Origin of the sequence: uncultured Campylobacter sp., assembly GCF_937959485.1 — a bacterium.
In the GTDB taxonomy this organism is placed as follows: domain Bacteria; phylum Campylobacterota; class Campylobacteria; order Campylobacterales; family Campylobacteraceae; genus Campylobacter_B.
Genome location: NZ_CALGPY010000004.1, coordinates 173,014 through 230,684 on the forward strand (window position 1 = coordinate 173,014; position 57,671 = coordinate 230,684).

Genomic DNA, 57,671 nt, shown 5'->3' on the forward strand with positions numbered 1-57,671 from the left:
AGGCGTGAGCGCGACCGTATAGAGATCGCGCGCATCGGCGCTCGTACCCGTTTTAAACATCAACGGCGGCGCGTTTAGGGTGTTTTGCCACACCGAGCCGAGATAGGAGCGCGGAGCGTTTCTTAACATCTGCGTTACGATGTAGGCGCTCTGCGGGGTTAAAATTTTAGCATCGTCGCCGATCTTTGCGCCCGCTATTTCGAGCTTCCGCAGCTTACCGCCGTTTGCAAACGCGCTGTAAAGGCGGCTAAGATCCATTAGACTCATCGAAATACTGCCAAGCGCGATACCTGCGCCGTAATAATCCTTGCTAAACTCCGCCAGATGCACGTTTGATAGCATCTCATACAGCCCGTCGTCACCAAGCATCAAATTTAGCTTCACCGCGGGGATATTTAGGCTAAGACTTAGCGCGTCCGTAGCACTAACCGCGCCCAAAAACCCCTGATTGTAGTTGCGAGGAACGTAGCCTGCGAAGGTTATCGGCGCGTCGATCAGCTTCTTTGAAGGGGTGATAAGCCCGCGCTCAAGGGCTTTGGCGTAGATGAAGGGCTTGAGCGTCGAGCCTACGTTTTTTTGCGAGCGCACGCCGTCGTTTTGCCCCTCATTAGCGCTAAAATCGTGGCTGCCGACGTAAGCGATCACCCTCATGCTTTCGTTGTCGATCAGCACCGCAGCGCCGTTTCTAACGCCCTTATCGCGTAGAGAGAGGATCCCGCTTTTCAAAAAACCCTCAAGCGCGATCTGGGTTTTAAGATCCAAACTCGAATAAATTTTACCCTCGTTTAGACGCGCAAGCTCCTGCGCTAGCGCAGTTTGCTTCATTGACTGCGCGCTCGCTTCGAAGCCTGCGGAATTTCCCCACGCCTTGGCGTTTAGATCGGAATTTATTTGCGCCTTAGTGTCCGAAGCGAAATTTGCCCGCGATTTGGCGCCTGAAACGGAATTTGTCTGTATTTTGGCGCCCGGAGTAGAATCTGTCTGAGCATTAGCGTTCGACGAAGCGAAATCCGTCTGCGCACTAGCGTCTGAAATGGAATTTGCCTGCGCACTAAAATTTGCGCTCGACCGCTCGCTAGAGCTTGTATCTGCGCTAAAATTTTGCGGCAAATGCGCGGTATCTTGCCGATTATTTAAATTTAGATTTTGCGAATTTCGCGGGTCTTGGTACGGATGTGCAGCATCGGTGACATTCTGCCGCTTGTTTAAATTCATATCCGCATTCGGATTTTGCGGCAAATACTCGGTTTGCCCTTCCGTATCTGCGCTAAAATTCTGCGGCGAATACGCAGTGGCTCGTTGCTCGTTTAAATTTAGACTTTGAGTATTTTGCGACGGATGGGCGGCATCAATGAAATCTCGCCGTTTATACAAATTTGCGCCCTCTCGTTCATTTGGTTTTACGCTTTTTGATTCATTCGATTTTGCGCCCGCCTGTGATTCTACGCCTTCGCGCTCGTTTAAATTTAAGCTCGTTCCGCCTAAATTTAAACTTTTCGGCGCATTAGTTTTAAAATCCGCCTCTTTGGGATTCATTTCTTTCAAATCCACCCCCGCCTGCGTGTTTGCGACGCTTGATAAATTCGTCCCAACCTTCGCCGCAGTCGTAAAATTTGTTTCGACACTAGCCGCATCCGAAAAATTTGACTCTGCCCCCGCCGCGGTTCGGCGTGTAGACGAGTTTACTTGCCCTGTCGTCGCGCCGGGCGTGCCGCCCTGCTCTAAATTTTGAGTGAAATTTACGTCATCTTTGGCGGTAAAATTCTGCATTTTATAATTGTTAAACGCTAACAGCGCGTAATGCGGCGCGTAATTGGGCGCTGCGTAGCGTCTGGGCGAAAACGGCTCTGCGAGGGCTCGCTCATACTCGCTTTGCGAGATCACGCCGCCCTCTCGCAACTGCGAAATTAGGCGGTTTTTAAGCGCGTTGATGTTTGATCTGCGGTCTAGGCGGTTTTTGTTCGGGTTTTTTGGGATCACGCTAAGAAGCGCGATTTGAGCGTTGCTAAGCTCGCGCAGGTCCTTTTTGAAGTAAAAATACGCCGCGGTTTTGACCCCCTCGATATTGCCGCCGTATGGGGCGAGGTTGAAATACATTCCTAAAATTTCATCCTTGCTGAAGTGCCACTCAAGCTGAAAGGCATTGAAAATTTCGATGATTTTGTTCTTGTAGCTGCGCTGTTTGGGGCGCATCATACGCGCGACCTGCATCGTGATCGTGGAGGCTCCGACGCGCTCGACGTTGCCCTCGCTTTTTTTAGTAAAATTTTGTGTAAAATTATACGTAGCCGCGCGCAAAATCGAGGCTGGATTGACGCCGAAATGGTAGTAAAAATAGCGATCTTCAAAGTAGATCGCGCTTTGTTTCAGCCGCGACGGTATTTCGTCTGCGGCTGCGTAGAAGCGCCAAATTTGATCGTCGCTGATCTGCATATTTAAAATTTCGCCGTTTCGGTCATATAAAATTCTACTCTTCTGCTTATTTAGCATATCCAAATTTAGCGGATAAAGCGCGTCTAGGATCAAAAACAGAGCGAATGCAAATGCGCAAAATAGCGCGATTTTTAACATAAATTTTAAAAATTTCATCGCGCAATTATATCAAAGAATTTTAATGATTTTAGGCTATAATGGCGCCTTTTTACAAAGGAATAATCTTGGACGCTCTAGCTAAGCTAAATACCGAACAATACGCCGCCGCAACCGCTCCTGCGGGGCACAATTTAGTAATCGCAAGCGCGGGCACGGGCAAAACCAGCACCATCGTCGCGCGCATCGCTCATCTGCTAAATCTCGGCACGAGCCCTAGAAAAATTTTGCTTCTTACTTTTACGAACAAGGCTGCGAGCGAGATGATAGCGAGGCTGCAGCGGCATTTTGATAAAAAAATCACCTCCGCAATCGTCGCGGGCACCTTCCACGCCGTATCCTACGCCCTACTTCGCGAGCTGGACAAAGGCGTGATCCTAAAGCAGCCCGCCGAGCTCAAGACGCTGCTAAAAAGCCTCGTAGAAAAGCGCAAATTTTATCACGTAAGCGACGCGCGCCCCTACGGCGGGGCGTATCTATACGACGTGTACTCTCTGTATCAAAACAAGGAGATGAGCGCGGATTTTGCGACGTGGTTTAGCAAAAACTACGAGGATCAGGCGGAATTTGCCGAAATTTACGCAGATATTTTGCGCGAGTTCGAGGAGGAAAAAACGAAATTTAATTACGCCGATTTCAACGACGTCTTGCTAAAGATGCGCCGTGAGCTGCAAAAGGGCGCGCCGCTGCGATTTGATGAAATTTTAGTGGACGAGTATCAAGACACGAACTCGCTGCAAGGAAGCCTCATCGATGCCTTTGCGACGAAAAGCCTTTTTTGCGTCGGCGATTTCGATCAGAGCATCTACGCCTTCAACGGCGCGAACATCGACATCATCGGAAGCTTCGGCAAGCGCTTTGCGGACGCTAAAATTTACGCGCTGAACATCAACTACCGCTCAAGCTCGGCGATTTTGGCGCTTGCAAACCGCGTCATCGCGAACAATCCGCGCCTTTACGAAAAGAAGCTGATCGTGGGCCGCGAGGGAAAATTTAGCGCGCCTAGGCTGCATGTTTACGACGATACGGCGGCGCAATACGCTCACGTAGCCGCACAGATCGCGCAAAACGGAGTGCCGCGCGAAAAGATCGCCGTCATCTTTCGCAACAACTCCAGCGCCGACGGCGTCGAGGTTGCGCTTAAGGAGCTCGGCATCGGTGCGAAGCGAAAAGGCGGCGTGAGCTTTTTTGAAAGCCGCGAAATCAAGGCCTTTACGGACATCTTTGCGATGATAATAAACCCAAAAGATATGATGGCCTTTATGAGTACGTGCGAATACGCAAGAGGCGTCGGCAGCGCGCTAAGCAAGGAGCTTTTCGATGCGCTGATCGCGCTTGGGCACGGAAGCATTCACGCAGGGCTTTTACGCCCCGACGAGAGCGTTAAAATTTTTGAAAAAAAGAGAAAAAACTATCAGCTCGGGCTTTTTGACGATGTCGATATAATCGGCTCGGTATCGCGCTTTGAGGCTTTGGAATTTGACGAGTTTTTTCGCTCGCATCCGGTGCTAAAACATAATAAAATCACCGAAGGCGGTGCAGTGTTTTTACACGAAATTTATAAAATTTTCAAAAAAAGCGGCTCCGTTGCAAGGTCTGCCACGCTGATCTCGCAGATCAAAAACTCGCGCCTTTTCGCGCTCGTGGCGGATTTCATCGCGACGAAACGCGCGACGCTGAAAAACGGCAAGATAGACGAGGATCGCAAGAAGGACGAGACCGCTCGCATTTACGATAAATGCGGAATTTTAGAGCAGATCGCGGGCAAATACGCGGATCCGCAGAGCTTTTATAACTTCATAACTCTGGGCGCAAAGGAGATGAGCGAGGGCAAGGGGGTAAATCTGCTCAGCGTGCACGCAAGCAAGGGGCTTGAGTTTTGCAGCGTCTATCTCATCGATCTGGCGCAAAACCGCTTCCCAAACCTCAAGCTAATGGCGATGGGCGGCAGCCTGGAGGAGGAGCGGCGGCTCTTTTACGTAGCGGTCACCAGAGCGCGCGACGAGCTGGTGCTAAGCTACGCGAAATTTGATAAGATCAGAAAAATTAATTATGAGCCGAGCTGCTTTTTAAGGGAAGCGGGGCTGGTAAAATAAGGCAGAATTTTGCTCGCTAAATTTTAAATTTCATTTTAGCGCGGGCGGATCGTTTGGGTAAGAATTTTACTTCTTGCATACGCCTGACACGCCGCCCTGCTTCTTTATCGGATTGCTTGGTAAGAATTTTGCGGCGCGATTTTTGTAAATTTTACGATTTATAAATTTTCGCGGCACGGACGTTGTGCGATATTTTGCGGCTCGCTAAATTTCGCAGGCGGTAGCGGGGTTTGAAGCTGCGATTGAGAGGCGTGGTTGCCTGGGGCTTTTTTGCGAGCTGTGCGCGGGCTATGTGGCAGTGCGATCAGGGGCGGTCTAAAAATAGCGATATTTGCGGTGCGGGCGGTTGCAAAATTTTACGCCGCAAATGCGAGCCAAATTTTAAAATTTAGCTCCCGCTCTGCCGTAGAGTTTTGATGCGGTAAATTCTCCGTGAAATCTCGCACGGCTAGAATTTTGCAGAAGAATTCGACGGCAATAAAATTCCGCCCCCTATTTTGCTTTTTTCTTACTTTTAAATTTACGTGTTTTATACATCGCAGAACTCAAATTTTATTTAATAAATTTAAAAACGCCGCAAATTCTACGACGAGTTAAAATTTTAAAGCGCTTCAAATTTACAGCGCTGCGAAATTTAAAATTTCACTACGTATTGCGCGCGCTGTAAAAAATACGCGCCCCACTAAATTTATTGTAGCACGAAATCCCGAGCGGCGGCAACCCGCATATTTGATAAATAGATTTCGCATCGCGTAAAATTCCATTGCCGGTAAAGTTTGCTGCCGATCAATTTATCGCCGCATAAAATACTGTCGCGCAAATTTAGCGCAGCACAAAGTCCTTCGCCGCGCAAATCTCACAGCGTATTAAATACCCTATCTCCCGCGTCTCCGAGGCCCGGCACGATATATTTTTGCTCGTTTAGTCTCTCGTCGATCGCCGCGGTAAAAACCTCGACCTGCGGGTAGATCTCGCTAAATTTATGAAGCCCCTCGGGCGCTGCGATGATGGAGATAAATTTGATCTTTTTGACGCCGTTTTTCAGCAGAAATTTCACTGCGTCGATCGCCGTGCCGCCGGTCGCAAACATCGGATCGATGATGATTGCGGTGCGTTCTGCGGCGTCTGCGGGCAGTTTGGCGTAAAAAAACTCTGCCTGCGCGGTCTTTTCATCGCGTTGAAAGCCTAAAAATCCCACGCTAGCATCCGGTATGAGCTTGAAAACGCTATCCAGCATCCCCAGCGCGGCGCGCAAAATCGGGCAGATCATGATCTTTGTGGCGAGCTTATACGCGCTAGTTTGCGCCACGGGCGTATGCACGCTCACCTCGCGCAGCGCCAGATCGCGCGTCGCCTCAAACATCATCAGGTAGCTGATCTCATCGACGAGCATACGGAACTGAAACGGATCGGTCTCTCGATCGCGCAGGATCGTGAGCTTATGCTCGATCAGTGGGTGCTTGATCAGCCTCACGTTAGGCAGCTCGCACGCGGTTTGGTACGTACATTTTTGGCTTTGGCTCATTTTCTCTCCTTAAATTTATTGAATTTTGCGCCCTTTGGGCATTTTAATCGTATGTTTTAGCGCGAGCGCTCGCGTCATTTCGCTGGAATTTCGCCGATAACGGCAACGCGATTTTAAATTTAGCTCATTTTAGCTCACAATGCGCGCGTTATATTTAAATTTAGCTCGGCGGCTCGCTTTAAATTTAGCGCTTTTAAAAACGCAGCCCTTTAAATTTTGCCCGCCCGCGCCGTCTCTAATTTAGCCGTTCTTTAAATACGGCACGCCTTTTAAGGCACCTAGCGTTTTAATACGGCGGGCGTTTGCGGCGTAAATTTTATCTGCGAAATTATCGTCTGAGGCGGCTTTAAATTTACTTAATGCTCTCGCTCGTGAGCTAAATTTTAAAATTCCCCGCTGTCTTGCGCGCCGACAAAATTTTAATTTCATACACGCTGATCGCCCCGCAAACGAGCTAAAATAAATCGAGCATATCCTTAAATTTAGCCCGCCGCAAGCGGTTAAATTTGCCGTACCGAAGCGATCAAATTTAACAGCCCTACTCCTTTACTACGCGCAGGAACGAATACACATCCTGAACTCCCGGCGCGTGCGTCGCATACCAGATCGCGTGCTTTTCGTGCTCGATATCGCTCACCACGCCGCTAAATACCACGTCGCAGCCTACGATCGCCACGCGCACCGTAGTGCCCGAAACGTCGGTGTCGGAAAAGAGATTTTTCTTTAAATTTGTAAAAATTTCAAACGAATTGCACGGATATTCGGGCTTTTTGACGCGCAGATAGGTATGCACGCGCCGCACGCCTTCGGTTTGCCGAGCCAAAGCAAGCAGCGGCTCGCGCATCGCCTCACTCTCAAGCAGCCCAATGAGATAGACCTCGCCGTAGAAGCACTCGACCTCCAAATCCCAGCTGCTAAGGCCTTTGGTAAATAGAATTTTGCTTTGAATTTTAGTCTGGATGAGCTTGTCGCTAGCGACCTCGCTTACGCTGCGGCGGTCGCGCGCTACGGAGTAGATGTCGTATACGCTAAGCGCGTTGCCAGCGGGCGTCAGCGGAGCCGCGCACGAGCTAAATAGCGCCGCGCAAGAGAGCAAAAACACCGCTAAAATCGCTAGAAACAAAACCCTCAAACCATCTCCAATCTCGTTTAATTTCTAATTATCTCAAGCCAGCTACCGGCGCTGTTTTTAAATTTAGCCCTGCAGGCGCCATTTTGCCGCAACTTGAAATTCTGCTCCGTGAGATTTCACCAAAGCCGCACGCCGTAAAATTTTACAATATAAATTTTAAAATTTACGTTGTAATTCGCACAGCTTGCGGAATTCTGCGTTTTCGCCATAGCGAAATTTCACGCGCAGTATTCGTCGTCATAAAATTCTACGTGCTAAATTTTTCATCGTAAAATTTGCCGCGCGAAATTCTACGGAGTAAATTTCTCGCGGCGGAATTCGCTTCTGTAAAATTTTATATTTCAAAACCCGCGCCCAAAATTCCGCCCAGTCGTGGCTAATTCGTCGTAAGTCCGCCGTCTATCGCAAATATTGCGCCGCTGACCCATTTCGCCGCATCCGACGCCAAAAACACCGCCGCATCGCCGATGTCCTGCGCGCTGCCGATTTTGCCGAGCGGATAGATATTTTGCACCATCTGCTCGAACGCCTCGCGCCCCTGCGGGCTAAGCGCACTTAAATTTCGCTCAAACTGCGGCGTCAGCACGCTTCCGGGCGCTATGGCGTTGACGCGAATGCCGAGTTTGCCGACCTCGAAGGCAAGCGATTTGGTGAAAGAATTTAGCGCGCCTTTGGTGATCGAATACGCCGTCGTGGTGCGCCCTACGAGCATTCGGTTCGCAAAATACGACGAAATATTGATCACGCAGCCCTTGCTAGCCGCAAGCGCGCCCAAAAGCCCCTGAGTAAGCAGATATGGCGCTTTGACGTTTAGGTTTAGATGAGCGTCCAGCAGCGCTTCGTCGGTCGCCTCAAACGGTACGAATTTTCCCAACCCGGCGTTATTTACTAGGATATCTATCTTAGGAGATTGCGCTAAAATGCGCTCGCAAAGGCCTTTTATCGTTTTGCTTTGCGCCAAATCCGCCTCTATCGCGTAAGCTTTCACGCCGTAACCGCCCAAGGCCTCCTGTGCGATTTTTAATTTCTCCACGCTTCTGCCGAGTAGGATCAAATTAGCACCCTCTTCGGCGAAACACTTTGCGATGCCAAGCCCTATGCCGTCACTTCCGCCCGTAATTACGGCGGTTTTTCCCTCTAATCGTTTCATACTTTTCCTTTCAATGTGTAAATTTATGCTCTAAAAATTTGAGCGAGACTTACGGATCTTGCAAACTTCGAAATTTTGCAGGCTTTAAAATTTCGCTCACTTTAAAATTTTGCGGCGAAGCGAAGTTCCGTCGATAAAATTTTACTAACTTTAAAATTCCATCGATAAAATTTCACGACAAAATTTCATCGTAAAGCTCGCGACGGAATTTCATCGGGAATTCCATCCGTAAATTCCACCCAAACTGCGCTGCTTGGCTTACAGCACCTGTTTTACACTACTAGCCGTGATTTCAAGTAGCCTCGTAGCAAACGGAAATTTCGCCTTCGTTTCTTCAAACTCCGCACCGCTATCAATAAAGCGCGCCGTACCCTTCACCACAAAGCCGCGCCCCGCGCCGAACCTGCCTGCTAGCTCCTTCGTTGCGATGCTAAGCTCGACGTTTGGATTTGCATCCACGTTACTTTGCGTCTTTTTCATACCCGCGGCTGGGATGAGGATGCGATCACCTTTAATGACTAGATATCTGTTCCACGTATTGCTGATGTGAGCCTCGCCGTGCGCGCAGGTAGCGATACCCACGGCGCATTCATAATTTAAAATTTCTAAAAATTCCTTGCTAAACATTTTTTCTCCTTAAATTTACGTTTTAAAGCTCGCGATTTTGGCTGACAAGCCCCGCGCGCAACTGAAATTCTAACTGCCTCCGTTACTTTCTGCCGCGGCTAAATTTTATACTTCAAAAGCGCATCTTTTTCGGCTTTGCTTACGCGGAAGCTATCGCGGATCTTCGATATCGCCTTGTTTTGGATAAATTTAGCCGCCCGTTTGCTCGCCAAAAACGCAAGCGTGATCTCACGCTGCTTGATAAACATCTCAGCTATCGCCCACGCCGTGCCCATCTGCACGTAGTACCGCTCGTCGCTTTCGGCGGCGCAAATTTCAAAAAATTCCTCGGGCGTGAGCGCGCCCATATTTCGCATAAAATAAACGTAGAAAAATCGCCTCTCAAACTCGTCCGCACCGTTTTTAGCCTGCTTTAGTAGCGCGTCCGCAAGAGAGGCGTTCCTGAATTTCGGAGCGAACATATCGCAAACCGCCCAATTAGGCATCGTTTTGATAAAACTGCTCGCAAGCGCAAATTTCGCCTCATCTTGCTTTAAAAGCATTATAAAAAAGCCTTTTAGCACGAACTCTTCGTGAAAGACGGGCTCGTAATTTTGCAGCTCGCGCCACGCCTCGTCCGTGCCGCCCAAAGCGGCGAAGCTTTTGCGAGCAAGTGCGCGCAGTGCGGGAGTGCGCACGCCCAAAATCTGCGGCGCGGGTATTAGGCGCTGCGAAAATTTCGCTAGCTTCTCCTCGCTTAGCGCCCGCAGCTGCCCTAGCATATTTTCTCGTAAATCCATAGCTTTCCTTTAAATTTAATCGTAAATTTAATCGCGCACAAGATTGCGATTTTATAATGGTGCGCCGAAATTTAGCCGCACCAGATTGTTTATTTAAACAGATCGCGCCGCGCCCACAAACTAATCGCTCGATAGATCGCGTTTAAATCGCTCGCCGCACCCGCTCAAAGTCTTTTTTCTAAAAAACGCACCCTGCTAAATCGCGCTGTATACCTCAGGGTAGAGCAAGCCGTATCGCCAAAGCCGCTTAAATGAAGCTCGGCGCGTCGTTTGAAAACAAAATTAGATCGCCGCTGTGCGTATTTTCGCTCAAAACCCGCTGCAAATCGCGCTTGTCTTTCAAGACGATAGTCTTTGTGGGATCGATCTTTCTTTGCAGAACCTCGGAATTTAACTCGCCCGTAATGATCGCGAGATCGAAAATTTCATCGATCTTGGCGGCGAGCGTCTCGTTGTCCTCGCGCGTGCTCTCGACGATGCCCGGCGTGATGATGATCTTGCGCCCGCCGTAGCTTCGCATCAGCTCGTAGCTTTGCAGCATGCCGCTTAGATTGCCGTTGAAACTATCGTCGATGATGATCTTGCCGCCCGCATCGAGACGCGCGAGGCGGTGCTCGACGGCGTCGACGTGCGCGACGCGGCTTTTGATCCTATCTGCGCTAAGACCCAAAAATCGCGCGATCTTTATGCACACGGCGAGATTTGCAGCGTTAAATTTACCCAAAATCGGCGCGAAAAACTCGTGTCTCTTTCCATGTTCGCTCCGCCCGTTTGGAGTCTCTTGCACGCCCCGCTCTTTGCTGCCGCAAATTTTATCGTCGCTAGCGGCACGGGCGGCTTGTTCGTAAAATTCTTGCTCGCTCCGCTCGGCGCAGGACATGGAATTTGCATCGTCAAAATCGGCGCCGTAATTTTTAGAATTTTTATCTTTTTCCGCGTATGCCGCACTGCCTGCATCTAGGTTTAAACCGCCCTGCCCTTCGCCTTTTGCGGCGGGTATTTCTACGTGCGGCACGTAATTCTCGCCGCTCGCGAGGGGCTCATCCTCGCTCAAGCTAAGGCTAAATTTTATTCCGTCCAGATCCGCGCCGCAAATTTCTAGCCCCTCGTCGTAGATCGTGACGCGCTCGCTCGGGCTTTTTTGCGTGCAGCTGTGCAAAAACGCATGCTTTAGCCGCGCGCTTGTTAGCGCTTCGAGCTTGGTTTCGCGGATGTTTTCGATGCTTTTGAAATACTCGATGTGTTGCGCGCCGATCTCGCCCACGACGACGATTTGCGGCGCCAAAAACTCGGTGATCTCGGCGATGTCGCCGCTTAGCCTGGCGCCTGCTTCGGCGATGTAGATCTGCGTATCTGCGGGCAGCGCCTCGTTTACGTCGCGCACGAGCCCTGCTAGCGTGTTTACCGAGCGCGGCGTCTTGTAGCAGCGAAAGTCGCTTTTTAAAATTTGATACAAGAAGTTTTTAATGCTCGTCTTGCCGTAGCTCGCAGTGATCTGAATGATCGTAAGGGAGGGCATCTGGGCTAGTTTTTTGCGCGCGGTGGCCTTAAATTTCGCAGCCTGCGCTCGCTCGTAAGCAAAACTCGCCGCAAAGCCCGCGCCAAGCGGTAAAAAGATCGGCAAAATCGGGCCCCCCGCGGCATAAAACGCGGCGCTAAAGCTAAACACACAAACCGCTAAAATCGCAAAAAAACGCTTCACGCGCGGCGTAAAGACGAGCTTTTTATCAAGCCCTCTTTGCCAAAAATAAAGCGCTAGCGCATAGACCGCGACGATTAGAATTTTAGCGGCGTGCAAGGCATAGAGGGGCGCGGCGCCGAATTTAGCCGCGCAGAGGCTCGCCGCGATCTCGCAGCCAAAATACGCCGCTAGCGGCAAAATCAAAAAATAAAGGTGCCACGCGGGCTTGGTGAAATGAAAGATGATGCGCGCGGGCTTGTACGAAAACCACTGCAAGCAGGTAATCAGATAAAAGCCCAGCAGCAGGACGAATGCCGCATGCGCGATCAAAAATATTATATTCATCTTTTAAAATTCCTTTTTTATAAATTTGCGCGCCCGCTTTGCGAGCCTGTGCGGGCAAAATGCGGCGAGCTCGAGCCAACCGACATTAGACTTCATTTGCAAATTTTACAAATTCTTGCTTTGCAAATTCTATTTTTACAAACTTGCGCACTCATAAATTCATGCGCTCGTATTGGCTGCACGAGCCGCGCGCTCGATAAATTTGCCGCCGTCGTGCCCCGTCTTTTGTTCTCGATACCGCGCAGTATCTATCTCTCGCGACCTGAAATTTTTGCATGCTGCGTATCTTGCGATATAGCGCCCTATTTCACGCGATGATTTGCATTATTTATGGCACATAGACCTTCTGTCACGGTAAATACATGACGCGGTGCGACTAAATTTAATTGCCCGCTTTTCGGTGCACGCACGCGGTGTCGTCTATTGTACGGCTGCCGCAATTGCGGGCGCAGAGCGGAAACGATCCTCTGCCGTGTAAAATTTTAAAATTTAACGCGGCACGCCGCAATTTGAGCTTTGCGTTTTATACTACGCGCCCAAAGAACGTATTTTACACCGCTAAATTTTAAATATGTGCCGCGTGCTCGCGGCTTTATAATCTAAATTTGCGCTTCGGTTCGCGATCTTTGCGCAAACACTCCGCAAAATTTTAAAACGCGGGCGAACTGCACTAAAGCGCCGCATTGAAATGCTTTTTAAAATGCGCCCGCTCTTGCTTTTCGCGCGATCTGTTTTTGCATCTAAAACGCGATTTTTAGCGGCGCTAAAATTTCGCGGCTAAATTTTAAAATTTACACCAAATCACGTTTTGTTTTAAATTTAGCGCGGCACCGAATCGTTAAATTTGGCTGCCGCTAAGCTCCTTTTCGATCTGCTCGCCGATAAAATCCGCGCTCTGCAAAAAGAAAAAGTGATCCCCCGCCAGCGGATAAAATTTACTATTTTTGACGAGCGAGTGGATCAACTCGCCGCTTTTTAGGCTAGTGGCGCGATCGTCCTTGCCCCAAAAGATGAGCGCATTTTGCAGGCTTAGCGCGGAAAAAATGTCGCGGAAGTCCTCATTTACGACGTTTTTTAGCGTCTCATACATCGTCTTGCTCATACCTGCGGCATCCTTGCTTGCAAACGCGCGCCAAAGCCCCGCCAGTCCAAGCTTTTTTAAAATTTTAAAAATCGCGATTTTGGCGCGCACTACAAAGGGCTTCGGCTCGATGATACCCGCGCTGCTTAGCAGTATGAGATTGCGCGGAGCCAGCAACGCGGCGATCTTGCCGCCGAAGCTGTGTCCCATGATCGCTGCGGGCTGCTTGCCGAAAGCTGCGATAAAGGCGCGCATAATCTCCGCGTAATCCTTGCTGCCAAGGGCGCGTGCGGGCTGCGAGCTGGCGCCGAATCCCGGCAGATCGACGCACACTAACGCGTAACGGCGGAATTTATCCGCAAAAACCCGAGACATAAGCGCCTTGTTTGCACCCCAGCCGTGCAACACCAAAATATATTCGGTGCGCTGCAGGTTTGAAATTTCGTAGCTGATTTTGTAGCTCTCGCCGCCGCAGATGAGCTCCTTACTCGCCACCGCCGCTCCTTTTGGCGTAAACGGCCTTGAGTAGCTCGACTGCTTTTTCGAGCCGCTCAAACTCGCTCATACTGATCATCACGGCTTCAAATTTATTGTTTTTGACGATCAGGGCTTTTTTGATCTCTTGATTTTTGATCTTGTTTAAAACGGTGCTGAAATTGCGCACGATCTCGGTAGCGGTGTAAATTTCGTCTTGATTTATCATAACTCGACCTTTTGGAGTAAAATTTTACGCAAAATTTAGCGTAAAATTTTAAATAATTGGCTACTTATTAGCGGTGATTTTGGTGATTAGCTCGTAGCTTACAGGTATCTGCCTCATTGGCGGCAGCGACGAAGCAAGAGCTGCTAAGACCTCGGAGAAATCATCAAATAGGTAGTTTGCGAGGCTGCCAGGATTTGGATTTATCTCGTTTAGATAAATTTCGCCCTCTTTTTCAAAAAAATCGCAGCGAATGAGCGCGCCATCGAATGATCCTGCGTTATAAAGCCGCGTAAAGGCGTCTTTCATCTTACCCTCTAGCAAAGCGCCAGGACGAGCGGGCTCGATCGCGCCACTACGCGAAAAATCCAAATATTTACGATCGAAATTTAAATAGCCCTCTTTTTTTGGCTCTTCGATGTTTGAAAATACGATTTTGCCGTCTATTTTAGCGCCTGCGAGATTGAATTCCTTTACGTTTTCCCAGTACGGCTCTACGATCGCGCTGTCGTCCAGCTCAAAAGCCTGATCCAGCGCATAGCTAAACTCGCTTTCGTTCTTGGCTATAGAAATTCCGATGCTAGAGCCCAAATGAGCGGGCTTAACGATGATCGGAAAATTAAAATTAGGCAGACTAGTACGATTTACGATCTCATACGGCAAGGTTTTTACATTTGCGATTGCAGCTAGGTGCTTGGTTAAAATTTTATTATAGCTTAGAACGCTAGCTTCGATGCGAGGTCCGATATAAGGGATGCCAAAAAACTCAAATAGCGCTGCCATTTTGCCATCCTCGCCGTCGCAGCCATGGATTAGATTGATATATGTGCCGACTTCTAGCATGCTTTTGCTAAACATTCCACTCTCAAAAAATCCGCCCGCACCGATGCTAAGCTCTTTTGCTTTAGCATAGCCACCCTGCTTAAAATATGCCGCGCGCATATTTTTATCCTCGATGCGGTAAAATTTACGATTTTTATCGCAAAATACAAACTCTAAGTCCCAGCCTTTTAGGGCATTTTTAACGGCAATTGCCGAGATTATGCTTACTTCGTGCTCGTAGCTTTGAGCTCCAAAAACTATGCCAAATTTCATTGTTTTCCTTCAAATTTTATTTTCTACGCTAATTTTTTTAACGCCTCTTTGACAAGATCTGACGTATTCGTGCTGCTGCATCCCGCTAAAATTTGATTGATCTTATCGCGCTTAAATCCAAGGCTTTGCAGCGCGGACGCCGCTTCGTTCTTATAAGTCTCGCTAGAATCAAATTCCATTAGCTTCGCATCGCCTAGTTCAGCAATGATCCGTCTAGCGGTCTTTGGGCCGATACCAGGAACTGAAGTTAGCGTCGCAGCATCCCCCGTAGCTACGCAACGCGCGAAATCCTGCGGAGCGAGCGTCGAACAAACCGCCATCGCCGTGCTTGCACCTACACCGCTAAGCTTGATTAGGGTTTCAAACATCTTTTTTTCACTCTCGTCTAAAAACCCATACAGCAAATCGGCATCCTCGCGCAGAATTTGTACGCACGCAAGCTCGGTTAGCTCGCCCTGCGTGAGCTTCGCGGAGGTATTTAATGACAATGAAAGAGCGTAGCTCACGCCGCTAGCGCATTTAATGACGCAAGCAGTGGGCTCCTTGCGCGTGATAATTCCTTCGATCGCTGCTATCATCTAAGAGCCTTTAAAATTTCGTTTATGCTCTCATTAAGCGCTAAATTTAGAGCATTATAAATGCTTTGCGAGCTGGGATCTGGCACGAAAACGCGCTTAGTAACGATGCCTGATTTTATGCTTTCTAAAGAATTTAAAATTTCATATCCCATCGTGACGGTTGCTTGATCGTTATTGATCTGAAGCGCTACGATACTAGTTTTTAGGCGCAAATCCCGCTCTTTTGGCACAAAGATCGGATTTAGCGAGTAGGTGGAAAATGCCGCATCAAGCAGCGCCTTATATACCATCTCGCTAGGCATCGTGATAAATTTGGCGTCGCTTGCGAACCGCGTTCGGTTTCTAAAATCCACTATTAAAATATCCCGCCTATCGACGAGATCGGTCGCCGTGATAGTGTCGATAAAGATATTTTTGCGCGCGCCGCTAGGATTTACGCAGCGCTTTTGATCATAACGCAGCTCGTAATAGGTGTATGGCTTAGCCTGCTTGGCTAAGCAGCCGCCTAAAAATATCGCTGCTAACGTCGCAGCAAGCGTAAACTTTATAAAATTTTTCATCTTTATTCCTTTTTATCGTCGCGATCCGCGCCTTTAGAAGTGTCTTTAAAAAAGAAATCGTAAGGATTGTCCTCTAGCCTAAACATCGCGCCTTGGAATTCTCTAAGCGATTTTTTTAGCTCACCAAGAGTGTTTTTTGCCTCCTCAAGCGTAGGATCCAAGATCGCTTTTAGATTGTACTCGCCGCGATCGATACGCTTAGTGATGATACCTGCGGTTTTATCCAGTGAATTCGATAGATTGGCAGCACTCACGGCAAAGGCGTTTAGATTATCTAGCAGCGCGTCTAGCTCCTTCTCGCGCTCGTTTAAATTTGCTATGAGAGTATTTACGTTAGCAAGCAGTGCGTCTAGGCTTTGGAATTTTTTCTCATCGCTTAACTCGGCGCTAAATTTATCCATCGAAGATAGAATTCTATCCACTTTATCGGTATTTTGCTTAGACAGTAGCCCATTAATCTTAAAGATCATCTCACTCACGCTATCGGTGATGACTTCGGCTTTAGAGCCGATTTTATCAAGAAGCGTCTTATCCAGCGCAATTATTGGCTTTTTATCATTCGGCGGGAAAAGCTTGCCGCTTCCTTTCGTGATATTTATAAACGCGATTCCGCTGATGCCTTGAGATTCTACCTTAGCGACGCTATCTTGTGAGATCGGTAGCTTGCTTTTTACTGAAATTTCAATCTCGATGATCGCATTTTCGATATCGGCAAAGTCGATACTTTTGATGATGCCCGCATTTACGCCGATAAATTTAACCTCGGAATTCTCCTTAATGCCTACGGGAAGCTCTTTTGTGTGGATATAGTAGGAGCGGTAGCTCTCGCCGCGGTCGGTCTTAGTAAGCATCCACCACATAAACGCCGTAAGAGCCGCGACGCAGATCATAACAAATGCGCCTACTATCGTGTATGAAGTTCTATTTTCCAATCTTTTCTCCTAATTTCAGAGCGTAAAATTTAAGCCCTGCGATATGCCTTAAAATAGCCGTTTAGGCTTAAATTTTAAAACTTAGCACTTTCTCAAATAGCCGCAAAATTTGCAGAATTATCTGAGTTCAAATTTTAAAGCTTAGCGTGCATTTTGAAATTTCAAAATATCGCCGCGCCGTATTTTAGCGTAAAATTTTGACGTCCCGGTTTAATTTAGCGCCGCTTGCTTGTTAAAATTTTAAAATTTAAATGCGCTATCCCGCAAATGCGCCCCGTTTAAATTTTAAAATTTGATCGCGCCGTCGCGGTCTAAATTTTAAAATTTTATGCTCGTTTATGCTCGCGGGGGTCTAAAATTCCTGGCGAAGTTTAAAATTTAAAATTCCGCCGCTACTTTAAAATTTTAGCTCGCATCGACATAAATTTTATATTTCCCGCAATGCAGACATCTGAACAAATAGCCCGCCGTGTCGCCTCCTGCGACGAGGCAGTCACGCACGTCCTCTACCGCAAATTCCCCGCGCATGGCGTATTCGGCAAAGACCTCCTCCAGGGCGCCCAAATCCTGCAGCTCCTTCGTGCCAACGTCGCCTAAAAACTCGCAGTAATCGTCGCAACACGTGAGCCAATGCGCCCCCTGCCAGCTAAAATACCCCGGCGTCCTTTTAAACAGCTCTTCGGTTTTGCCCTGCGCGTCCGCAGCGCCTGACGGCAGAGGATCGGCGTCCTGGATGAAGCCGGCGTCAAATTTCGCTGCAGCCGCGCCGCTAGCGATACAGTGCGGGCAGAGGTATTTCACGTCCGCCGTGCAGTAAATGCTACCGCGATAATAAACGCCCGTCGCCTGCTCGCAGCACTCGCAAAGCACGCTTGTATCCTCTTTAAACACGCCCGTTTTGAAGGGGTCGGGATGATAGCGAAAATGAGGCAGGGCTTTTGATTTTTCGCTCACGCGCGCCGCCTCGCTCGCGGTTTTGGGGCGCTTTATCGCGTCCGCGTCGCCGTCTGCGCCGTATTGCCGCAGATAGTCGAGCTTTTTAAGCTGCTTTCTATCCTTTGGATCGCGAATTTCGCCGAGCAATTCGCAGGCGCTCTTTTTTAGCCCGAGTAGCTCATAAACGTCCACCAGCACGGCTTTTACCTCTTTTTCGCCGCATTTTTCGAGCTCGTCTTTGAACTCATACAGCGCTAAAATGCTTCTCGCATCGCCGTCAGAATCCCAAAACGCCTTTTGAATCGCGATATATCTTTGTCTAAACTTATCCATTTTGGCTCCTAAATTTTAAAATTTGCCCGCTAAATTTTAACCGCTAAAATTTGATCCATTCAAAATTTTACCCGCCGCGATGCGTATTTCGGCTCGGTAAATTTCAAAGCTCAATCCCTTTGTCGCATCTTAAATAGCTCTTCGAGCGGATTATTCTCTAGGTTTGAAATTTCCTCGATGTTTCCTTCAAAGGCGATTTTTTGATTATCCACGATCAAAAACCTATCCAAAATGTCAAAGATACTATCCACGTCGTGCGTCACTATCACGACCGTGACGCCAAGGCTGTCTCTAAGCTCGCAAACAAGCCTATCAAGGGCTCTGGCGCTAAGCGGATCAAGCCCCGAGTTTGGCTCGTCCAAAAATAAAATTTCAGGACTAAGTGCTAGCGCGCGAGCCAGCGCCACGCGCTTTTTCATACCGCCGCTAAGCTCGTTTGGTCTAAGCGCTGCGGCTTCCTTCCTAAGCCCCACCTTTTGGATCCAAAACATCGATAGCTCATCTATCTCGCGCTCGCTAAATTTAGAGTATTCGCGCAGCAGCACGCCTACGTTTTCGAGCACGCTCATCGAGCTGTAAAGCGCGCCGAACTGAAACATCACGCCGCATTTTAGGCGGATCTCGTTTTGCCCTGCTTCGCTCGCGCGCCAAATATCACGCCCAAAAATTTTAATCTCGCCGCTTTGCGGGCGCTTTAAAAATATGAGCGTTTTCATCAGCGTCGTTTTGCCGCTGCCGCTGCCACCTAAAAAGCCGTAAATTTCGCCCTTTTTGACGCTAAAGCTTACGCTATCGTGCATAATGCGCGATCCGTACGCAGTAGTAACATCGCGCGCGACTATAATTTTAGCGCTTTCGCCGGATTGTACTTGCTCGCTCATAGCCCGATCTCCGAAAACAGAACCGCAAATACCGCGTCGATCGCAATGACCCAAAATATCGCATTTACGACGCTAATGGTAGTGTATTCGCCGATGCTTTGTGTATTTCCTTTGACCTCAAAACCCCGCATGCAGCCGATGATAGCAATGAATGCCCCGAAAAACGGCGCTTTAATTATACCTACTAAAAAATGCCTAAGCTCTACAGAAGCCTTAAATCTATCCAAATAATCGCTAAAGGCTATATCTAAATACGCATCACACACGATCATCTGAGCAAAAATACTTACCGAATCTGCGATAAAAATGACTAGCGGCATGATTAGTACCATCGCGATAATGCGCGGCATCGCAAGAAAATAAAACGGATCAAAGCCCATCGTCCTCATCGCATCGATCTCTTCGGTGATCTTCATCACGCCGATCTGTGCCGTAAAGCTCGAAGCCGAGCGACCCGCGATAACGATAGCGGCGATAAGAGGCGCTACCTCACGAAGCGTCAAAGCGCCCATTATATCGATGATATAGATGCTGGCACCAAATTTAGAAAGCATATCAGAGCCTATGTAAGCAAGCACGATACCGATCAAAAATGCCGTCAGTGAGACTATGAAAAGTGCGTCTATGCCGCTATCTTTGATGAAATTTACGGTTTCTTTGAAGCGGAATTTCATCGGATGAATTATAAAAGCCGTAAGTTTGGAGAAAAACTCGCCCAAAAAGCTTGCAAGGCTTAGCAAGCCTAGAATTCCAAGATGGCAATAAAGTCCGATCTGCGCTAAAAAATTTAGCCTACGAGATTCGGGTACATAGCTAAAATCGATCGTTTTATCATCCATAAAGCTTAGAATTTTGGCGGCTTTGCAGTTATTCTCAACAAGGCTAACCCGCTTGCCGGCAAGGGCATTTTTGATCATCAGCGCCATGAAATAGTCTAAATTTGAAATTTCGCTTAAGCTTAGCTCCAGCTCGTCTAGATTTTTTACCGCCTTTTTTAGTGCAAGTAGCTGTGAGCGCGAGCTTTTGTAGTTCCACTGCCCGCGTAGCGATAAGGTGTTTTTCCCGCCCGAGCTTTCGAGCGAAAAGGCTAAATTCCGCAAAAATTTCTCTCCAAAATCAAAAAATAGGGGAAATTATAATATAATCAACCTTGGCATTTTATAAAATTTAATGGAGATTTATGCTCAGAGGCTTTTTTACAAATAGCGCAGGCACGCTGGTTTCGCGAGTTTTGGGTTTCGTGCGCGACCTGCTTACCGCATCGGTTTTGGGCGCGGGGATTTATAGCGATCTGTTTTTCGTAGCGTTTAAACTACCCAATCTTTTCCGCAGACTATTCGGCGAGGGAGCCTTTACGCAGGCATTTTTGCCTAGCTTTACCGCCGCGCGCAAAAAAGGAATTTTTGCCGCAGCGGTGCTTATTAAATTTAGCGTTTTCATCGCGCTTCTAACGGCGCTCGTGCTGCTCGCCGCGCCCGTTTTTACCAAAGTTTTAGCATACGGATTTAGCGCCGAGCAGATCGGTCTTGCGGTGCCGTACGTGCGGATAAATTTTTTCTACCTCACGTTTATCTTCGTCGTTACGCTCTTTGCCTCGCTGCTTCAGTATCGCGACCACTTCGCTACGACGGCGTTTTCGACTGCGCTTTTAAATTTGGCGATGATTGCGGCGCTTTTGCTAGCTCGCGGTAAGGACGGCACCACGGCGGTGCTCTATCTTAGCTTCGGCGTCGTAGCGGGCGGGCTTTTACAGCTTGCGGTGCACGTTTATGCGCTGAAGTTCACCGGCATGCTACGCGTCTTAGCGGGCGGCTTTGCGCGGCTTGCGCGGGGTGATAAACCGCAGACGCAGGGCTTTTATAAAAATTTTTTCGCGGGCGTGCTCGGTGCGTCGGCGCTTCAGCTAAGCTCGTTTATAGATACCTTTTTTGCGAGCTTCCTTGCTAGCGGCAGTATCAGTTATCTCTACTACGCAAACCGCATATTTCAGCTGCCGCTCGCGCTTTTTGCGATCGCGCTTAGCACGGCGATCTTTCCGCGCATGAGCAAATTTGTAAAAGCTCGCGACGACGCGCAAGCTCTGGCGCTCGTGGAGCGCGGATTTTACTTCCTTTTGGCGCTGCTCGGGCTCTCTGCGATAGGCGGCGTGATGCTGCGAAACGAGATCACGCAGCTGCTGTTTGAGCGCGGAGAATTTACCCGCCAAAATTCCATCGAATGCGCCGCAGTTCTCGGCGCGTATATGGCGGGGCTCGTGCCGTTTGGGCTATCCAGGATTTTTTCGCACTGGCTGTATGCGAATATGAAGCAGAAGCTAAGCGCGAAAATTTCGATCTGGTGCGTCTTTATAAACGTCGCTTTGTGCGCGCTGTTTTTTAAACCGTTCGGAGCGGTGGGGCTTGCGTTTGCAAGCACGATAACGGGGGCGTTTCTGCTCGGCTTTAACCTCTATTTTTTTGGATTTAATAACTTTTTAGCTATAATCCGCGCAAAAAAAATTATTGCGATCGCGGCGCTTTGTGCGGGCGAAGCGGCGATTTTATACATTTTAAAAGGCTTGTATTATGGTAATTTATGATAGTTTGAGTAAAAAGAAGCTCCCATTTAAGCCCATTAGCGAGGGGGTAGCGCGCATTTACGCCTGCGGCCCGACCGTTTATGACGACGCGCATTTAGGGCACGCAAAAAGCGCCGTGAGCTTCGATCTGCTGCGCCGCGTACTACAAGCGGAGGGCTATGAGGTAAAATTTGCGCGAAATTTCACCGACATCGACGATAAAATTTTAAAAAAGATGGCGGAAACAGGCAAGAGTCTCGAGGAGATCACGGAGCTTTACACCCGCAGATATTTGCAGGATATGAGCGCGCTAAACGTCGCGGACGCGAGCATTTCGCCCAAGGCGACCGAAAATATCGCCGCGATCTGCGAGCTTATATCTTCACTTCTTCAAAAAGGCTTTGCCTACGAGATCGCGGGTGACGGCATCTACTTCGACACGCGCAAGGACGGGGATTATCTAAGTCTTAGCGGCAAAAAAGAGGGTGCCGGCAAAAACATCGCCCGCGTCGCCTCAAACGATGCTAAGCACGACGAGAAGGACTTCGTGCTGTGGAAATTTGACGAGAATTGGTTCGATAGCCCGTTTGGCAGAGGGCGCCCCGGCTGGCACAGCGAGTGCGTCGCGATGATTTTAGCGCACCTTGATAGCGGCGATCCGCAATTTTGCATCGACATTCACGCAGGCGGCGCCGATCTGCTCTTCCCTCATCACGAAAACGAAGCCGCGCAGTGCCGCTGCGCCCGCCATAGAGCGCTAAGCAAATACTGGCTTCACAACGGCTTCGTGCAGGTAAATAACGAAAAGATGAGCAAGAGCCTAGGCAACTCCTTTTTTGTAGGAGACGCCCTAAAAATCGCACCAGGCGAGGCGCTGAGGTTTTATCTTTTAAGCTCGCATTACAGGGCAAATTTTAATTATTCGATAGCCGATCTGCTTGCAAGCAAAAAGAGACTTGATAAAATTTACCGCCTTAAAAAGCGCGTCCGTGACGTTTTAGCTCCCGCTACGGGGCAAAATTCTGCGGTATGTGTATCTGAACATACTGCGCAAATTTCATCCGCAAGCTCTGTGCAGACCTGCGGGGATACAGGGCGAAATTTAACTTCGAGCGGATCTCAAAGTTTAAGCCCAAACGCGGCACCGAATTCCAAGCCTAAAAATTCCGCGCCAGAACTGCCTGCTGCGGAGGCTAAATTTAGATCGGAGATGATGGAGTTTTTAAGCGACGATCTCAATACCTCAGGCGCGCTTGCAGTGCTTGATAGCTTCGTAGCAAGCGCGAATGAAGCGCTAGATCGTGCGCCAAAAGACAAGGCGCTAAAAGCCCTTATCGCTGCAAATTTGGAGTTTGCGAAGCAGACCCTTGGAATTTTATACGAAGATGAGACCGAATACTTTCGCTTCGGCGTGAGCGAGCAGCAAAGAGCGCAGATCGAGGAGCTGATAAAACAGCGCGCACAGGCGAAGGCGGAAAAGGACTTTGCGAGCGCGGATGCCATCAGGGCGCGCCTTACGGATATGAAGATTGAAGTGATGGACGCGCCTGGCGGCACCGTTTGGGAGGTCGCGGCGGAATAAAACGTAAAATTTATCGCAAAATTTTACGTTAAATTTTACGATTTTTGCTGCGCAAAGCGTAAATCCGAACAATAATTCGTGCGTAAATTTTAGCGCGATTTTTATCTGCGGCATCGCAATACGGCGGCGTGATTTTATTTAGTGGTGCGGCGCAGGAGTGATGCAATGTGCAGCATGACGCGACGACAGAGGCGCAAGGCGGACGCAATTTTAATTCGTCGGCGCGGCTGATGCGGCGGCGCGATATGGCGCGTTACAGCGGTGCACTACGGCTTGTCTGTGCGTAAATTTTAGTGCGATTTTATGGCAATTGGCGATGCAAGGTTGCGATGCAGCGCAGTGAAAGTAGCACTGCGGCAGCCTGTGCGTAAATTTTAACGCGACTAGGTGCAGTGGAATATGTTGCCGCAACGCGCAAATTTCCGCGTGATTTTTATGGCAATATTGTACGCGGGTGCGCGCAGCGACGAAAGTCGCGATTTCATTTGTCGATACGGCTGATGTAGCGGCAAAGCCACAAGACAGGCTGCGATTTTCATTCGGCGGTGCGGCGGCGCAAAAGCGCAATGCGGCGCGGCGCTGCAAAATAGCGATATAACGCGATGCAATTACGATACGGCACTTTGTAGCGCTTTATGGCGCCTCAAAGCATTTAACGCTTATGACGTGCGAAAGTGTTTAGAAATCGCGATGAATAAAAACTCGCTCGCTTTTAAGGCGCCTTGCGCTTTAAAAATGGTAATGTAAAAACCGCTCTGCGATGCGCAAAAGCCATTTTAAAGCGCTTTACGCTTCGAAAGTAGCAAATAAAAAAGCTAAATCTCGGCGTCGCCCGCACGGTCGCCGCATGCGAGCGAGTTGATTTAGTGAGCTTGCGAAGCGCAAATTTGTGCTGCCTCGCGGCCGAAATTCTAAAATTTTAGAAATTTGGGGGTTGGAAATTCTAAAATTTAAGGAATTTTAGAATCATAAATTTTGGAATTTCAAGAATTTTGGAATTGTAAATTTTAAAATTTCATAAATTTTTGGATTTTAAATTTTAAAAATTTCATAAATTTTAGGATTTTAAATTTTAAAAATTTTATAAAAAAGGATAGCATTTGAACGGCTTTAAAACTTTACTATCGCGCTTTAAGCCCTATTTTAGGGATTACAAGCCGCAGTTTGCATTGGCGATTTTGGGTATGGTGATGACGAGCGTGGCGACCGCTGCGAGCGCTAAGCTGGTCGAGCCCGTTTTAAATAAAATTTTCGTCGAAAAAAACGAGCCGTATCTCTATACGCTTCCGATCGCGATCATCGTGGTTTTTGCGATGAAAAGCGGCGGCGCGTTTATGCAAAACTACTTCACCGCCTTCATCGGTCAAGACACGGTGCGCCGCTTCCGCGATAGGCTCGTCGCAAGCCTCGTGCGACTGGACGTGGATTTTTTCAACCGATTCCGCACGGGCGAGCTCATCAGCCGCACGATCAACGACATCGAGCGTATCCGCGTCGTGGTTTCGAATATGATCCCCGATTTTTTCACGCAGATCATTACGATTTTGGGGCTTTTGGGCGTCGTGATCTATCAGAGCCCAAAGCTTTCGTTTTTCGCGCTCGTGGTCTTTCCGTGCGCGATATATCCGCTCTCGCGCCTTGCAAAGCGGATGAAAAAAATTTCGCGCGAGTCTCAAGAGAAAACCTCCGATATCTCCTCGGCGCTCAGTCAAATTTACTCCAACATCGAAATCGTCAAGGCAAGCAATGCCGAAAGCTTTGAGGTGGAGAAATTTAACGCCGAAAACAAGAAATTTTTCGGTCTAAATTTAAAGGCGGTCGTAACGACATGTCTGGTAAGCCCGATCATGGAGATGCTAGGCGCAGTGGGCATCGCCGTGGTGATCATCGTCGGAGGGCAGGAGGTTATCGCGGGCCAGATGAGCATCGGCAGCTTTTTTAGCTTCCTTACGGCGCTTTTTATGGTTTACACGCCGATAAAAAAGGTCTCATCGCTCTACAACAACATGCAAGACGCTATCGCAGCGAGCGAGCGGACGTTTGAGCTGATAGACTTGGAGCCTACGATCGTCGGAGGCGGCAAGCAGATGGGTGAGATAGGCTCGGTGAGCTTTTGCGACGTGTCGCTAAACTACGGCGACAAGGCGGCGCTGAAAGATATAAGCTTCAGCGTCAAAAAGGGCGAAATTTTAGCGCTCGTCGGAAACAGCGGCGGCGGCAAAAGCTCGGTCGTGAACCTTCTGATGCGCTTTTACGATGCAAGCAGCGGTAAAATTTTATTCAACGGCAACGACGAGATCGGCGAGTTTAGCATCCCTAGTCTGCGCGAAAATATCGGTCTGGTAAGCCAGCGCGTCTATATTTTTAACGATACGATCGCGCAAAACGTAAGCTACGGCGCGGAATTTAACGAGCAGCGCGTCATAGAAGCGCTGAAGCTCGCCAACGCCTATGAGTTCGTAAGCTCGATGAAGGATGGAATTTACACCGTGCTTAGCGAGTTCGGCGCAAATCTTAGCGGCGGGCAGCGCCAGCGTATCGCCATCGCGCGCGCACTGTATAAGGACCCGCAAATTTTAATATTCGACGAGGCGACTTCGGCGCTGGATAACGCAAGCGAAAAGGAGATCTCAAACGTCATCGAAAAGATCAAACAAAGCAAAATCGTCTTTGTAATCGCCCACCGCCTCTCCACGATCGAGCGCGCCGATAATATCGCCGTGATGAAAAACGGCCGCATCCTCGCTATCGGCACCGACGCGAAGCTAACGGGCGAATGCGAGGAGTATCGCAGCCTAAAGGGGATCATGCAAAACGGCTAGAGCTTTAAAATTTTACCCCTTTTGCACCCCGGTTTTGCTCTATGAAATTTTGAAATTTTATCTTTGAAGTAAACCGTATAAATTTATCCGCAAGGATTGAAATTTTATTTTGAAATTTAGCCGCGCGGATTGTTATTTTGGCTACCGAGCTTTTTATCCGGATTAAAATTTATCTCAAAATTTCAGCGCTTCGTTGTGGCTCGTCTCTAAATTTAAACGCTCGCGCCGTTTTAAAACCGCTGCGGTAAAATTTTATCGCACACTGGGCTTTTCGGCGCTACCTGCACTTTATCTTAGGCATCTGCGGTAAAATTTTAGCTTTATTTTCCTTTATAAATTTTCGCATCTTTTTAAAATCCCTATCCGAATCGAAATTTTTCGCGTATTGCACAAGTACAAGTCCGCAGCTTTGCATATCTGCAACCATTAGATCGACTTCATATTTATTGAAATTAGGATCTCCGGGGGCGGGCGGATTGAGGAGTACTATTATAGCTTGCGTATGGTTGGTCTTTAAAATGCCGAAGGAGCGTCGATCCTCTTGTTTTTTTCCCGCATTGGCCTCTTCGATCGCTTGATATATCCCATACGCATACTCATCGATATTTTTTACGTCGTTGAAATATGATATAGATACGAGCTTACTCCAGCCAAATCCTTCCTCACCGTTTAAAAAATAATATGCCGCCGCAAGATTTTTATACTTTCTGGTAAAAGTTTCTCCATCTATCTTAACGCTATACGGTAACTCTATCGCGCTATATGCTTCCTTTACCTTGGGATCCTCCAATATATATACCTTGCCTCGAAACGCCGCGCATCCGCCAAATATCGCCGCCAGTAAAAATGCGGTTAAAATTTTTAATCTCATACCCGCTCCTTCAAAATTTTTTTCAAATATTTTGCCATAAAAACCGAGCTTTAATCAATAAAAGGCTACAATACGTCAAATTTAATTCCAAGGAAAAGTCATTGTTTGAATCTATGCGCGCGGCACGCTCGCTAAGCCCCCTATTTCTGGGGATTTTCTTTATGTTTATCGGCGACGCGCTAGTCATCGCAAGCGCGGGCATCATGCTAAAAGAATCCGGCCACAGCGAGCTTGAGATCGGATTAATTTCGGCGTTTTTCTTTTTAGGAGCGATCTTTAGCGGCTTTTTCGTGCCTTCGATAATCGGCGCATTAACGCACGTGCGGGCATACGCGGTCTTTACGGCGCTTTTCGGAATTGCTGCAATGCTGCATGATCTTGGCTCAAACTTCGTGTATTGGGCGATTTTGCGCTTTATTTTGGGCTTTTGCTACTACGCACTTTTGATGATAATCGAAAGCTGGATCAACTCAAAGATCACAAACACTATCCGCTCCCGCGTGCTCGCGATCTACGAAGCGGTTTTTTACGGCGCGTTTGCGATAGGAGTTATAATTTTAGCGCTAAATTTCGGAACGATGAAAGTTTTCGTGCTAAGCGCATTTTTTATCATCCTAGCGCTGCTGCCGGTAAATTTAATCCGCTTCAACCCTCCTAGGGTTCCCGCTCGCATGCGAGTTTCGATGCCGCAAATTTCAATAGTGCCGCCGCTTGCGTTTGCGACGGTGGTTTGCGCGGGCATTTTGATTAACGGCTTTTTTTCGATGGCGAGCGTTTTCGTGCTAAGCGCGGGGCTTGGAGTGGGCTCGGTGGGTGCATTTATGGGATCGGCGATGGCAGGAGGCTTCTTAGCGCAGCTCGTCTGCGGCACTATTTCAGATAAGTTTGGTCGCAAACGCGCCATAATGATAGTTTGCGCCGTAGGTCTTGCTTCCTGCGCGGCGCTATTTTTTGCCAAGAGCTTCATCCTAACGTGCGCACTTGCGTTGATGTTAGGATTTGGCGCCTTTCCTTTATATTCGCTTGCCATTGCGCGCGCAAACGACTCCATCACCGGCGAGGGCGCATCTCGCGTGCAAATTTCGGCGGCGATGCTCTTTATCTATTCGAGCGCGTCGCTCTGCTCCCCTTTGATCATCGGCACGATGATGAAATTTTTGGGCGCAAACGGCTTTATATGGGTATTTTTTGCGGCGATGAGCTTTTTATTTATATTTGCTATCTTCCGCCCCGAGATCGCGCCGAAAAGATAGCTTTAAAATTTTAAATTTTTTCGTAGATCAAAAATTTATAATAAAACGCCGCGATTGCGAACATAAAACCCATGCCGAAAGTGATTTGCGAAAGCGAAAATCCAAGCTCGAAAAAAAATCCGATCGCAGCCGACACAAGCGTGGCGACGATGAAATACGCCATATCGTTGTAAGCGATGACGCGCCCGAAAAACTCCCTATCGACGTGGTTTTGCAGCTGCGTAAAAGAATACGACCACACCGTCGTGATGAAAAATCCCGCCGCGATCATGCCCGCAAACGAAAGCCAGTAGTTAAACTCCAGCACCGCCCACAGCGCGATGCCCGCAAACTGCCCCAGCAATAGCCAAAAAAACGTATGTTTATTCACGATCTTGCTTAGCCATATCTGTCCAAAAAACGCAGCCGCCGAGCGCGACATATTCATAAGCCCGATGACTAGCGAGGCGCTTAAAATTTCTTTGTAGCGGTATTTTGCAAGAAGCGCGATGAGATTGTCGTAAGTAGTGACGGCGACGAAGGCGTGAAGGACGATGAGATGCACCACCAAAGGATGCGAGCACAGGTAAGAAAAGCCCTCCTTCAGCATCTTAAACACCGGCTCTGGCGCATTTCTTGCGAGGTCTTTAAAATTTAGCCGCAGCAGGATAAAAAACGAAAAAACGTATAAACAAAAATCCAAAATAAACGCCGCTCGCACGCCGAAATAGTGGATAAAAATACCCGCACTCGCCATACCGAAAGTATATGTGATCGTCCAGATAATGCCCGTCATCTCGTTAGCAAGCTTTAGATAGGGGCGGCTTAGAAATTTCGGCAGCGTGGAGGATTCGGTTTGAAAAAACAGCGTGCCTGCGACGCTTCGCACGACCACGATCAGAAGCAGCAGCCACAGATAATCCAAACTATCGATAAAAATCAGCATGAAAATACTGATCATTTCGATTATAAACATCGCCGTCATCAGGGGCTTTGGTTGAAATTTATCCACGATGATGCCGTTGATGGGCGCTAAAAAAACGTTCGGCACGAACGAAACGACGCCTACCGCCGTGATCGCCCATACCGGCGCGCCAAGCTCAATCAGCAGCGTAGCGACCCCAACGACCGAAAACCACAAGCCGAACATACATATAAAACCCGCCGAAAAGAGCAGGCGGTAGTTGCACGAATGTCGAAGCAGGACGATGTATCTGATCATAAAATTTTATCCCGTATTTAATTATAAAAATTTAGAGCGATTGTATCACGGCGCGCCTTAAAAGCCAAAATAAGCTAAAAATGCTATAATTGCGAAATTTTAATTCAGGAGTGAAAATGGAAGGGTTCGTAACTACGGTAATAGTATTTTGCGTCCTCATCGCGGCAATTCTAAAGATGGGGGTCAAGATCGTCTCACAATCGGAAATTTTAATCATCGAGCGGCTGGGTCGCTTTCACAAGGTGCTCGACGGCGGCTTTCACATCATCGTGCCGTTTTTTGACGCGGTACGCGCGAAGATGAGCGTGCGCGAGCAGCTCGTGGACATCAGCAAGCAGCAAGTCATCACTAAAGATAACGTCAACATAAGCGTCGACGGTATCGTATTTTTGAAGGTTATCGACGGTAAGATGGCGCTTTACAACGTCGAGGATTATCGCCGCGCGATTTCAAATTTAGCGATGACGACGCTACGTAGCGCGATCGGCGAGATGAGCTTAGACAGCACGCTTAGCTCGCGCGATCAGCTAAATTCCAAGCTGCAAATCGCTCTGGGCGACGCCGCGGATAACTGGGGCGTAAAGATCATGCGCGTGGAGATCTCCGAAATTTCGGTACCGCACGGCATCGAAGAGGCGATGAATATGCAGATGAAAGCTGAGCGTGAAAAGCGCGCGATCGAGCTTAAAGCCGAGGCCGAAAAAGCGGCTCTCATCCGAAACGCCGAAGCGCTAAAGCAGGAGAAGGTGCTCGAAGCCGAGGCGATCGAGCGTATGGCGGATGCGAAAAAATATGAGCAGATCGCGCTCGCGCAAGGTCAAAAAGACGCGATGGACAGTATAAATTTAGCGATGAGCGCTTCCAGCTTTGCGGCGGAATACCTGCTCGCGCAGGGTCGCGTAAACGCCTTCAGCGAGCTGTCCAAAAACCCTAGCAAGGATAAAATTATAGTGCCTTACGAAACGAGCGAGCTTATCGGCTCTCTTAGCGTGCTTAAAGAATTCCTCGGCAAAAACGGCGCGAAGGAGCTCAAATGAACGCGCTGATTTTTATCATAATCGGCGTGATTTTGGCGATCGTCGAGCTTTTGGTGATGGATTTTACCTTTATATTTTTCAGCGCCGGATTTTTCATCACGGGGCTTTTGAGCTTCGGTTTTCATCTTGATTGGGACGTACAAATTCTGCTTTCGTTCGTGCTTTCTTTCGTGCTTCTGATCGCATTTAAAAGGCCGCTAAAATCGCGCTTTTTCAAACCAGAAGAGAAACATGAGGATAATTTTTTAGACGAAAGCGGCACCGGCACCGTCAAAAACGGCATGGTCTATTTCAAAGGCACGTTTTGGAAAAGCGATGAAATTTCAGAGCTTAACGAGGGCGACCGCGTCGAAATTTTAGGCGTAAAAAACGGCCAGATCGTGCTAAAAAAAGATAGCAGTCGAAATTCTAGCAGCGCAGACGGCGTAAATTTAAATGACGGCGACGCAAATTTAAGCGACGCGGACAGCACGAGTGCCGACGATAAAAATTCCAATGCCGCCGCGAACGATGCAAATTTAAAGGGAGCCAATGGCTAGAATGAGCGCCGATGAGGCGCTAGAGCTAATCGAACATGCCGATCTGAACGAGCTTGGACGCGCGGCGTTTGCGCGCAAGCGCGAGCTGCACCCGGACCGCGTCACGACCTTCATCATCGATCGAAACATAAACTACACCAACGCCTGCATGATAGATTGCAAATTTTGCGCATTTTATCGCCACGCAAGCGACGCGGACGCCTACGTGCTGAGCTTTGAGCAGATTAGCGAAAAGATCGAGGAGCTCATCGCTGTGGGCGGCACGCAAATTTTATTTCAAGGCGGCGTCCATCCGAAGTTGAAAATCGAATGGTACGAGGATCTGGTGGAGTTCATCCACAAAAATTACCCGAGTATCACGATCCACGGCTTCTCGGCGATCGAGATCGATTATATCGCGCGCCTTAGCGGCATCAGCACGCTCGAAGTGCTTCGCAGACTGCAAGCTAAGGGGCTCTACTCGATGCCCGGAGCCGGAGCCGAAATTTTAAGCGACCGCGTGCGAGACCTCGTAGCGCCGCGTAAAAGCGACAGTGTCACGTGGCTTAGAGTGCACGAGGAGGCGCACGGTATCGGTATGAAAACGACCGCCACTATGATGTTCGGCACGCTTGAAAGTACGCGCGAGATCGTAGAGCACTGGGATAAAATCCGCGAGCTGCAAGACCGCACGGGCGGCTTTCGAGCGTTCATTTTGTGGAGCTTTCAGGGGCAAAACACCCGCCTTTTGCGCGAGCATCCCAAGATCAAAAAGCAAAGCCCGAACCGCTACCTGCGCCTACTCGCCGTCTCGCGGCTATTTTTGGATAATTTCAAAAACATCCAAAGCAGCTGGGTCACGCAGGGCAGCTACATCGGGCAGCTGGCGCTGAAATTCGGCGCGAACGATCTTGGAAGCACGATGATGGAGGAAAACGTCGTAAAGGCCGCGGGCGCAAGCTTTCGGATGAGCAAGGATGAGATGATAGCGCTGATCCGCGACGTAGGCGAAATACCCGCCAAGCGCAACACCAACTACGATATTTTGGAGACTTACGCTTAATTAAAGAGACAATATGAATAAAGCAATCACAAATAAAGATTCTCAAACCCTAATAACAGTAGAGGAATTTTATAGATTATACTCACGTGAATATGAACAAGGGCTTATATATCCAGTGTGTCCTAACTGTGGTAGGAAACTGATATTATATGGCATACATAGCTTAGAAGTTAAAGCTAGATTTAATCATCCAGAGCACAGTGAAAATTGCGAACTATCGGATACAAAAAAAGCTGCTCAAATTCCAGACTATGATTTCCAAAATAGAAAGATTTTGGATGAACTAAAAAATCAAGAAAATAGGAAAAAAATTTATGCTATTTGTAAAGATATCATCAATAATAAATTTAAATTTTCAGAATTTTATGAATTAGAAAAGATTGCTAAAAATAGGAATATTTATTACTATAAAAATTTAGAAATTTGGATGATTCCATATATATTATTGACATTAAAAAATTTTGATATTATGAAAAAAAATGGCGACGGTTTATATACTGTTCAGTTTGTACTGAAAAATTCATTGCGAGCTACAATTGGAAATAAACATTTAAAATTTGAGCTCAATAAAATTTTCTCTGATAGCAAAAAACCAGCTCCCCCGTATTCATATTCAATCTCTAAAGAACAATTTGAAGATATTGATATTTCTTGGATTAAGTATGATCTGAAAGAGTTTGATTTTGCGTGATTACTAACATAATAAAAATATAATTATATAAGGATAAACGTATGGAAAAAAAAGAGATTTCACTTAAGACCAAAGGCGGCAAAAGCGCTAAAATCGACTTTTTATATCAGTTCGATAATTCGCTGCCGGTGGCGAGCTTCAAGCTAATTTTCAAAGCAAGCGGCGCGGTGAGCGAGAAGACCCTTGGCCTTGCGCGTATCTGCGCGAGCGTTTTGGGCGAGGGCTCAAAGACGCTAGGGGTGAGCGAATTTCACCGCAAGCTCGATATCCGCGCGGTCGAAATCAGCGCCGCGAGCAATTTTGAAACCTTCGGCATCCAGCTAAACTGCCTAAAAGAGCATTTCGATTTCGGCCTAGATATGCTGCGAGAGCTGCTTAGTGAGCCTAATTTAACGCCCTCGGTGCTGGAAAAACTAAAAATGCAAACCATAGGCGAGATCGCCGTGCTAAAAAGCGAGTTCGATTACATCGCGACGTGCAACCTAAAAGCGCTTCTGTATCCGCACACGAGGCTCGCTCAGCCGCTCATAGGCGACGAGGCGAGCATAGAGCGGATCACGATGAAGGACGTGCGGGAGTTTTTTGCCTCGTTAAGTTTAGAGAATTTATACGTCGTTTTATGCGGCGACGTGAGCGATAAAAACCCGAAAATCGCGGAAATTCTAAGCCTCTTTTCAAGCGGCAAAAAGCGCGAGCTGCCGTTTTTCACGCCGAGCGATGCGAAAAAGATAAAGATCCAAAAGGAGCAGACGCAGCAGGCCTACATCTACTTCGGTGCGCCCTTTGCGCTGCCAAAGGAGCAGGAGTTCATCGCAAACACCGCGCTTTTCGTGCTCGGAAGCAGCGGTTTCGGCAGCAGGCTGATGGAGCGTATCCGCGTTAAGCACGGGCTTGCGTACTCGGTCTATGCGCGCGGCGATTTCGAGCTTAGCCGCCGCGAGTTTTGGGGCTATCTGCAAACCAAAAACGAAAATTTACAAAACGCCGCCGCGCTCGTAAAAGAGGAGATCGCGAAATTTATCGCCTCGGGCGTGAGCGAAGCGGAGTTGAAAAGCGCAAAAAAATTCCTGATCGGAAGCGCTGTGCTGCAAAAAGAGACGATGTTTAAGCGCGCAGCGATCGCGCAGAGCGAGTATTACAAGGGCTATGCATTCGGCAAGTTCGAGCGAAATTTAAAGCGCATCGAGACGCTAAAACTCGGGGTGCTCAATGATTTCATCAAGTCGCACGACGAGATCATGAACCTAAGTTTTTCCGTCATTTGCGACGAGGCCGCCGCGAAAAAGGGGCTTGAAATTTAGCCCGTCGCGGCACAGCTAGTGCATACCTGCGACCTACCTAAAATTTGGGTAAATTTTAAAATTTGTAAAGCGGCGCGGACGATATTAAGGCGCGGGCGGCGCTAAATTTTACTTTTTCGCTCCATTTGCGGACGGCTTGCGTTTAAATTTAAAACCGCGCTTGCGTCGCGCTAAAACTTTGCGAGGCTTTGCAGAAGCTGTTAAATTTGCAAACCTTATAAGGGCGGCTAAATTTAAAGGCGCGCCGTGCACGGCTCGGTAAAATTTCAGCGCGCAAAACCAAAGCCCGATTTCACAAGCCGTTTGTAAGCCGCGCCGTGAAATTTAAAAGACTGTGCGCGTGCATATCTTTCGGATCGTACGGTTTGCAAATCGCGCTATGAATTTCAAAAGCGATCGCGCGCCGTTTTAAAACCGGGTGCACGCCGCAAAGATACAGCTGCCAAACAAAATACGCGCAAACGAGTAAAATTTACAGGCGCAGCCGGCGAGCAAATTTGCCGCAATGGATGAAATTCCGAGCAAATTTTGGCAAGCGTTCGGCGCGGCGCATAGAATTTCGATCAAATTTAGGCGGGCTATTTCGCTTCGGCGCATAAAATTTCGTAGCGCAAGGGCTTAACGCCTATCAAATTTAAAGGATGAAAATTGATTTTTGAAGCAAAAGACGCGGCGGCACTGCAAAAGGCGGGCATCACGACGCTTTTGGATCTGGCGCTGCTTCTGCCCAAAAGCTTCGACGATCTAAGCGTTAGAGACGCGCCCCGCGCGGGCGAGAGCACTGCAGAGGTCGAGTGCCTCTTCCAGCACAGGCGCAGCTCGATGCTCATCGTCACGGCGCACTGCCTCAGCTGGGAGCGCGAGATCAAAATAGTGATCTTCAATGCCAAAAGCTGGCACTTCGGCGCCTTTAAGCGCGGCAAAAAATTCTTCATCCACGGCAAATGCGACGAAAGCTTCGGCTCGTGGCAGTTCGTAAATCCAAAAATCGTAAGCGAGCCGGGCAGGATCGCGCCCAAATACAAAGCCGCGCTGAGCGACGCCGCGGCGCAAAAGCTGATCAAAAAATATCTAAGCGCGGATGCGCTTTTAGCCTGCGGACTGCGCGCGGACGAGGCGGCAGTACTGCTTGCGCTACACGAGAGCTCGCCGCGCAGCGTGCGAATGCTAGCCGCGCTAAATAGGCAGCTCAAGGAGGGCGGCGCGGAAAATTTCGGCGAGCGCGACGACGTTTCAAACAGCGATAAAATTCCGAGCGGCAGTGAAATTTTAAATGGCGGAATTTCAAGCAGCGACAAAATTTTAAATGACGGCGGAATTTCGGATAACGGTGAAATTCCAAGCTCGCAAAGCTCCGCCGCCGAAATTTTAAACGGCAGATCGCAAAATGATGAAATTTTGGGCAATAAAATTTCAATCCATTCGCAAAATGGCGGAGTTCTTGCCTACAGAACAAAGCACGACGCGGAGAATGAAATTTTAAGCGGCGGAATTCCAAAGGGTGCGGAAACTTCACTCCCCCCAAGCCTCCGTGACGACGAGATTGCGAGCGATAAAATTTTAGACGGCGATCAGTCCTGGGTGCGCGGCGCGGAGATTTATAACGACGAAAATTTTAGCGTTCAAAGCGATAAGGGTTTTCTTGCCGCATACGGCGCCGAGGCGCGCGGAGATGAAATTTCAAACGACTTCAAAGCCGATGCCGATAATGAAGCGGCTGCAAGCGACGATAAAATTTCAAACGACCTAGTATCCATCGCCCAAACAGTGACACGGCCAGCAGACGTTCAAGCTGCAACCGCGCAATCCATATTAGAGCATATCGCGACCGAGCAGTCCGTAGCCGAGCAAGCCATAGTCGCACAACAAAATTTAAGTACCCAGGACGTAGGTACGCGATCCGCAGCGGTTCAAACTTCAAGCCAAGCAGAGAGCGCGCAAGCCGCGACTACCCAAACTTTGAGCGCACAAGCTACGGGAGTGCAGCCTACGTGTAATCAAACCGAAAATCTTCAGACGGTAGTAGCCGCGCGGATCGTAACCGCAGAGCCTACGATCGCTCAGACTGCAAGCGCCGCCGAGGCTGTTCAGGACGCGCTCGCCGCACCGATGAGCGCTTCGCGCGATTGTGCCGTGCAACCTACGCATTATCAAACTGAAATTATCCAGATTGCAGCCGCTAAAGCTACGACCGCCATACCTACAATCGCTCAAATTGCAAGCGACGCTGGAACTATACATGCCGCCAAGACCGCTCGGGCCGCAGCCGTCGCAGAGATGAGCGGAGCTGAAATTTTACGCACGCTTAAATTTGTCGAAATTCTAAACTACTTGCAAAAGCTAAGCACGAAAAAAACGAGCTTCCCTGCGCAAATTTACCCGCTGAGTGACATTTCGGACTGGCTCGCTTCGCTGCCTTTTGAGCCTACGCGCGATCAGCTAGCCGCGATAAAGGACATTGCTAGCGATCTGCAAAGCCCTCTGGCGCGCCGCCGCGTCGTCATGGGCGACGTAGGCAGCGGCAAGACGCTCGTCATCCTCGCGAGCGCGGCGATGAACTATCCGCGCATCAGCTACCTGATGGCGCCTACGAGCATCCTAGCCGAGCAGATTTACGCCGAGGCGCGCCGTTTGCTGCCGCCGCAGATCAAAGTCCTGCTCGTAAAAAGCGGCGATCGCGAGCCCGATTTCGCAGGCGCGCACCTTATCATCGGCACTCACGCCCTGCTCTACCACGAGCTCGCGCCGTCAAATCTCATAATGGTCGATGAGCAGCACCGCTTCGGCTCGAATCAGCGCGAAAAGATCGCGCGCCTCACCGAAAACGGCGAGTTTCGCGCGCATTTCATTCAGTTTAGCGCCACGCCGATACCGCGCACGCTAAGCATGATCCAGTCCGAGCTCGTGAGCTTTAGCTTTTTAAAACAGCTACCGTTTGAAAAGCAGATCAAAACCAAAATTTTGCAAAACGACGGATTTGCGGGCTTTATGCAGGATCTGCGCCGCGAGCTCGCTGCGGGCAATCAAGCGATCATCGTCTATCCGCTCGTGCAGCAAAGCGAAAGCTCGGTCTATCAAAGCCTTGAAGAGGCGACGCCGTTTTGGAAGGCTCAGTTTGCGGACGTGATGATCACTCACGGCAGCGACAAGGACAAGGAGGATGTCCTGCGCCGCTTCCGCGACGAGGGGCGGCTGCTGATAACTACGACGATCGTCGAAGTGGGTATCTCGCTGCCGCGACTTAGCGTCATTTTAATCGTGGGTGCCGAGCGGATGGGGCTTGCGTCGCTTCATCAGCTGCGCGGACGCGTCGGGCGCAAAGGTCAGGCGGGGCGCTGCTACCTCTACACCAAGCTCAAATCCCCGCCGCAGCGCCTGCGCGAGTTCGCAGCGACGCTGGACGGATTTAAGGTCGCAAATATCGATCTGAAAAACCGCCAAGGAGGCGATCTACTCGGCGGCTCGGTGCAGCACGGCGCGATGTTTGCGTGGTATGATTACGAAGAGGACGTGACGGCTGCGGCAAAACAGCGACTTAAAGACATAGGACGGGGTGCATGAAATTCTACGAGATGCGATAGAATTTAAACGTAATTTAGTCTCGGCAAAATTTTACGAAGCGAATGTGATTATGAGGTAATGGGCGATCTGATATAAAATTTGAAATTTCACGGCGCAGATTGCATCGGATAAAATTTAGAGCTTTACCAAGCGTCGTTTGCTTTTAATTTCTAAAATTTATGCAACTTAAAGTTCAAAAAAAAGGAGAGCAAAATGGCTTACGTGACCTACGACAAGGCAAAATGGCACTGGGGCGCGAAAAATGCGCCGACAGATATCCCGCAGGAAAACGGCGCGACGCACATCGCATTTTTCTTCCGCTGGTGCATAGAGCGCAAGCTCTATTCCAAGGACTTCGCGGCGGATTTCGCGGACGATATAGCAAAGATGGACGATAGCTTTGATTATCGCGGGTATTTCTTTGGCGCCATGGACGGCGTGCTAGGCAGCGAGGAGCTAAACACCGCGGGCAAGGCCTTTGCGAAGGCCTACTACACCACGGACCGCACGAAATTTGCCAAAACGCACGGCTGGTATTTGCAAGATTACGACGACTTCGTCGCGCGAAAATTCGGCGATAAGAACTTCGACAACGCCTATTTTTACATAGAAAACTCGCCGCAAAATTACGCCGAGATCAAAGAGATCATCGATCGCCGCTACGAGGAATTCTTGAGCTTCAAAGCAGCGAAGTAGAAATTTTACCGCCGAGCTTAGCCGGTTTAAAATAGACGCCTAATCCGAAACGGCGTGCGATCGACAGTGCGGTAAAATTTAAAATTTTACGCAATGCGTTAAATTTTGCACAGTGCGTAAATTTCGGTGGCGCTTTAATTTTACATAGCATGCCGCGAGCCGACGCGACGCATCGCAAATTAAATTTTAAAATCCAACCGCTGCGCAGCGCGCGATATATTAAACCTAACGGCGCGCTGTTTTTATAAGCCTGGCGCTTGTATTTGCAAACTCTCAGCACGCAATATTAGAAGCCGCCCGCCGATCGTCGCGCCGTAAATTTTATAAACGGCGATCGTTTAAAACAATTCTCAAAGATCGCGCAATCCGCATTTTAAGATAAATTTGAAATTTTAAAATCATCGCGGCGCGCGATGCAAATAAGTAAAACCGACATAAAACCGCGAGCGGCAGGGCTTAAAATTTAGGAAAATTTAACTATAATCGCCGCAAAAATTTGAAAATTTTAAAATTTCACAAAGGATTTCATAGATGATCAAGGCACTCCGCGGTATGAACGATATTTCAGGCGAGCAGGCGCGCATCTACTCGCAAATTTTAAACGTGTGCGAGCGCGTGGCGCGCAATTACGGCTTTTGTCTCATCGAAACGCCCAAGCTCGAACAGACCGCGCTATTTCGCCGAAGCGTCGGCGAGAGCAGCGACATCGTCGGCAAAGAGATGTATGAGTTTAGCGACAAAAGCGGAGATAGCGTCTGCCTGCGCCCCGAAGGTACCGCAGGCGTCGTGCGCGCCTTTATCGAAAAAAAGCTAGACCGTAGCGGCGGCGTGCATAAATTTTATTATCAAGGCTCGATGTTTCGCTACGAGCGCCCGCAAAAGGGGCGCCTGCGCGAGTTTCATCAATTCGGCGTCGAGTGCTTCGGGCAAAGTAGCGTCTATGAGGATGCGAGTGTGATTTTGATGTTAGCTCAAATTTTACGCGAGCTAAATGTCTCCGCAACGCTTAAAATCAACTCTTTAGGCGATGAGGAGTGCATGCCGGCATATAAAACCAAGCTCGTAAATTTCTTGCAAGATCGCAAAGACAGGCTCTGCGAGGACTGCCAAAGGCGCATCGACACCAATCCGATCCGCGTGCTGGACTGCAAAAACGAAAGCTGCCAGAAAATTTTAGCCGCTGCGCCGCTTATAACTGAAAATTTAAACGACGCTTGCGCCGCGGAATTTGCACAGCTGCAAAGAATTTTAACCCAAAACGGACAAAAATTTGAGATCGATGCGAAGCTCGTGCGCGGGCTTGATTACTACTGTAAAACCGCCTTCGAGTTCGTCTCAAGCGAGCTTGGCGCGCAAAGCGCCGTAGGCGGCGGCGGGCGCTACGATAGGCTCGTGGAGTTTTTAGGCGGTAGAAAGACGGCGGGCGTGGGCTTTGCGATCGGTATCGAGCGAATAGCCGAAATTTTAAAAACGCGCGAAAGCCCACAAGCGCGCGAGGGACTTTATATCGGCGCACTGGACGAGGCGTTCGTAAGCACGGCGTTTTCGTTTGCGCTAAAACTGCGAAAGTTTTGTAAAACTCAAATTTCATACGAGCCCAAGGCGCTTGCGAAGCATTTAAAGGCAGCCGACGGGGCGGAGGCGAAATTTTGCCTTTGCATCGGACAGGACGAGTTTGATCGCGCCGAAGTGTGGTGTAAAAATTTAGAGGATCAAACCACTTTTGCGATTAAATTTAAAGAGGTCGAAGCATTTTTTAAGGATAGAGCATGAGCGATTACGGACTAAATATTTGGGGGAATTCCAACTTCACGATAGACGGCGGCAAGCTATGCCTAAACTCCGATTTCAAGCAGCCTTTGGTGGATATCATAAAAGAGATACGCGCAGACGGCGTGCGAGGCCCGATACTGCTGCGCTTTCCGCACCTCATCAAAAAGCAGATCGTCGAAATTTACTCAAATTTTAACCGCGCTATTAAGGAGTTTGATTACAAGGGAAAATTCCACGCTGTCTATCCGCTCAAAGTAAATCAATTCCCGGGCTTCGTTAAAAATTTAGTCGATATCGGCGAGCCTTACGGATACGGACTCGAGGCCGGCAGCAAGCCCGAACTGCTGCTAGCGATGGCGTATAACAAATACGGCGCGCCAATTACCGTAAACGGTTTTAAAGATAAGGAGCTTATAAATATCGGCTTCATCGCCGCAGAGATGGGGCATAACGTGACGCTTACGATCGAGGGGCTAAATGAGCTTGAAACTATCATCGAAACGGCTAAGGAGCGCTTTGCGCCAAAGCCTTTCATCGGGCTACGCATCAGGCTGCACAACTCCGGAAGCGGACTGTGGGCAAAAAGCGGCGGGATAAATTCCAAATTCGGCCTTACCTCGACCGAGCTTATAGAGGCGATAAACTTGCTCAAGAAAAACGACCTCATCGAGCAGTTTACGATGATTCATTTTCATATCGGCTCGCAGATTACAGAGATCCACCCGCTCAAAAAGGCTCTCATAGAGGCGGGCAATATCTACACCGAGCTTCGCAAAATGGGTGCGAAAAATTTAAAATCCATAAATTTAGGCGGAGGGCTCGCTATCGAATACTCCCAAGCCAAAGAAAGCTCCAGCCGCAACTATACGCTAAAAGAATACGCCAACGACGTGGTCTTCCTGCTAAAATCGATCGCAGAGGATAAAAAAGAGGCCGAGCCCGATATCTTTATCGAGAGCGGCAGATACGTAGCCGCCAGCCACGCTGTGCTAGTAGCGCCGATTTTGGAGCTTTTTACCCAAGAATACGCCGAAGAGAAGCTCGCCCTAAAAAAGGATAATCCGCCGGTAGTCGCCGAGCTATACGATCTGTATAAAACTCTAAAGCCGTCCAACGCGCTAGAGTATCTGCACGACGCCATGTCGCATATGGAGAGCGTGCTTACCCTTTTTGATCTGGGATATGTCGATCTGATCGACCGCTCAAACGGCGAAATTTTGGTTCATCTAATAATGCGAAAGGCGTATGGAATTTTAGGCAACAAGCAAGAATATAGTAATTTCTTAAACTCCCTAGGCAACGCTCAAGAGCGCTATTTGGTAAATTTCTCGATCTTTCAAAGCCTGCCAGATTTTTGGGGCATCAAGCAGCACTTCCCGATCATGCCGCTAGAGAGGCTGGATGAGCGCGCCACGCTATCGGCGTCGATCTGGGATATCACCTGCGATAGCGACGGAGAGATAGAATTCGACAGCCAAAAAAATCCGCTATTTCTGCACGACGTAGATCCCGAAGAGGAGGAGTACTTTTTGGGCTTTTTTCTTGTCGGTGCCTATCAGGAGGTGCTTGGCATGAGCCACAACCTCTTTGCACACCCCACCGAAGCGACCGTGATCTTGCGCGATGACGGCGGCTTTGAGATCAAGGACTTTATCGAATCTCAATCGGTCATCGACATCTTGGAGGATATGGACTACGACGTAGTAGATATCCGCGAAAGCCTAAACGAGCGCGTCGAAAAATCAAATCTTATCGGAGATAAAGAGAAAAAGCATATCCTGGGCGAACTATATCTATTTTTAAACGACAATAGCTACTTAAAGACGATCAAATGAGTTTTTGGCAAATTTTAAAACAGGACTTCACCGAGCCCTTGCGCCAAGACCCCGCATGCAACAGCGTATTTGAGATATTTTTCTGCTATCCCGGTGTCTGGGCGCTAATAAATTACCGCTTCGCGCATTTTTTCTACGAGCGAGGTTTTAAGCTCATTGCTCGCGCGATCAGCGGACTTAGCCGCATAATCACCGCCGTAGATATAAACCCGGGCGCACGTATCGGCTCGGGCGTGTTTTTCGACCACGCCACGGGGCTTGTCATCGGAGAAACGGCGATCATCGGCGATAACTGTCTGATCTATCAGGGCGTCACTCTCGGCGGCGTGAGCTTAGAGCACGGCAAGCGCCATCCGACGCTGCAAAACGGCGTCGTAGTTGGTGCAGGAGCTAAAGTATTAGGTAACATCACCATCGGCGAAAATTCCAAAATCGGCGCAAATTCCGTCGTCGTAAAGGACATCGCGCCAAACTGCACCGCCGTAGGCGTGCCTGCTAGAATTTTAGGCGGCTGCGAGAGCGATCCTTTAGCGCATAATAAAATTCCTGATATCAGCCAGGAGCTTATCAAATATCTCATCAAGCGTATCGAAATTTTGGAAGAGTGCATCTGTAGCGGCAGAAAAGATATCGCCGCAATGGACGAGGATCTAAATAAATTCTACGAAGAGTATCTGAAATCATTAAAATAAAGGGTTAAAGTGAAAAAAGCTCTATTTTTTACGATTTGTGCAATTTTATCGGCAAGCGGCAGCGATGCTAATAGCGCGAAAAATTCTGCAAACGACGCCGGAATAAATTTAGTAAAAAGCCTGTATAGCAAAAATGTATATTTCGGCGATCGCAAAAATATCCTATCGGCTTCTTTCAAATCCGCGCTTATGCAGGATGAAGCATCTGCTGGCGAAGGCGAGGTAGGCTGCTTGGACTACGATCCTGTGATTGCGGGCCAGGATGTCTGCGACGATGCGAAATATGATTTCGAGCTAGGGCGGCGCGACACCGTCGTAGTAACTCAGACCTGCCCCTACGGCACGCAGACGATAATCTACAAACTCATCCGTAGCGGAGGCGATTATAAAATCGACGATATCTACAACCAAAACCCGAACGATAGCAGGGCTTTTAGCGTCAAAAATCAAATTTTAAATTGTCTAAACCAATCCAAGGAGCATCAATGAAATTAACACTTTCAAGTCGCGTAAGCAAGCTCGGTGAAAGCCTAACGATCGCAATCAGCACCAAAGCCAAACAGATGAAAGCCCAGGGGCAAGACGTCGTGATCCTAAGTGCGGGCGAGCCCGATTTTGATACCGCAGAGGTCGCCAAAAGGGCTGTCATAGAAGCTATGGCTAAGGGCTGCGGAAAATATACGCCTGTTGCCGGCACGCCTGAAATTTTAAATTTAATCGCGCAGAAGCTAAAGCGCGACAACGGCCTAAATTACAGGCCCGATCAGATCATCACCAACGTCGGCGCCAAACACTCGCTATTTAACGCCTTTAACTGCATCTTAAACGAAGGCGATGAGGTTATAATACCGGCGCCTTATTGGGTCACCTACCCCGAAATTGTAAAATTCTGCGGCAGCAAGCCCGTCATCGTAGACACCAAGGCGGAAAACCGATACAAAATCACCGCCTCGCAGCTCAAAGCCGCGATCACGCCGCGCACGAAGGCGCTGTGCCTTTTCAACCCGAGTAACCCCGCAGGCGCCGTATATTCGCGCCAGGAGCTACAAGAGCTTGCGGAAGTGCTAAAGGGCACGGATATTTTAGTAATTGCCGATGAAATTTACGAAAAAATCGTCTTCGGCAAGAGTTTCATAGCCGCAGCAAGCATCAGTGAGGATATGTTCGAGCGCACCGTGACGATCAACGGGCTAAGCAAATGCGGCGCGATGCCCGGCTGGCGCTTCGGATACACCGCCTGTGCGATCGATGAGCTAAATAAGGCGATGATCAGCCTGCAAAGCCAAAGCGTCAGCAACGTAGCTAGCATCGTCCAGGCAGGCGCTATGCCGGTGCTGCGCGGCGAGGCGGACGATTATATCGAAGAGATGAGGCGCGAATACGAGCGCAGGCGCGATTTTAGCACGGACGCGATAAGCGCGATCCCAGGGCTTAGTGTCGTAAAACCAGATGGCGCATTTTATTTCTTCATAGATTGCTCCCAGGTAGAACCCGATAGTATGAAATTTTGCATGCAACTGCTAGATAAAGGGCTCGTAGCCACGGTGCCAGGAAGCGGATTTGGCATGGATGGGCACTTCCGCATAAGCTTTGCGTGCTCTATGGAAAATCTAAAACGCGGCTTTGAGCGCATAGAAAAATTCGTAAAAAATTACCACAGATAGGCATGCCAGCGAAATTTTGATCTAAATTTTAACGCAGCTCGCCGCAGTAATGGATTTTGAGACAAATTTGACTCGACGATACGGCGAATTTTGTGTAAATTTTGCGCGGCGCGACGACGAAATTTTGACCGTAAATTTAGTGCGCACGACGGCGAAATTTAAAACAAATCTAGTGCGGTGCAACTCGGCGGCAAAATTTAATGTAGATCCTGTCGGGCGTAGTACGGCGCGACGGTAGAATTTTAACGTAATCCCGCGCGGCGCGGCAGTAGAGCTTAATGCTGATCTGACGCGATGCGGCTCCGCACGATACGGCTTAGCGACGGAATTTATACGACCGCCGGGCGCGGCTAAATTTTGTGCCGCCCGACACGGCTTGGAATTTTTAGAATTTAATGCGGCGGCTCGGTGCGGTTAAATTTCGCGCCGTTTTAATTTAAGAGCATTTAAAATTTCATGCCGTTTTATTTAGGGCGTTAGAATTTCATATTGCCGCATTACGGCGCCTGCCGCGCGAAATTTTATCTCGGCGGCGATAATTCTAACGCGGATACGGTCCTGCGCGGCGCACAGGCAGATCCGGCCGCCAAAGCCCAAATCCGCTTAAATTTAAAATTTCAAGCCCACTCGGGTTAAATTTCAAACCTAGCGCCCGTTTAAGGCGCGTGCAGGGCGAACATAAATACGCGCGCCGCCTAAACGGCGCATAGACGAGACGATCCGCCTCGCCCTATCGCGCCGGCAGACTTAGATAATTTCAAATGCGGCGGCGATCCTGCTGTGATGCACCGCGACATGCTTTTGCAAATCTCGCGCTGAAATACCAATTTGCGACTTGTATTTCGGCGGCATGCCGCGACACGTTTTTGCGAACGTCTCGTTTGTGGCGGAGTAGCAGGGCGGCACGGATCAAATATACCGCGGTCGCGAATGAGCGAAATTGCCCGTCTAAATTTTACCCGTTCGCTTCTCGCAAGTGCTTGCATGCACTCCGCATTTTATACGCGGTGCGACGCCGCATCCACGACGCAAAAATACAGAGGCGCACAAATAAAGCGATCCGTGTGCGCGATAAAAAATACAGAGGCGCGGCAAGCGTGCCAAGCGGCGCGAACGAAACGAGCGGCGGGAGTGAGGCAATCTTTTAAATTTTACTCTCGCAAGCCTTAAAAAAATCCACTGCGTCACGGCTCGACTTCTTTTTCTGCGTAGCTCGCCGCACTGCCAAAATTTATCGCATGACGAAATCAAGTAGTTTAATCGCGCAGGTTCTGCCAAAATCGCCCGCTCAAATTTTAAAAAATCTCGCCATTTACTTTAAATTTTATCGCTAGGGCGCGCAAAATTTGCGTCAAATTTCATCGTCTCGCTAAGTTAAAATTTCGGCTCCTTTAAAATTTTCCTCTGTGCGAGCTCTCGGAATTTCTCCTTTTTTTGAAATTTTAACGCACATTTAACTAAAAAATTCAATAATTTCAAATGTATATTTTACTTTTAAAGGAGAACATATGAGAAAAACCGCCCTTGTTTTAGCGCTTCCGCTCTTTTTTACGCCCGTTTTAGGCTTTGATGTAGCCAAACTCAACGCCAAAAAAGCCGTGCCGTACGAGCAAAAGACGCAGGAATTTAGGCTGCCCGTAGGCATCGACGAAAACGGCGTCATAGACGAGGCAAAGCTCGGCGACTCGCCTTATGCGAAGACCGTCATCTACGGCGCGAAGCTCATCAACGAGACGACGAGGTATCTCGGGCCGCAGGCAAAGGACGAAAAAATGCGCTTTGCGGGCAATAACCTCTCCTGTTCGAGCTGTCATACGAGCGGCGGCGTCGTGCCCGATCAAAGCCCGTTTGTTGGTATCTACGCGAGATTTCCGCAGTATGTCGCGAGATCGGATCAGTTAGTCACGCTGCAAGACCGCATAAATGGCTGTTTTCAGCGCTCTATGGCGGGCAAAGCGATCCCTACGAACTCCAAAGAGATGCGCGCGATGATCGCCTACATGCACTGGCTCTCCACAGGATATGAGGTCGGCGCAAAGCTAAAAGGCCAGGGGCTACCGAAAGCGCAGTTTTTAGACCGCGCGGCGGATCCTAAAAAAGGAGGCGAAATTTATGCCGCAAAATGCGCCGCCTGCCACGGCGAAAACGGCGAAGGGATAAAAAACGATGGGTTTGCTCAAAGCGGCGATTACTACACATTCCCCGCGCTTTGGGGCGATGACAGCTACAATACGGGCGCCGGTATGTATAGGCTCATCGAAGGAGCGAGGTATGTCAAAGCCACTATGCCTAAAGGAGACGCCTCGCTAAGCTGGGAGGAAGCTTTCGACGTGACGGCGTATATAAACTCAAAACCGCGCAAAATCAAACCCGATAGAGAGAAAGATTTCCCAGACCTAGACGTCAAGCAGATGGATATGGACGTGGGGCCCTACAACGACGGATTTGACGAGAACGATCACCGCTTCGGCCCATACAAGCGCATGATCAAAAAATAAAATCAAACGCCGTCCTCGCGGCGACGGAATTTTGACGTAAATTTGTCGCGGCTCGACGACGGAATTTAACGCAAACCTAGCGGCTGTGACTTTGCACAATACGGCTTAGCGACGGAATTTATACGACCGCTGGGCGCGGCTAATTTTATGCCGCCCGAGACGGCTCGGCTCGGAATTTTCAGAATTTAATCGCGGTTGCGGTAGCCAAACGCGGTTAAATTCCGAGCCGTCTTTTCAAGGGTAGCCAAATTCGCGCTGCTTCATTGGGGCGCGGATAAAATTTCACGCTGTTTTATTCAAATGCGTTTAAATTTCAAACCGCATGGACAAAAAGGGCGCTAAAATCACACTCGTTTTATTCAAATGCGTTTAAATTTTAAACCGCCGCATTACGACGCCTGCTGTGCCACGCACTGCTCGCGATTTAAAATTTCGCTTCGGAATTTTAAAATTTCATCGCACGACGCATCCGGATTTCGTCGCAAAAGCTCCGACGCAAACGCCGCCTGCGGCAGAGCTTTTAAAATTTCATCGTGAAATTTTAAAATTTTACGCCGAGGCTTTCAATCCTTGCGCTGCCTGCCTCTTGATACAGCCACGCTAAAAATTTAACCAAACACGACGAACAAGACGAGCGCAACGAACACAACCTACGCCGCAGAGCGACGCGCGACGAACCAAAAAGCGCGCGGCGCAGATCGTAAACGAGCTAAATTTTAAAATTTTACCGCGCCCGAGGCCTTGGTGCAAGCGCGATAAATTTTATGTTTTAGTGCGCCTTTGAGCCTGGGTCTATCAAATAAATTTTAAACGAAATTCTAACGCTACGGCGCTATTTTATATTTTTATAAAGACTATTTTAGTAAAATCAGAGCTTTATGAGCGAGATAAAAATTTTAATCACCGACGAGGATCTGCGCGCCCCGAGGCGGCTTTTGAGCAGGCGCGATAAGAAGCTGGCGTGCGCGCGAGCCCATCTGCGCGAGTTTCGCGTTTCGCGGGCGCTTAAGGCGCGCTTTAAAAAACGCGGCAAATTTTGCATCTCGCACAAAAGCGAGGATGACAAAACGATCGTCGCCGTGGGTTTTGCAAGGCAAAAATTCGGACTCGATCTTGAAATTTTAAAACCGCGGAATTTTGCCGCGGCGAGCGAGTTTTGTTTCAACGACTTTGAGCGCGAGCTTTTAGCGGCGGCAGACGAAGGCGAAAAGACGCTCGTTTTTTATAAAATTTACACGATCAAAGAGGCGCTGATTAAGGCGCGAAGCCTGGGTTTTTACGCGCTTGCTCGCGTGGGGCTGGCGCGCGGCGCAGATGGAGAGGCTTTGGCGCTTGATGAGCGCGGCAGGGCGTGGCCATACAAGAGCTATATTTTGGAGGGCGAGATTTTGATTTCGCTCGTTTTTAGGGAGAATTTTTGAGACCTGTTTATCGTTTTTACGCTATTTCTAAAACGGCTTTCATTCTGCTTTGCGCCGCGTTTTTTATAAGCGGATGCGCGCGCAAGGCGTCTGAGCAAATAGCGGAATTTAGCCAAAAGCAGTTCATCCTGACGGACGAGCTCGGCGTAAAAAGCAGAGCCCTAATCTCAAAAATTTCGCCCGCAAGCGGCGAAGAGGGCCGCTACAAGCTCGTCTGGCTCGATATGCTAGGCGCGCCGATCGCACGTAAAATTTTATCGATCAAAGGCGGCGAGGCGAAATTTCGCAACGACGGCTTCCTGCCGCCCGATTCGCAAAGCGAGCGAGTATTTTTAGCCCTGCTTGAGAATGCGAATAAAGCGAATTTCACCATAAGCGCAAAGGGGCGCCGATATGACGCAGTATCTAAGTAGCCCCGGACTCATCTGCGCGGGCGCAAACAGCGCCGCAGAGCTTTTTGGCGCGCTGTGCGAAAAAAGATCCGCGCTGCGAAAGCTTAGCGTCTGCGGTAAAAATTTCATCTTTGGGCGCGTGGATACGGCGCTACCGAGGATCAAAGATCGCGCCTACGCCACGCGCACGAACGCCCTGGCGCTTTACGCCTGCCTCGGCGTGCAAGGACAGATCAAGCAAGCCGTGCAAAAATTCGGCGCGCACCGCGTAGGAGTGGTATTTGCGACCACCAACACCGGCGTGCAGGAAAACTATGCGGAATTTTTCGCTTGCGGCAAAGACGCGGGAAATTTTATCTCGCAAGACGGCGAAAATCCCGCGCCGCGCAGTGAAATTTCCACTGTAAACGGCGAAAATTGCGCCAAAATTTCAAAAGCCGCAAACGATAAATTTAAAAACTTCTGCTTCGAGCGCAACTCTCACGCAAACCCCGCAAATTTTATCCGCGAACGCTTCGGACTAAAATCCGTCGCGATCGGAGTTTCTAGCGCCTGCACCAGCGGAAACAAAGCTCTGATCGAAGCTTCGCGCCTCATCTACGCGGGACTTTGCGACGCGGTCGTATTCGGCGGCGCCGACGCACTCGACGAGCTCACGCTGCAGGGCTTTAGCGCGCTTGAAATTTTAAGCGAGCAGCCGCTAAAGCCGTTCTCAGAGGCGCGTGCGGGCACAAATCTGGGCGAGGGAGCCTGCGCATTCGTGCTTTCGCGCGAGCGCATAAGCGACGTCGCGCTTTTGGCTCACGCCGCAAACTCCGACGCCTACCACATCACCAAGCCCGATCCTAGCGCACGAATGCAGATCAAAGCAATCAAAACCGCGCTAAAATCGGCGCAGCTGCAAAGCGTGGACTACGTAAATCTGCACGGCACCGGCACTGCGGCTAACGACGCGATGGAGGCCTTGGCTATGAGCGCCGCCCTACCCTTAGCACCCGCGAGCTCGTCAAAATGGGCGACCGGACACACTCTGGGCGCTGCAGGGGCGATCGAGCTTGCCGTGTGCTACGAGGCGATCAGACAGGGCGTAATTCCGCCGAATTTTACGAACGATAAAATTTGGGGCGGTTCGGAGGCTGAAATTTTTCGTGGCGCGCAGGCGCGGCACAGCGAGCGAAACGATGAAATTTTAAACGCCGCGAACGATCAAATTTTATGCAGCTCGGGCGATGAAATTCTGCAAAACGCGCAGGGTGAAATTTCAAAAAGCGGCGCGGATAAAATTTTGGCTGCGTCTAAAGCTTTGCAAGGCGCGGGCGATAAAATTTTAAAAGACGCTGCGGATCAAGCTTCGCAAACTAGCGAAATTCCGGCCGCGCTGTCTAAATTTAATCTCGCATGCGAAGCCAAAAAAGCGCGCGTAGATACCGCGATGAATCTAAACTTTGCTTTCGGCGGAGACAACGCCATAACCATAATAGGACGCGTATGAAAGCCTCTAGTATCCTACCGCAGAGCGGATATATGGTCTTCGTAGATGAAATTTTAGAGATTAGCGACGGATATGCGAGCTGTGCGTTTAGAGTGAGAGAGGACTCGCCGTTTACCGAAAACGGAGAGCTCGGCAGCTACGCATACATGGAGATCATGGCGCAGTGCATAGGCGCCTATTCGGGTCACCGAAACGGCGGCGAGGCAAGGCTCGGGTTTTTGCTGGGCGTGCGGAACCTGGATATTTCGCGCGCAAGCCTGAAGGCGGGCGAGTGCGTGATCGCGACGGCGAGGCAGAGCGTAAGCGACGGCGATGGGCTGTATATCTTCGACTGCGAGATCCGCTGCGGCGACGAACATATCGCAAGTGCCACGCTAAGCGTGATGAACCCGAACGATGAAATGCTAAAGAGTATAAATGGCTAAGAGAATTTTAATTACCGGAGCAAGCGGCGGTATCGGCGAGGCGTGTGCGTTAAATTTAGCGCAAAAGGGCTACGGCTTGGCGTTAAACGGGCGCAACGAAGCAAAGCTAAAAGACGTAGCGAAGCGCTGCTTGGACGCGGGCGCGGCGGAAGTTCAAATTTTAAAATTTGACGTCGTAGATACCGCTGCGGCGCAGGAGCGTATCGAAGCAAACATAGAGGCAAACGGCGCATACTGGGGCATCGTGCTAAACGCGGGCATCACGCGGGATAACTCCTTCGTGTGGTTTGAGCGCGAGGATTGGCAAAGCGTGATAGATACGAATTTGGGCGGGTTTTACAACGTCATAAAGCCCGCGCTAATGCCGATGATCCGCGCCAAAAAGGGCGGGCGTATCGTGGTGATGAGCTCGGTTAGCGGAATTGCCGGCAACCGCGGCCAGAGCAACTACGCCGCCAGTAAAGGAGGCCTAATCGCCGCGGCAAAATCGCTGGCGATAGAACTTGCAAGCCGCAAGATCACGGTAAACGTCGTAGCTCCCGGGCTCATCAAAACGGCGATGAGCGAGGGCATAAACGAAGTCGCCAGCGAGCAAATTTTAAGCGCGATCCCGCTGGGCCGTATCGGCGAGCCGAGCGAAGTGGCGCATTTGGTGGAGTTTTTGCTAAGCGAAAATTCCGCATACATCACAAAAGAGGTTATTAAAATAGACGGTGGATTATGTTAAATAGAGTAGTCATTACGGGTTTTGGCAACGTCTGTGCATTCGGGCAGGACTGGGCGAGCATCAAGCAGAATTTGGCGCAGCAAAAAAGCGCCGTAGTTTATATGAGCGAATGGGATATCTTCGGCGAGGAGCTAAACACTAGGCTTGGCGCGCCGATACAAAACTACGCGCCGCCTACGCACTGGAGCCGCAAAGATACCCGCTCGATGGGCAAGGTAGCGATGCTTGGCGTCGATGCCGCAAACGAGGCTCTGGCGGATGCGGGTCTTTTGGAAGATGAGCGCATAAAGGACGGCCGTATGGGCGTCGCAGCGGGTAGCTGCAGCGGCGATGCAAAGGCTACGGGCGAGGTCATAGATATTTTGCATGGCAAGGATAGCACCTTCAACGCCAACTCCTACGTCAAGATGATGCCTCACACCGTCGCTGCAAATATCGCGATCCACTACGGGCTAAAAGGCAGGCTCATCCCCACGAGCTCTGCGTGCACGAGCGCATCTCAAGCGATCGGCTACTCCTACGAAGCGATAAAATTCGGCCTTGCGGATATGATGCTGGCAGGCGGCGCGGATGAACTACACCCAAGCCAGGCATTCGTATTTGATAAGCTCTACGCCACAAGCTGTAAAAACGACACCCCTGCCCTCAGCCCCGCGCCTTTTGATATGGCGCGCGACGGGCTGGTTTTGGGCGAAGGCGGCGCTATGTTTGTGCTAGAAAGCCTCGGGAGCGCACTTGCGCGCGGCGCTAAAATTTACGCCGAGATAGTGGGCTTCGGCACGACCTGCGACGGCACGCATATCACCCGCCCACAGAGTGAGACTATGCGCGCGGCGATGCAGCTGGCGCTCAAAGATGCCGCCATCTCGCCGGATCTCATCGGGCACGTAAACGCCCACGCCACGGCGACCAAGCAGGGCGACGTCGCGGAATCTACGGCGACGCATGAAATTTTCGGCTCGCAGACGCCCGTGAGCTCTTACAAGGGGTATTTGGGTCATACTTTGGGCGCGTGCGGAGCGCTGGAGAGCTTCATCTCGGTGATGATGATGAACGAGGGGCTGTTTTATCCAAATCTAAATTTACAAGCTATCGATCCGGAATGTGCGCCGCTTAGGTACCTCACGCAGCCGCAGGAGATAAAGACCGACTACGTCATGAATAATAACTTCGCTTTCGGCGGCGTAAACACCTCTTTGATTTTTAAAAAATTTATCAACTAAAGGAGAGAAAATGAAAAAATTTCTATTTTTCGCAGTTGCGACACTTTTCGTCACTAATGCGGCTTATGCCAAAAACGACATCGTGCGCTTCCCGATCGCCGCGGCACTCGCAGAGCCAGACGCCAAAGCCAAGCTTGATCCGAACATAAAATTCTACTTCGGTAACAAATCCGCAGGCAGAAAGATCACGCAGCAACTAAGCTCGAACAAAAAAACAAACAGCATCAATAAGACCGATCAAGCCGCATGCAACCGTGCGTTTTTATCGGCGCTGCTTAGCTTTCAAGATCGCGCTAAAAAAGAGGGCGGCAATAAGGTCGTCAATATCACGAGCTACTATTACAAAAACGTTTTCGTAAGCGACAAAGAGTTTGAATGCGGCGTAGGCACGATAATGAGCGGTGTCACGTTAAGAGGCTACATTGCAAAATGAACTAAGCTTCGGCATATCTTACGCAAGCGCGATAATTTCGGGCGAGCCGGCGGAGTTTTATAAAAATCTCGCCGCTTGCTCGGACGGGATTTCCGAAGTAAGCTTAGACGGAAATTCCGATTCTGTTTGCGATATGGATCAAAATTTTACGTATGATTTTACGTCAAATTATACGCAAGATTTTACAGATATTCCGAACTGCGAGCAAAATTTCATAAATTCCGCAAATTTTGCGGCCTGCGAGAATAACGAAAAAGCGGGGCGCGACCTTGCTACAGAAGGTTTTGATGAAAAATCTACCGAGTTCGGCTCGCAGCGGGGATTAAATTACAAAGCGGATGCATCTAAATTTAATCCCTCGTGCACTTTTGATTGCAGTGATCAGAAACCCGCGGAGCTTTATAAAAATTTCGCCGCGTGCGAGGGCGAGGCTTTACAAAACAGCTCCGTAGGAAATTTAAAAATTTCTGCTCACGCCCGCTTAAAAGATGAAATTTTAGCGCTCGAAGCTTTAAAGAAAAAGCCGTCTCTTGCGCACATCCCGCCGTTGCAACGCCGCCGTTTGGGGCTCGGGGCAAAGCTTTGTATCTCGCTTTTAGGAGAAATTTCGCAAAATGCGCCGCAGAGCTTAGCCGAGGAGGATTCCTTAAATTCTACGTCGCAAGATTTAGATGCGAATAAAAGCCGAGCCGCCGCACAAAACCTGTCGCCGCAGGATTTTTCAAGCGAAAATTCTTTAAATTTTATGCCGCAAAATTTAAATTCGACGCTGCAGGATTTTTCAAATGAAAATTCCTTAAATTCGGCAAGGCAAAATTTCAAAACAGACGATAATGCCGCGACGAAGCACGAAGAGATGCCGCTTGTTTTTTGCTCGCGCCTTGGCGAGATCAACCGCTGTTTTAGCCTGCTCGGCTCGATGGAGGAAAGCGTCTCGCCTTCGAGCTTTTGCGTCAGCGTACTCAACGCGATTGCGGCGCAAAATGCTATTTTTACGCAAAATCACGCCGAAATTTCGACGATCTCCGCAGCCTGCGCGCTCGAAAACGGCGCAATAATCGCCACTGCGAGGCTGAAAGAAGGCGCGGAAAATTCCGGCTCCGCGCAGGACGCGAACGAAGCAAGCAAGGGCGGCGAATGCAAATCGGATAACGATAAAATCGCCCTGCTCTGCTATTTTGAGGAGGCAAACAACGACTATCTGAAGCGCTGCGACTTCGCCTGCGCCCTACTTCTGGTGCTTCAGCGCGGAGATGACGTGCAGATCGAAATTTCGCCGCACGTTGCAGACGCGACGACACAGAGCCTAGAAGCACAAAATCCGAAACCGCGAGCCGAGAATGAAATTTTACGAAGCTTTAAAGAGGGCGGCGAGATCCCGCTAGATACCGCGGTGGAATTTTTGGCTAAAATCCTCTCCGGCAAGCGCGAATGGCACAGCAGCGACGGGGTTTTGGACTATCTTTGGCGCGTCAAAGATCCCGCTAAAATCGCAGCTTTTTTAAGGCAAAATCGTGAGCGTTAAAATAGCAAAATTTCATCGCATGAGCAGACGCGGCGAGACGAGCAATTTTAATCAAAATCCCGGGCTACACGGAGCCGCAACGGCGCGAACGACGAGCTTTAAATTTAGCCGCTCCGTCAGGCTCAGATATGGTGAAGGTTTTAAATTTAACCGCGCTATCAAACACGAGCTCGGCCAAACGGCGCATCTTAAAAGCACGCCGAAAGGGCGCGCGCCATACGCCCCCAAATCGCGTTGCAATGAGGTGCGCTGCGAAGGTGCGCCGCCTAGGCATACGCAACGAATCCAAAAAAATCTGCCTAAACGGTGCGAGCTACGGGCTATAAAAATTTTACCGCAGCGGCGCGTGGAAGACGCCGTAAAATTCCGCTACAAAGACAGATGCGGCGAGCTAAAACGGTATGCGCAGCAGGCTGTAAATTTCATAAATTTAGCAGATCAAAGCTTGGGCTACGAGTTTAAATTTAGCCGCGCGATGAATAGAACAGCCGCTTGGGTAAGATGCATACGACAAGGCGGCTGCGATGAATTTTAAATTTAACAACGCCGCGAGCTGCAAATTTAATCAGACGGCGCGTCATATGGCGGCGCCAAAACACTGCATATGGCGCTCCGCAGAAATTTCGTCGCGACGGCGTGCGTGGCAAACCGCGGAAATTGCACTGCGGCGATATGTGCGGCAAAAGATAGAAATTTCATCGCAGCAATACGCACGACGAAGCATGCGGCAAGCTGCGGAAATTTCACCGAGGCAGTACGCACGGCAAACGGCAAGAATTCTGCAAAAGCGCAGTTTGCCGTGCGCCGCCAAAATTCTATTGCTTTGGTACATGCACGGCGCCGAAATCGCCTCTGCTCAGACCATGAAAGCTCTATTGCTTCGGCACACGCCGCAAGACGAAATATCACGCGCAGAGAACCGCAGAAATTTCAATGCGATGCGGCGAGCGGCAAGCCGTAGAAATTTTATCGAGATCGCGCGTATGATGAACCATCAAATCCCTGCCGAGAACAACAAAATAATCGCCGAAAGCTGCAAAATCCTCATCGAGAGGCATAAAATCCCCGCCGAAAGAGGCACCGCGCGATGAAGCAGACAGATCCGCTAAGGCGCAAAATCAAGCAGATCGGCATCGCGTTATCCTTCGCTAGCTTCGGCGCGCTGTGTATGATAGGCAACCTACTCTTCCTCCCCGTAGCGCTGCTGCGGCTAAACCGCATAGAGGTCGTGCGAAATTTCGTGCGCGATTTTATAATGATCTCGTGGCGCATATTTTTGCTGCTCGCGCGACTTTACGGCAGTATCGGCGTGAACTGGCGCTGCAAACTCCCGCCTAGCGGCACCCTCATCATCGCAAACCACCCTAGCCTGCTTGACGTGGTGATCTTTTTAGCTCACGTGCGGCGCGCAAACTGCGTAGTCAAGGAAAGCCTATGCAAAAACCCCTTCCTCTCCGCCGCCATCGCAGCCGCAGGCTACATCCCAAACACCGGCTCGGAAGCGATGATAGATGCGTGCCGCAGCGCCCTTGAGCGAGGAGAAAGTCTAATCATCTTCCCCGAGGGCACGCGCACCGCAGATCGCATCGCCATGCACAAAGCGGCGTTTTACATCGCGATAAATTTCGCAAAAAATATGAATTGCGTCGCGATAAAAATGGATCCTAAAAGCCTAAAAAAAGGACAAGTATGGTACGATACGCCCGAAGTTCGGATGAAATACGACCTCTACGAGCTGTGCGCGCTCGATCTAACGGGCTTTGAGCCGGATCGCCCAAACCCGATCCGAGTGCGCAAACTCTACGAAAAAATATCCAATCTATATGAAAAGGAGAATCTGTGAACGAAGAAATTTTGGAACTTAAGGAGCTGATCATTTCGGGGCTGAACCTCGAAGACGTCGCGCCAGGCGACATAAATGACGATGAGCCGCTTTTTGGCGACGGGCTCGGGCTCGATTCGGTCGATGCGCTGGAGCTCGGGCTTTTGGTGCAGAAAAAATACGGCATCGTGCTTAACTCAAAAACCCAAAATTTAAAGCAAATTTTCTCATCCGTTGCGTCTTTGGCGCAATACATCGCCGAAAATAGGAGTAAAAATGAGTAAAGACGAAATTTTTGAAATTTTAAAAAAGGCGCTCGTGGAGCTTTTTGAGATCGACGAGAACAAGGTCGTGCCTGAGGCTAAAATTTACGAGGATCTGCAGATCGACAGCATCGACGCGATCGATCTGGTCGATTACGTCAAGAAAAACACGGGCTATAAGCTGATGCCCGATGATTTTAAAAACATACAAACCCTTGGCGACATCGTGGATGCCGTAGCGGCGAAGCTCGATCAAGGCGCGAGCGGGGAAACTACGGGCGGCGAGAGTTAAATTTCGCCGTGCGGCGCGGCAAGATCGCGTGCGGCACGGTTCGGTAGTTTACTTTGCGGCGGCACGGGGCAGCGGGCGAGCGGATAACATAGGCGGCGTTTGTTTGACGGCGCGCGGCGGTTTGATAACATGCGGCAAATATTAATTAAAGGTGCGCGGTGCGCGGCTTTTGCGGGCTTGACGATTAAGCAATGCGACACAAAGCCCGCTTATTTGCTGCTTTTAAACTAGCATGAAAAAGCGCTTTGCGGGCTAAAATTTAAAATTTTAATCTGCAAGCTTGAATGAAATTTTGAAATTTTAAAAGACGTTGTTTCTTTTGCGGCCGCTGTTTTCATAAAATTTCAAAATTTTAAAATTTCGGCTAAATTTAATTTAGCGGATTTGATTGCAAGTGCGGCGCCGCGAGTTAAATTAAGGCGTAGCTAAATTTAAAAGCGGCACTGCTGAAATTTAAATGCGGCGAGCAAGGCTAAATTTAAATTTTAAAAGCATGGCGCCTAAAATTTGAACGTCAAGGCTAAATTTAAAGTATCGAAGCGCGGTAATAATCGCGCCGATCGCGCCTGCAGCAAGAGCCTAACCGCCGTAACAAAAACCAAAACTACCGCAGCAAAGCCCAACGCCGTGACGAAGCTAAAGCTGCCGCGGGCAAAAACCAAGCCCTCGCGGCTAAATTTAAGGATTACAAAGATTGCGACGAACGATATTTTTAAAAACAGCTACCATAATTTTGAGCGTGTTTTACCCTTTCGGCCTCTATTTTTTGCACGGCGGCGCGCGGGTCTGCTTGCTTGTAGCGATGAGCGCGCTATGGGGAGCGCGAGCCGTTTTTGAAAGTAAAGATCGAGCTATTAAGGGCGCGAGCGCGGCGTTTTTTGCGCTGTGCGCCCTTTTTAGCAGTGGAACGCTCGCGTATCTGTATCCGCTCATAATAAATTTCTCGCTCGCGGCGCTTTTCGCGCTCAGCCTAAGATCGACGCCCGCGATCACGCGCCTAGCGCTTTTGAAGCAGCCAGGT

At 49.3% G+C, this 57,671-nt stretch carries 49 protein-coding genes and 1 pseudogene (2 of these 50 only partly in view); 32 read left to right on the plus strand and 18 right to left on the minus strand.

Annotated elements, in window-relative coordinates; genetic code table 11:
- Positions 1-2,589, minus strand: partial view of a transglycosylase domain-containing protein gene (locus tag Q0380_RS01500; RefSeq protein ID WP_298959291.1) — the 5' portion only. The gene continues 1,008 nt to the left of window position 1, outside the view; the window shows 2,589 of its 3,597 coding nt (coding positions 1-2,589); it begins with the start codon at positions 2,587-2,589; the stop codon falls past the left edge of the window.
- A gap of 41 nt (positions 2,590-2,630) precedes the next feature.
- Here Q0380_RS01500 and Q0380_RS01505 point away from each other — a divergent pair, with 41 nt between their 5' ends.
- Positions 2,631-4,685, plus strand: coding sequence for an ATP-dependent helicase (locus Q0380_RS01505; RefSeq protein ID WP_298959294.1), 2,055 nt, complete (start codon positions 2,631-2,633; stop codon positions 4,683-4,685).
- An 856-nt stretch (positions 4,686-5,541) separates the two neighbouring features.
- Here Q0380_RS01505 and upp read toward each other — a convergent pair.
- The 15 genes from upp to Q0380_RS01580 all read right to left on the minus strand — a co-directional run bounded on the left by upp (position 5,542) and on the right by Q0380_RS01580 (position 20,120).
- Complete coding sequence (gene upp / locus Q0380_RS01510; RefSeq protein ID WP_298959498.1) at positions 5,542-6,168, minus strand: uracil phosphoribosyltransferase; 627 nt, start codon at positions 6,166-6,168, stop codon at positions 5,542-5,544.
- Positions 6,169-6,748: 580 nt separating this feature from the next.
- Positions 6,749-7,342 carry a BON domain-containing protein gene (locus Q0380_RS01515; RefSeq protein WP_298959297.1) on the minus strand — a complete coding sequence of 198 codons (594 nt, stop codon included), beginning with the start codon at positions 7,340-7,342 and terminating at the stop codon, positions 6,749-6,751.
- A gap of 376 nt (positions 7,343-7,718) precedes the next feature.
- Complete coding sequence (locus Q0380_RS01520) at positions 7,719-8,492, minus strand: SDR family oxidoreductase (RefSeq protein WP_298959302.1); 774 nt, start codon at positions 8,490-8,492, stop codon at positions 7,719-7,721.
- Positions 8,493-8,750: 258 nt separating this feature from the next.
- Positions 8,751-9,119, minus strand: a complete 369-nt coding sequence (locus Q0380_RS01525) for a pyridoxamine 5'-phosphate oxidase family protein (protein WP_298959305.1) — start codon at positions 9,117-9,119, stop codon at positions 8,751-8,753.
- 98 nt (positions 9,120-9,217) lie between these two features.
- A complete protein-coding gene (locus Q0380_RS01530; RefSeq protein WP_298959308.1) occupies positions 9,218-9,898 on the minus strand; it encodes a DNA alkylation repair protein in 681 nt (226 codons plus the stop codon).
- A 247-nt stretch (positions 9,899-10,145) separates the two neighbouring features.
- Positions 10,146-11,924, minus strand: coding sequence for a Mur ligase family protein (locus tag Q0380_RS01535; protein WP_298959310.1), 1,779 nt, complete (start codon positions 11,922-11,924; stop codon positions 10,146-10,148).
- A gap of 838 nt (positions 11,925-12,762) precedes the next feature.
- The gene (locus tag Q0380_RS01540) at positions 12,763-13,500 is read right to left on the minus strand and encodes an alpha/beta hydrolase (protein ID WP_298959313.1); all 738 of its coding nucleotides are present in this window, start codon (positions 13,498-13,500) and stop codon (positions 12,763-12,765) included.
- Positions 13,490-13,708, minus strand: a complete 219-nt coding sequence (locus tag Q0380_RS01545; RefSeq protein ID WP_177389042.1) for a type II toxin-antitoxin system Phd/YefM family antitoxin — start codon at positions 13,706-13,708, stop codon at positions 13,490-13,492. Before Q0380_RS01545 ends, Q0380_RS01540 begins: the two co-directional genes overlap by 11 nt.
- A 60-nt stretch (positions 13,709-13,768) precedes the next feature.
- A complete protein-coding gene (locus Q0380_RS01550) occupies positions 13,769-14,800 on the minus strand; it encodes a D-alanine--D-alanine ligase (protein ID WP_297881318.1) in 1,032 nt (343 codons plus the stop codon).
- A gap of 23 nt (positions 14,801-14,823) precedes the next feature.
- Entirely contained in the window at positions 14,824-15,378 is a 555-nt protein-coding gene (gene ruvA / locus Q0380_RS01555; protein WP_298959315.1) for a Holliday junction branch migration protein RuvA, read from the minus strand.
- On the minus strand, positions 15,375-15,938 hold the full coding sequence (locus Q0380_RS01560; protein ID WP_298959318.1) for a hypothetical protein: 564 nt from the start codon (positions 15,936-15,938) through the stop codon (positions 15,375-15,377). The genes ruvA and Q0380_RS01560 overlap by 4 nt, the downstream gene beginning before the upstream one ends.
- Before the next feature lie 2 nt (positions 15,939-15,940).
- On the minus strand, positions 15,941-16,870 hold the full coding sequence (locus tag Q0380_RS01565) for an MlaD family protein (protein WP_177389034.1): 930 nt from the start codon (positions 16,868-16,870) through the stop codon (positions 15,941-15,943).
- A gap of 405 nt (positions 16,871-17,275) precedes the next feature.
- On the minus strand, positions 17,276-18,139 hold the full coding sequence (locus Q0380_RS01570) for a CbrC family protein (protein WP_298959321.1): 864 nt from the start codon (positions 18,137-18,139) through the stop codon (positions 17,276-17,278).
- 110 nt (positions 18,140-18,249) lie between these two features.
- On the minus strand, positions 18,250-19,020 hold the full coding sequence (locus tag Q0380_RS01575; protein ID WP_298959324.1) for an ATP-binding cassette domain-containing protein: 771 nt from the start codon (positions 19,018-19,020) through the stop codon (positions 18,250-18,252).
- Entirely contained in the window at positions 19,017-20,120 is a 1,104-nt protein-coding gene (locus Q0380_RS01580; RefSeq protein ID WP_298959327.1) for an ABC transporter permease, read from the minus strand. The genes Q0380_RS01575 and Q0380_RS01580 overlap by 4 nt, the downstream gene beginning before the upstream one ends.
- Before the next feature lie 80 nt (positions 20,121-20,200).
- On the opposite strand from Q0380_RS01580, the gene murJ reads away from it, so the two are divergent.
- The 3 genes from murJ (at position 20,201) to Q0380_RS01595 (ending at position 25,981) form a co-directional block, all read left to right on the plus strand.
- Positions 20,201-21,598: a murein biosynthesis integral membrane protein MurJ gene (gene murJ, locus Q0380_RS01585; RefSeq protein ID WP_298959330.1), complete on the plus strand. Its 1,398-nt coding sequence runs from the start codon at positions 20,201-20,203 to the stop codon at positions 21,596-21,598.
- On the plus strand, positions 21,585-23,159 hold the full coding sequence (gene cysS, locus Q0380_RS01590) for a cysteine--tRNA ligase (protein WP_298959333.1): 1,575 nt from the start codon (positions 21,585-21,587) through the stop codon (positions 23,157-23,159). Before murJ ends, cysS begins: the two co-directional genes overlap by 14 nt.
- 1,100 nt (positions 23,160-24,259) lie before the next feature.
- Positions 24,260-25,981, plus strand: a complete 1,722-nt coding sequence (locus tag Q0380_RS01595) for an ABC transporter ATP-binding protein (RefSeq protein ID WP_291937288.1) — start codon at positions 24,260-24,262, stop codon at positions 25,979-25,981.
- A 277-nt stretch (positions 25,982-26,258) separates the two neighbouring features.
- On the opposite strand, the gene Q0380_RS01600 is transcribed toward Q0380_RS01595, so the two are convergent.
- On the minus strand, positions 26,259-26,852 hold the full coding sequence (locus Q0380_RS01600) for a hypothetical protein (RefSeq protein ID WP_298959336.1): 594 nt from the start codon (positions 26,850-26,852) through the stop codon (positions 26,259-26,261).
- Positions 26,853-26,953: 101 nt separating this feature from the next.
- Here Q0380_RS01600 and Q0380_RS01605 point away from each other — a divergent pair, with 101 nt between their 5' ends.
- Positions 26,954-28,105, plus strand: coding sequence for an MFS transporter (locus Q0380_RS01605; RefSeq protein WP_298959339.1), 1,152 nt, complete (start codon positions 26,954-26,956; stop codon positions 28,103-28,105).
- A 10-nt stretch (positions 28,106-28,115) separates the two neighbouring features.
- Here Q0380_RS01605 and Q0380_RS01610 read toward each other — a convergent pair whose 3' ends face one another.
- Positions 28,116-29,306, minus strand: coding sequence for an MFS transporter (locus Q0380_RS01610; RefSeq protein ID WP_298959342.1), 1,191 nt, complete (start codon positions 29,304-29,306; stop codon positions 28,116-28,118).
- A gap of 116 nt (positions 29,307-29,422) precedes the next feature.
- Between Q0380_RS01610 and Q0380_RS01615 the strand changes: the two genes are divergently transcribed.
- The 27 genes and pseudogenes from Q0380_RS01615 to Q0380_RS01745 form a co-directional block, all read left to right on the plus strand.
- Entirely contained in the window at positions 29,423-30,343 is a 921-nt protein-coding gene (locus Q0380_RS01615) for a stomatin-like protein (protein WP_298959344.1), read from the plus strand.
- Positions 30,340-30,882 carry an NfeD family protein gene (locus Q0380_RS01620; protein WP_298959347.1) on the plus strand — a complete coding sequence of 181 codons (543 nt, stop codon included), beginning with the start codon at positions 30,340-30,342 and terminating at the stop codon, positions 30,880-30,882. The genes Q0380_RS01615 and Q0380_RS01620 overlap by 4 nt, the downstream gene beginning before the upstream one ends.
- On the plus strand, positions 30,875-31,924 hold the full coding sequence (locus tag Q0380_RS01625; RefSeq protein WP_298959349.1) for a dehypoxanthine futalosine cyclase: 1,050 nt from the start codon (positions 30,875-30,877) through the stop codon (positions 31,922-31,924). Before Q0380_RS01620 ends, Q0380_RS01625 begins: the two co-directional genes overlap by 8 nt.
- Before the next feature lie 13 nt (positions 31,925-31,937).
- Entirely contained in the window at positions 31,938-32,615 is a 678-nt protein-coding gene (locus Q0380_RS01630) for a hypothetical protein (protein WP_298959352.1), read from the plus strand.
- 41 nt (positions 32,616-32,656) lie between these two features.
- Positions 32,657-33,916, plus strand: coding sequence for a pitrilysin family protein (locus tag Q0380_RS01635; protein ID WP_298959354.1), 1,260 nt, complete (start codon positions 32,657-32,659; stop codon positions 33,914-33,916).
- 2,274 nt (positions 33,917-36,190) lie between these two features.
- Positions 36,191-37,477 (plus strand): annotated as a pseudogene (recG, locus tag Q0380_RS01640) (ATP-dependent DNA helicase RecG); the annotation flags it as partial.
- Positions 37,478-37,690: 213 nt separating this feature from the next.
- On the plus strand, positions 37,691-38,173 hold the full coding sequence (locus Q0380_RS01645; RefSeq protein ID WP_298959357.1) for a hypothetical protein: 483 nt from the start codon (positions 37,691-37,693) through the stop codon (positions 38,171-38,173).
- 531 nt (positions 38,174-38,704) lie between these two features.
- Positions 38,705-39,946: a histidine--tRNA ligase gene (hisS, locus tag Q0380_RS01650; RefSeq protein WP_298959359.1), complete on the plus strand. Its 1,242-nt coding sequence runs from the start codon at positions 38,705-38,707 to the stop codon at positions 39,944-39,946.
- Complete coding sequence (gene speA, locus Q0380_RS01655; protein ID WP_298959361.1) at positions 39,943-41,781, plus strand: biosynthetic arginine decarboxylase; 1,839 nt, start codon at positions 39,943-39,945, stop codon at positions 41,779-41,781. Before hisS ends, speA begins: the two co-directional genes overlap by 4 nt.
- Positions 41,778-42,473 (plus strand): serine O-acetyltransferase, encoded by a 696-nt coding sequence (gene cysE, locus Q0380_RS01660; RefSeq protein ID WP_298051497.1) that lies wholly within the window; start codon positions 41,778-41,780, stop codon positions 42,471-42,473. The genes speA and cysE overlap by 4 nt, the downstream gene beginning before the upstream one ends.
- A gap of 9 nt (positions 42,474-42,482) precedes the next feature.
- Entirely contained in the window at positions 42,483-42,962 is a 480-nt protein-coding gene (locus Q0380_RS01665) for a hypothetical protein (RefSeq protein ID WP_298959364.1), read from the plus strand.
- On the plus strand, positions 42,959-44,137 hold the full coding sequence (locus Q0380_RS01670; protein ID WP_298051492.1) for a pyridoxal phosphate-dependent aminotransferase: 1,179 nt from the start codon (positions 42,959-42,961) through the stop codon (positions 44,135-44,137). Before Q0380_RS01665 ends, Q0380_RS01670 begins: the two co-directional genes overlap by 4 nt.
- Before the next feature lie 1,508 nt (positions 44,138-45,645).
- Complete coding sequence (locus Q0380_RS01675; RefSeq protein WP_298959367.1) at positions 45,646-46,635, plus strand: c-type cytochrome; 990 nt, start codon at positions 45,646-45,648, stop codon at positions 46,633-46,635.
- 878 nt (positions 46,636-47,513) lie between these two features.
- Positions 47,514-48,056: a 4'-phosphopantetheinyl transferase superfamily protein gene (locus Q0380_RS01680; protein WP_298959369.1), complete on the plus strand. Its 543-nt coding sequence runs from the start codon at positions 47,514-47,516 to the stop codon at positions 48,054-48,056.
- Positions 48,053-48,469, plus strand: a complete 417-nt coding sequence (locus tag Q0380_RS01685) for a hypothetical protein (protein ID WP_298959372.1) — start codon at positions 48,053-48,055, stop codon at positions 48,467-48,469. The genes Q0380_RS01680 and Q0380_RS01685 overlap by 4 nt, the downstream gene beginning before the upstream one ends.
- A complete protein-coding gene (locus Q0380_RS01690; protein ID WP_298959375.1) occupies positions 48,450-49,940 on the plus strand; it encodes a beta-ketoacyl synthase N-terminal-like domain-containing protein in 1,491 nt (496 codons plus the stop codon). The genes Q0380_RS01685 and Q0380_RS01690 overlap by 20 nt, the downstream gene beginning before the upstream one ends.
- On the plus strand, positions 49,937-50,365 hold the full coding sequence (locus tag Q0380_RS01695; RefSeq protein ID WP_298959377.1) for a hypothetical protein: 429 nt from the start codon (positions 49,937-49,939) through the stop codon (positions 50,363-50,365). Before Q0380_RS01690 ends, Q0380_RS01695 begins: the two co-directional genes overlap by 4 nt.
- Positions 50,358-51,092, plus strand: a complete 735-nt coding sequence (fabG, locus tag Q0380_RS01700) for a 3-oxoacyl-ACP reductase FabG (RefSeq protein WP_298959379.1) — start codon at positions 50,358-50,360, stop codon at positions 51,090-51,092. Before Q0380_RS01695 ends, fabG begins: the two co-directional genes overlap by 8 nt.
- Positions 51,086-52,315, plus strand: coding sequence for a beta-ketoacyl-ACP synthase (locus Q0380_RS01705; protein ID WP_298959382.1), 1,230 nt, complete (start codon positions 51,086-51,088; stop codon positions 52,313-52,315). Before fabG ends, Q0380_RS01705 begins: the two co-directional genes overlap by 7 nt.
- 10 nt (positions 52,316-52,325) lie before the next feature.
- Positions 52,326-52,748: an excinuclease ABC subunit A gene (locus Q0380_RS01710; RefSeq protein WP_298959385.1), complete on the plus strand. Its 423-nt coding sequence runs from the start codon at positions 52,326-52,328 to the stop codon at positions 52,746-52,748.
- Positions 52,738-54,273, plus strand: a complete 1,536-nt coding sequence (locus tag Q0380_RS01715) for a beta-ketoacyl synthase chain length factor (RefSeq protein WP_298959387.1) — start codon at positions 52,738-52,740, stop codon at positions 54,271-54,273. The genes Q0380_RS01710 and Q0380_RS01715 overlap by 11 nt, the downstream gene beginning before the upstream one ends.
- Complete coding sequence (locus Q0380_RS01720; RefSeq protein ID WP_298959389.1) at positions 54,263-54,808, plus strand: hypothetical protein; 546 nt, start codon at positions 54,263-54,265, stop codon at positions 54,806-54,808. The genes Q0380_RS01715 and Q0380_RS01720 overlap by 11 nt, the downstream gene beginning before the upstream one ends.
- 69 nt (positions 54,809-54,877) lie before the next feature.
- Positions 54,878-55,234: a hypothetical protein gene (locus tag Q0380_RS01725; protein WP_298959391.1), complete on the plus strand. Its 357-nt coding sequence runs from the start codon at positions 54,878-54,880 to the stop codon at positions 55,232-55,234.
- Between the two features lie 126 nt (positions 55,235-55,360).
- Positions 55,361-56,116 carry a lysophospholipid acyltransferase family protein gene (locus Q0380_RS01730; RefSeq protein ID WP_298959394.1) on the plus strand — a complete coding sequence of 252 codons (756 nt, stop codon included), beginning with the start codon at positions 55,361-55,363 and terminating at the stop codon, positions 56,114-56,116.
- The gene (locus Q0380_RS01735) at positions 56,113-56,379 is read left to right on the plus strand and encodes a phosphopantetheine-binding protein (RefSeq protein WP_177388711.1); all 267 of its coding nucleotides are present in this window, start codon (positions 56,113-56,115) and stop codon (positions 56,377-56,379) included. The genes Q0380_RS01730 and Q0380_RS01735 overlap by 4 nt, the downstream gene beginning before the upstream one ends.
- Positions 56,372-56,650 (plus strand): acyl carrier protein, encoded by a 279-nt coding sequence (locus Q0380_RS01740; RefSeq protein ID WP_298959397.1) that lies wholly within the window; start codon positions 56,372-56,374, stop codon positions 56,648-56,650. Before Q0380_RS01735 ends, Q0380_RS01740 begins: the two co-directional genes overlap by 8 nt.
- Positions 56,651-57,344: 694 nt before the next feature.
- Positions 57,345-57,671: the 5' portion of a DNA gyrase subunit B gene (locus Q0380_RS01745; protein ID WP_298959400.1), read on the plus strand. 213 nt of this gene lie beyond the right edge of the window; only the first 327 of its 540 coding nucleotides appear in the window; it begins with the start codon at positions 57,345-57,347; its stop codon lies beyond the right edge, outside the window.

What these genes read in the sequence shown, in the direction of transcription:
- Q0380_RS01505 (WP_298959294.1), top strand. Translation starts at nt 2,631, where the DNA reads ATGGCGCCTTTTTACAAAGGAATAATCTTGGACGCTCTAGCTAAGCTA.
- Q0380_RS01520 (WP_298959302.1), bottom strand. Translation starts at nt 8,492, where the DNA reads ATGAAACGATTAGAGGGAAAAACCGCCGTAATTACGGGCGGAAGTGAC.
- Q0380_RS01525 (WP_298959305.1), bottom strand. Translation starts at nt 9,119, where the DNA reads ATGTTTAGCAAGGAATTTTTAGAAATTTTAAATTATGAATGCGCCGTG.
- Q0380_RS01530 (WP_298959308.1), bottom strand. Translation starts at nt 9,898, where the DNA reads ATGGATTTACGAGAAAATATGCTAGGGCAGCTGCGGGCGCTAAGCGAG.
- Q0380_RS01535 (WP_298959310.1), bottom strand. Translation starts at nt 11,924, where the DNA reads ATGAATATAATATTTTTGATCGCGCATGCGGCATTCGTCCTGCTGCTG.
- Q0380_RS01545 (WP_177389042.1), bottom strand. Translation starts at nt 13,708, where the DNA reads ATGATAAATCAAGACGAAATTTACACCGCTACCGAGATCGTGCGCAAT.
- Q0380_RS01550 (WP_297881318.1), bottom strand. Translation starts at nt 14,800, where the DNA reads ATGAAATTTGGCATAGTTTTTGGAGCTCAAAGCTACGAGCACGAAGTA.
- ruvA (WP_298959315.1), bottom strand. Translation starts at nt 15,378, where the DNA reads ATGATAGCAGCGATCGAAGGAATTATCACGCGCAAGGAGCCCACTGCT.
- Q0380_RS01560 (WP_298959318.1), bottom strand. Translation starts at nt 15,938, where the DNA reads ATGAAAAATTTTATAAAGTTTACGCTTGCTGCGACGTTAGCAGCGATA.
- Q0380_RS01570 (WP_298959321.1), bottom strand. Translation starts at nt 18,139, where the DNA reads ATGGATAAGTTTAGACAAAGATATATCGCGATTCAAAAGGCGTTTTGG.
- Q0380_RS01575 (WP_298959324.1), bottom strand. Translation starts at nt 19,020, where the DNA reads ATGAGCGAGCAAGTACAATCCGGCGAAAGCGCTAAAATTATAGTCGCG.
- murJ (WP_298959330.1), top strand. Translation starts at nt 20,201, where the DNA reads ATGCTCAGAGGCTTTTTTACAAATAGCGCAGGCACGCTGGTTTCGCGA.
- cysS (WP_298959333.1), top strand. Translation starts at nt 21,585, where the DNA reads ATGGTAATTTATGATAGTTTGAGTAAAAAGAAGCTCCCATTTAAGCCC.
- Q0380_RS01600 (WP_298959336.1), bottom strand. Translation starts at nt 26,852, where the DNA reads ATGAGATTAAAAATTTTAACCGCATTTTTACTGGCGGCGATATTTGGC.
- Q0380_RS01610 (WP_298959342.1), bottom strand. Translation starts at nt 29,306, where the DNA reads ATGATCAGATACATCGTCCTGCTTCGACATTCGTGCAACTACCGCCTG.
- Q0380_RS01615 (WP_298959344.1), top strand. Translation starts at nt 29,423, where the DNA reads ATGGAAGGGTTCGTAACTACGGTAATAGTATTTTGCGTCCTCATCGCG.
- Q0380_RS01620 (WP_298959347.1), top strand. Translation starts at nt 30,340, where the DNA reads ATGAACGCGCTGATTTTTATCATAATCGGCGTGATTTTGGCGATCGTC.
- Q0380_RS01625 (WP_298959349.1), top strand. Translation starts at nt 30,875, where the DNA reads ATGGCTAGAATGAGCGCCGATGAGGCGCTAGAGCTAATCGAACATGCC.
- Q0380_RS01630 (WP_298959352.1), top strand. Translation starts at nt 31,938, where the DNA reads ATGAATAAAGCAATCACAAATAAAGATTCTCAAACCCTAATAACAGTA.
- Q0380_RS01635 (WP_298959354.1), top strand. Translation starts at nt 32,657, where the DNA reads ATGGAAAAAAAAGAGATTTCACTTAAGACCAAAGGCGGCAAAAGCGCT.
- Q0380_RS01645 (WP_298959357.1), top strand. Translation starts at nt 37,691, where the DNA reads ATGGCTTACGTGACCTACGACAAGGCAAAATGGCACTGGGGCGCGAAA.
- hisS (WP_298959359.1), top strand. Translation starts at nt 38,705, where the DNA reads ATGATCAAGGCACTCCGCGGTATGAACGATATTTCAGGCGAGCAGGCG.
- speA (WP_298959361.1), top strand. Translation starts at nt 39,943, where the DNA reads ATGAGCGATTACGGACTAAATATTTGGGGGAATTCCAACTTCACGATA.
- cysE (WP_298051497.1), top strand. Translation starts at nt 41,778, where the DNA reads ATGAGTTTTTGGCAAATTTTAAAACAGGACTTCACCGAGCCCTTGCGC.
- Q0380_RS01670 (WP_298051492.1), top strand. Translation starts at nt 42,959, where the DNA reads ATGAAATTAACACTTTCAAGTCGCGTAAGCAAGCTCGGTGAAAGCCTA.
- Q0380_RS01675 (WP_298959367.1), top strand. Translation starts at nt 45,646, where the DNA reads ATGAGAAAAACCGCCCTTGTTTTAGCGCTTCCGCTCTTTTTTACGCCC.
- Q0380_RS01680 (WP_298959369.1), top strand. Translation starts at nt 47,514, where the DNA reads ATGAGCGAGATAAAAATTTTAATCACCGACGAGGATCTGCGCGCCCCG.
- Q0380_RS01690 (WP_298959375.1), top strand. Translation starts at nt 48,450, where the DNA reads ATGACGCAGTATCTAAGTAGCCCCGGACTCATCTGCGCGGGCGCAAAC.
- Q0380_RS01695 (WP_298959377.1), top strand. Translation starts at nt 49,937, where the DNA reads ATGAAAGCCTCTAGTATCCTACCGCAGAGCGGATATATGGTCTTCGTA.
- fabG (WP_298959379.1), top strand. Translation starts at nt 50,358, where the DNA reads ATGGCTAAGAGAATTTTAATTACCGGAGCAAGCGGCGGTATCGGCGAG.
- Q0380_RS01705 (WP_298959382.1), top strand. Translation starts at nt 51,086, where the DNA reads ATGTTAAATAGAGTAGTCATTACGGGTTTTGGCAACGTCTGTGCATTC.
- Q0380_RS01710 (WP_298959385.1), top strand. Translation starts at nt 52,326, where the DNA reads ATGAAAAAATTTCTATTTTTCGCAGTTGCGACACTTTTCGTCACTAAT.
- Q0380_RS01725 (WP_298959391.1), top strand. Translation starts at nt 54,878, where the DNA reads ATGGCGCTCCGCAGAAATTTCGTCGCGACGGCGTGCGTGGCAAACCGC.
- Q0380_RS01730 (WP_298959394.1), top strand. Translation starts at nt 55,361, where the DNA reads ATGAAGCAGACAGATCCGCTAAGGCGCAAAATCAAGCAGATCGGCATC.
- Q0380_RS01740 (WP_298959397.1), top strand. Translation starts at nt 56,372, where the DNA reads ATGAGTAAAGACGAAATTTTTGAAATTTTAAAAAAGGCGCTCGTGGAG.